The organism is Shewanella holmiensis (genome assembly GCF_025370255.1).
GTDB lineage: Bacteria > Pseudomonadota > Gammaproteobacteria > Enterobacterales > Shewanellaceae > Shewanella > Shewanella holmiensis.
The window spans coordinates 1-57,671 of record NZ_JAMTCD010000017.1 but is presented as its reverse complement, the minus strand read 5'-3'; the positions used below and the strand labels follow the sequence as shown (position 1 = coordinate 57,671).

The 57,671-nt window shown below is 41.0% G+C and carries 52 protein-coding genes and 1 pseudogene (1 of these 53 running past the window's edge); 22 read left to right on the top strand and 31 right to left on the bottom strand.

Going from position 1 to position 57,671, the window contains the following annotated elements:
* The 4 genes from NE535_RS13140 to NE535_RS13125 form a co-directional block, all read right to left on the bottom strand.
* On the bottom strand, window positions 1-21 hold the beginning of the coding sequence (locus NE535_RS13140; RefSeq protein ID WP_261299083.1) for an ABC transporter permease. It extends 1,611 nt beyond the left edge of the window; 21 of the gene's 1,632 nt are visible here — the first part of the coding sequence; its start codon is at window positions 19-21; the stop codon falls past the left edge of the window.
* 87 nt (window positions 22-108) lie between these two features.
* Window positions 109-1,116: an extracellular solute-binding protein gene (locus tag NE535_RS13135; RefSeq protein ID WP_261299082.1), complete on the bottom strand. Its 1,008-nt coding sequence runs from the start codon at window positions 1,114-1,116 to the stop codon at window positions 109-111.
* Window positions 1,117-1,368: 252 nt separating this feature from the next.
* A complete protein-coding gene (locus NE535_RS13130) occupies window positions 1,369-2,118 on the bottom strand; it encodes a ferredoxin--NADP reductase (protein ID WP_261299081.1) in 750 nt (249 codons plus the stop codon).
* A gap of 9 nt (window positions 2,119-2,127) precedes the next feature.
* The gene (locus NE535_RS13125) at window positions 2,128-2,745 is read right to left on the bottom strand and encodes a DUF5610 domain-containing protein (protein WP_261299080.1); all 618 of its coding nucleotides are present in this window, start codon (window positions 2,743-2,745) and stop codon (window positions 2,128-2,130) included.
* A gap of 218 nt (window positions 2,746-2,963) precedes the next feature.
* Between NE535_RS13125 and NE535_RS13120 the strand changes: the two genes are divergently transcribed.
* The gene (locus NE535_RS13120; RefSeq protein WP_261299079.1) at window positions 2,964-4,454 is read left to right on the top strand and encodes an FMN-binding glutamate synthase family protein; all 1,491 of its coding nucleotides are present in this window, start codon (window positions 2,964-2,966) and stop codon (window positions 4,452-4,454) included.
* Window positions 4,455-4,889: 435 nt separating this feature from the next.
* Here the strand turns inward: NE535_RS13120 and NE535_RS13110 are convergent, their stop codons facing one another.
* Window positions 4,890-5,135: a hypothetical protein gene (locus NE535_RS13110; protein ID WP_261299077.1), complete on the bottom strand. Its 246-nt coding sequence runs from the start codon at window positions 5,133-5,135 to the stop codon at window positions 4,890-4,892.
* Between the two features lie 268 nt (window positions 5,136-5,403).
* Window positions 5,404-7,191 (bottom strand): ABCB family ABC transporter ATP-binding protein/permease, encoded by a 1,788-nt coding sequence (locus NE535_RS13105; RefSeq protein ID WP_261299076.1) that lies wholly within the window; start codon window positions 7,189-7,191, stop codon window positions 5,404-5,406.
* Between the two features lie 364 nt (window positions 7,192-7,555).
* On the opposite strand from NE535_RS13105, the gene NE535_RS13100 reads away from it, so the two are divergent.
* Window positions 7,556-7,726, top strand: a complete 171-nt coding sequence (locus NE535_RS13100) for a hypothetical protein (protein WP_261299075.1) — start codon at window positions 7,556-7,558, stop codon at window positions 7,724-7,726.
* 959 nt (window positions 7,727-8,685) lie between these two features.
* On the opposite strand, the gene aroG is transcribed toward NE535_RS13100, so the two are convergent.
* Window positions 8,686-9,741 (bottom strand): 3-deoxy-7-phosphoheptulonate synthase AroG, encoded by a 1,056-nt coding sequence (gene aroG / locus NE535_RS13095; RefSeq protein ID WP_261299074.1) that lies wholly within the window; start codon window positions 9,739-9,741, stop codon window positions 8,686-8,688.
* Window positions 9,742-10,075: 334 nt separating this feature from the next.
* Between aroG and NE535_RS13090 the strand changes: the two genes are divergently transcribed.
* The gene (locus tag NE535_RS13090; protein ID WP_261299073.1) at window positions 10,076-10,882 is read left to right on the top strand and encodes a substrate-binding periplasmic protein; all 807 of its coding nucleotides are present in this window, start codon (window positions 10,076-10,078) and stop codon (window positions 10,880-10,882) included.
* A gap of 254 nt (window positions 10,883-11,136) precedes the next feature.
* On the opposite strand, the gene NE535_RS13085 is transcribed toward NE535_RS13090, so the two are convergent.
* The 5 genes from NE535_RS13085 to nrfA all read right to left on the bottom strand — a co-directional run bounded on the left by NE535_RS13085 (window position 11,137) and on the right by nrfA (window position 16,236).
* Window positions 11,137-12,255: a tetratricopeptide repeat protein gene (locus NE535_RS13085; RefSeq protein WP_425347462.1), complete on the bottom strand. Its 1,119-nt coding sequence runs from the start codon at window positions 12,253-12,255 to the stop codon at window positions 11,137-11,139.
* Window positions 12,256-12,465: 210 nt separating this feature from the next.
* Window positions 12,466-12,807, bottom strand: coding sequence for a hypothetical protein (locus NE535_RS13080; protein ID WP_261299071.1), 342 nt, complete (start codon window positions 12,805-12,807; stop codon window positions 12,466-12,468).
* A gap of 87 nt (window positions 12,808-12,894) precedes the next feature.
* On the bottom strand, window positions 12,895-14,145 hold the full coding sequence (locus tag NE535_RS13075) for an ammonium transporter (protein WP_261299070.1): 1,251 nt from the start codon (window positions 14,143-14,145) through the stop codon (window positions 12,895-12,897).
* Window positions 14,146-14,157: 12 nt separating this feature from the next.
* Complete coding sequence (gene glnK / locus NE535_RS13070; protein WP_188840778.1) at window positions 14,158-14,496, bottom strand: P-II family nitrogen regulator; 339 nt, start codon at window positions 14,494-14,496, stop codon at window positions 14,158-14,160.
* A 339-nt stretch (window positions 14,497-14,835) separates the two neighbouring features.
* Window positions 14,836-16,236: an ammonia-forming nitrite reductase cytochrome c552 subunit gene (gene nrfA / locus NE535_RS13065; protein WP_371931154.1), complete on the bottom strand. Its 1,401-nt coding sequence runs from the start codon at window positions 16,234-16,236 to the stop codon at window positions 14,836-14,838.
* 287 nt (window positions 16,237-16,523) lie between these two features.
* Here nrfA and narQ point away from each other — a divergent pair, with 287 nt between their 5' ends.
* Genes narQ through NE535_RS13050 form a run of 3 tightly spaced genes read left to right on the top strand, consistent with a single transcriptional unit; the run spans window position 16,524 to window position 18,996 of the window.
* Window positions 16,524-18,236 (top strand): nitrate/nitrite two-component system sensor histidine kinase NarQ, encoded by a 1,713-nt coding sequence (gene narQ, locus NE535_RS13060; RefSeq protein ID WP_261299068.1) that lies wholly within the window; start codon window positions 16,524-16,526, stop codon window positions 18,234-18,236.
* Complete coding sequence (locus tag NE535_RS13055) at window positions 18,229-18,858, top strand: response regulator (protein ID WP_261299067.1); 630 nt, start codon at window positions 18,229-18,231, stop codon at window positions 18,856-18,858. Before narQ ends, NE535_RS13055 begins: the two co-directional genes overlap by 8 nt.
* Before the next feature lie 9 nt (window positions 18,859-18,867).
* The gene (locus NE535_RS13050; protein WP_261299066.1) at window positions 18,868-18,996 is read left to right on the top strand and encodes a hypothetical protein; all 129 of its coding nucleotides are present in this window, start codon (window positions 18,868-18,870) and stop codon (window positions 18,994-18,996) included.
* Window positions 18,997-19,033: 37 nt separating this feature from the next.
* Here NE535_RS13050 and NE535_RS13045 read toward each other — a convergent pair whose 3' ends face one another.
* Window positions 19,034-19,402, bottom strand: a complete 369-nt coding sequence (locus NE535_RS13045; protein WP_261299065.1) for a YacL family protein — start codon at window positions 19,400-19,402, stop codon at window positions 19,034-19,036.
* A 177-nt stretch (window positions 19,403-19,579) separates the two neighbouring features.
* Here NE535_RS13045 and NE535_RS13040 point away from each other — a divergent pair, with 177 nt between their 5' ends.
* Complete coding sequence (locus NE535_RS13040; protein ID WP_261299064.1) at window positions 19,580-20,545, top strand: zinc transporter ZntB; 966 nt, start codon at window positions 19,580-19,582, stop codon at window positions 20,543-20,545.
* A 65-nt stretch (window positions 20,546-20,610) separates the two neighbouring features.
* Here the strand turns inward: NE535_RS13040 and fkpA are convergent, their stop codons facing one another.
* Complete coding sequence (gene fkpA / locus NE535_RS13035) at window positions 20,611-21,363, bottom strand: FKBP-type peptidyl-prolyl cis-trans isomerase (protein ID WP_261299063.1); 753 nt, start codon at window positions 21,361-21,363, stop codon at window positions 20,611-20,613.
* 154 nt (window positions 21,364-21,517) lie between these two features.
* Between fkpA and NE535_RS13030 the strand changes: the two genes are divergently transcribed.
* From NE535_RS13030 to NE535_RS13000, 7 genes are all read left to right on the top strand, one after another.
* Window positions 21,518-22,471, top strand: coding sequence for a WD40 repeat domain-containing protein (locus NE535_RS13030; RefSeq protein ID WP_261299062.1), 954 nt, complete (start codon window positions 21,518-21,520; stop codon window positions 22,469-22,471).
* Window positions 22,472-22,491: 20 nt separating this feature from the next.
* Window positions 22,492-22,704 carry a SlyX family protein gene (locus NE535_RS13025; protein ID WP_188840786.1) on the top strand — a complete coding sequence of 71 codons (213 nt, stop codon included), beginning with the start codon at window positions 22,492-22,494 and terminating at the stop codon, window positions 22,702-22,704.
* A gap of 16 nt (window positions 22,705-22,720) precedes the next feature.
* Window positions 22,721-23,254, top strand: a complete 534-nt coding sequence (def, locus tag NE535_RS13020; protein ID WP_371931150.1) for a peptide deformylase — start codon at window positions 22,721-22,723, stop codon at window positions 23,252-23,254.
* A gap of 49 nt (window positions 23,255-23,303) precedes the next feature.
* Window positions 23,304-24,695, top strand: a complete 1,392-nt coding sequence (locus NE535_RS13015; protein ID WP_261299060.1) for a COG3014 family protein — start codon at window positions 23,304-23,306, stop codon at window positions 24,693-24,695.
* A 27-nt stretch (window positions 24,696-24,722) separates the two neighbouring features.
* The gene (lpoB, locus tag NE535_RS13010; protein ID WP_261299059.1) at window positions 24,723-25,316 is read left to right on the top strand and encodes a penicillin-binding protein activator LpoB; all 594 of its coding nucleotides are present in this window, start codon (window positions 24,723-24,725) and stop codon (window positions 25,314-25,316) included.
* Between the two features lie 87 nt (window positions 25,317-25,403).
* Window positions 25,404-28,055: an aminopeptidase N gene (gene pepN, locus NE535_RS13005; protein ID WP_371931151.1), complete on the top strand. Its 2,652-nt coding sequence runs from the start codon at window positions 25,404-25,406 to the stop codon at window positions 28,053-28,055.
* Window positions 28,056-28,526: 471 nt separating this feature from the next.
* The gene (locus tag NE535_RS13000; protein WP_261299058.1) at window positions 28,527-29,087 is read left to right on the top strand and encodes a type II secretion system protein; all 561 of its coding nucleotides are present in this window, start codon (window positions 28,527-28,529) and stop codon (window positions 29,085-29,087) included.
* Window positions 29,088-29,279: 192 nt separating this feature from the next.
* Here the strand turns inward: NE535_RS13000 and NE535_RS12995 are convergent, their stop codons facing one another.
* On the bottom strand, window positions 29,280-30,431 hold the full coding sequence (locus NE535_RS12995) for an endonuclease/exonuclease/phosphatase family protein (RefSeq protein WP_261299057.1): 1,152 nt from the start codon (window positions 30,429-30,431) through the stop codon (window positions 29,280-29,282).
* A gap of 178 nt (window positions 30,432-30,609) precedes the next feature.
* On the opposite strand from NE535_RS12995, the gene NE535_RS12990 reads away from it, so the two are divergent.
* The 3 genes from NE535_RS12990 to NE535_RS12980 all read left to right on the top strand — a co-directional run bounded on the left by NE535_RS12990 (window position 30,610) and on the right by NE535_RS12980 (window position 33,244).
* On the top strand, window positions 30,610-31,983 hold the full coding sequence (locus NE535_RS12990) for a DUF4397 domain-containing protein (RefSeq protein WP_261299056.1): 1,374 nt from the start codon (window positions 30,610-30,612) through the stop codon (window positions 31,981-31,983).
* An 83-nt stretch (window positions 31,984-32,066) separates the two neighbouring features.
* Window positions 32,067-32,633 (top strand): CIA30 family protein, encoded by a 567-nt coding sequence (locus NE535_RS12985; RefSeq protein WP_261299055.1) that lies wholly within the window; start codon window positions 32,067-32,069, stop codon window positions 32,631-32,633.
* Window positions 32,634-32,647: 14 nt separating this feature from the next.
* Complete coding sequence (locus NE535_RS12980; RefSeq protein ID WP_261299054.1) at window positions 32,648-33,244, top strand: HAD family hydrolase; 597 nt, start codon at window positions 32,648-32,650, stop codon at window positions 33,242-33,244.
* Between the two features lie 67 nt (window positions 33,245-33,311).
* Here the strand turns inward: NE535_RS12980 and NE535_RS12975 are convergent, their stop codons facing one another.
* The gene (locus NE535_RS12975; RefSeq protein ID WP_261299053.1) at window positions 33,312-33,983 is read right to left on the bottom strand and encodes a nitroreductase family protein; all 672 of its coding nucleotides are present in this window, start codon (window positions 33,981-33,983) and stop codon (window positions 33,312-33,314) included.
* Between the two features lie 154 nt (window positions 33,984-34,137).
* On the opposite strand from NE535_RS12975, the gene NE535_RS12970 reads away from it, so the two are divergent.
* Window positions 34,138-34,803: a Rossmann-fold NAD(P)-binding domain-containing protein gene (locus NE535_RS12970; RefSeq protein WP_261299052.1), complete on the top strand. Its 666-nt coding sequence runs from the start codon at window positions 34,138-34,140 to the stop codon at window positions 34,801-34,803.
* A 357-nt stretch (window positions 34,804-35,160) separates the two neighbouring features.
* Window positions 35,161-35,337 carry a helix-turn-helix domain-containing protein gene (locus tag NE535_RS12960; protein ID WP_188840795.1) on the top strand — a complete coding sequence of 59 codons (177 nt, stop codon included), beginning with the start codon at window positions 35,161-35,163 and terminating at the stop codon, window positions 35,335-35,337.
* A gap of 102 nt (window positions 35,338-35,439) precedes the next feature.
* Here NE535_RS12960 and nqrF read toward each other — a convergent pair whose 3' ends face one another.
* The 9 genes from nqrF to NE535_RS12915 form a co-directional block, all read right to left on the bottom strand.
* Window positions 35,440-36,657: an NADH:ubiquinone reductase (Na(+)-transporting) subunit F gene (gene nqrF, locus NE535_RS12955; RefSeq protein WP_261299051.1), complete on the bottom strand. Its 1,218-nt coding sequence runs from the start codon at window positions 36,655-36,657 to the stop codon at window positions 35,440-35,442.
* A 65-nt stretch (window positions 36,658-36,722) separates the two neighbouring features.
* Window positions 36,723-37,331: an NADH:ubiquinone reductase (Na(+)-transporting) subunit E gene (gene nqrE, locus NE535_RS12950; protein ID WP_188840797.1), complete on the bottom strand. Its 609-nt coding sequence runs from the start codon at window positions 37,329-37,331 to the stop codon at window positions 36,723-36,725.
* Between the two features lie 2 nt (window positions 37,332-37,333).
* A complete protein-coding gene (locus tag NE535_RS12945) occupies window positions 37,334-37,954 on the bottom strand; it encodes an NADH:ubiquinone reductase (Na(+)-transporting) subunit D (RefSeq protein ID WP_261299050.1) in 621 nt (206 codons plus the stop codon).
* A complete protein-coding gene (locus tag NE535_RS12940; protein ID WP_261299049.1) occupies window positions 37,955-38,725 on the bottom strand; it encodes a Na(+)-translocating NADH-quinone reductase subunit C in 771 nt (256 codons plus the stop codon).
* Window positions 38,715-39,929: an NADH:ubiquinone reductase (Na(+)-transporting) subunit B gene (locus tag NE535_RS12935; protein WP_261299048.1), complete on the bottom strand. Its 1,215-nt coding sequence runs from the start codon at window positions 39,927-39,929 to the stop codon at window positions 38,715-38,717. The genes NE535_RS12940 and NE535_RS12935 overlap by 11 nt, the downstream gene beginning before the upstream one ends.
* The gene (locus NE535_RS12930) at window positions 39,929-41,305 is read right to left on the bottom strand and encodes a Na(+)-translocating NADH-quinone reductase subunit A (RefSeq protein WP_261299047.1); all 1,377 of its coding nucleotides are present in this window, start codon (window positions 41,303-41,305) and stop codon (window positions 39,929-39,931) included. Before NE535_RS12930 ends, NE535_RS12935 begins: the two co-directional genes overlap by 1 nt.
* Window positions 41,306-41,556: 251 nt before the next feature.
* Window positions 41,557-43,257 carry a heme ABC transporter ATP-binding protein/permease CydC gene (gene cydC / locus NE535_RS12925; RefSeq protein WP_261299046.1) on the bottom strand — a complete coding sequence of 567 codons (1,701 nt, stop codon included), beginning with the start codon at window positions 43,255-43,257 and terminating at the stop codon, window positions 41,557-41,559.
* Entirely contained in the window at window positions 43,254-45,020 is a 1,767-nt protein-coding gene (gene cydD / locus NE535_RS12920) for a heme ABC transporter permease/ATP-binding protein CydD (RefSeq protein ID WP_261299045.1), read from the bottom strand. The genes cydC and cydD overlap by 4 nt, the downstream gene beginning before the upstream one ends.
* Before the next feature lie 183 nt (window positions 45,021-45,203).
* Entirely contained in the window at window positions 45,204-46,268 is a 1,065-nt protein-coding gene (locus NE535_RS12915; RefSeq protein ID WP_261299044.1) for a DUF3626 domain-containing protein, read from the bottom strand.
* 281 nt (window positions 46,269-46,549) lie between these two features.
* Here NE535_RS12915 and NE535_RS12910 point away from each other — a divergent pair, with 281 nt between their 5' ends.
* A complete protein-coding gene (locus NE535_RS12910) occupies window positions 46,550-48,082 on the top strand; it encodes a DEAD/DEAH box helicase (protein ID WP_261299043.1) in 1,533 nt (510 codons plus the stop codon).
* 146 nt (window positions 48,083-48,228) lie between these two features.
* Here the strand turns inward: NE535_RS12910 and NE535_RS12905 are convergent, their stop codons facing one another.
* Window positions 48,229-48,603 carry a hypothetical protein gene (locus NE535_RS12905; protein ID WP_261299042.1) on the bottom strand — a complete coding sequence of 125 codons (375 nt, stop codon included), beginning with the start codon at window positions 48,601-48,603 and terminating at the stop codon, window positions 48,229-48,231.
* 164 nt (window positions 48,604-48,767) lie between these two features.
* Complete coding sequence (locus tag NE535_RS12900; RefSeq protein ID WP_261299041.1) at window positions 48,768-49,490, bottom strand: putative Ig domain-containing protein; 723 nt, start codon at window positions 49,488-49,490, stop codon at window positions 48,768-48,770.
* 777 nt (window positions 49,491-50,267) lie between these two features.
* Here NE535_RS12900 and NE535_RS12895 point away from each other — a divergent pair.
* Window positions 50,268-53,045 (top strand): hypothetical protein, encoded by a 2,778-nt coding sequence (locus NE535_RS12895; protein ID WP_261299040.1) that lies wholly within the window; start codon window positions 50,268-50,270, stop codon window positions 53,043-53,045.
* Between the two features lie 153 nt (window positions 53,046-53,198).
* On the opposite strand, the gene NE535_RS12890 is transcribed toward NE535_RS12895, so the two are convergent.
* Both NE535_RS12890 and NE535_RS12885 read right to left on the bottom strand, forming a co-directional pair.
* Complete coding sequence (locus NE535_RS12890; protein ID WP_261299039.1) at window positions 53,199-53,525, bottom strand: hypothetical protein; 327 nt, start codon at window positions 53,523-53,525, stop codon at window positions 53,199-53,201.
* 5 nt (window positions 53,526-53,530) lie between these two features.
* Window positions 53,531-54,742 (bottom strand): dicarboxylate/amino acid:cation symporter, encoded by a 1,212-nt coding sequence (locus NE535_RS12885; RefSeq protein WP_261299038.1) that lies wholly within the window; start codon window positions 54,740-54,742, stop codon window positions 53,531-53,533.
* 271 nt (window positions 54,743-55,013) lie between these two features.
* Here NE535_RS12885 and NE535_RS12880 point away from each other — a divergent pair, with 271 nt between their 5' ends.
* Window positions 55,014-55,946, top strand: a complete 933-nt coding sequence (locus tag NE535_RS12880; RefSeq protein ID WP_261299037.1) for a dihydroorotate oxidase — start codon at window positions 55,014-55,016, stop codon at window positions 55,944-55,946.
* A 239-nt stretch (window positions 55,947-56,185) separates the two neighbouring features.
* Here the strand turns inward: NE535_RS12880 and NE535_RS12875 are convergent, their stop codons facing one another.
* Together NE535_RS12875 and NE535_RS12870 are read right to left on the bottom strand one after the other, a co-directional pair.
* Window positions 56,186-57,136, bottom strand: coding sequence for a LysR family transcriptional regulator (locus NE535_RS12875; RefSeq protein WP_261299036.1), 951 nt, complete (start codon window positions 57,134-57,136; stop codon window positions 56,186-56,188).
* An 85-nt stretch (window positions 57,137-57,221) separates the two neighbouring features.
* Window positions 57,222-57,425 (bottom strand): annotated as a pseudogene (locus NE535_RS12870) (DUF885 family protein); the annotation flags it as partial.
* Window positions 57,426-57,671 lie beyond the last annotated feature (246 nt).

Genomic DNA, 57,671 nt, shown 5'->3' with positions numbered 1-57,671 from the left:
TCTGGTTAGACCTAAAATCATAACTACTATCCAGTTAAATCAATACGGCGTTATCCTGAACACCGTATCGAATGACAATGCAAAACTGGCTTTATATCAATATTGATATTAAAGATCGAACTTAACTTCATCTAACAGCTTCACTGCCGCTTGATGATTTTCCGCCAATTTATAAATAGGAAGTGAATCTGCTTTGAATTCCCCCCATGATGCCACAAGTTTCGATGGCTTAACATCCGCTTTTACTGGATATTCCATGTTAACATCAGCATAAGCTTGCTGAGCAACATTAGAAGTTAAAAACTCCATAAGCTTGATTGCATTATCTTTATTAGGTGAGAATTTAGCCAGCGCCATGCCTGATACGTTGATATGTGCACCGCGGTTATCTTGGTTAGGGAAGTTAATATAAACCGCTTCAGCCCAACTCTTTTGGTTCTCATCCATCATCATATTGCCATAGTAATAGCTATTACCAATGGCAAAGTCACACATTCCCTCTTTTACCGCTAACACTTGATCACGGTCATTACCTTGGGGTTTACGTGCTAAGTTAGCCTTCACGCCTTCTAACCACGTTTTTGTATCAGCTTCACCGTGGTGAGCAATCATAGATGCGACTAAAGCGACATTGTAAGGGTGCTTACCACTACGAGTACAAATTTTACCTTTGTATTCAGGCTTAGCAAGGTCCTCATAATTGATATCCACTTTACCTGTACGGTCTTTTGACGAATACACGTTACGAACACGCATTGTTAGCGCATACCATTCATTTTTAGGTGAACGGTAGACTTCAGGAATATTATTATTAATAACCTCGTTATTAACTGGAGACACTAAGTCTTTTTCAACTAGCTCCATTAAACGAGAGAAATCAGAAGTTAATACAACATCGGCGGGAGATAAACGGCCTTCGCGCGCAATACGTTCAGCAATACCATCTTTAGCAAAGACAACATTTACTTTGATCCCCGTATCTTGAGTAAATTGCTCTAAGATAGGTTCAACTAAAAATGCTTGTCGATATGAATACACAGTTAACGCATCGTCCGCCATTGCTGAGTTGGCTAAACATGCTAAACCTAAAATTGCTGCGCCTTTTACCATTTTCATTTTCACATTCTCCCTTGTCGTTAAGAACCTTTGAAAGCAATTAACATTAGCAATGATAATAATTATCAATCGCGCAAAGAGTAAATGATCGGCACTGAAGGAGCAAGTGCCTTTTGGGAAATTTGTATTGATATTGATTTAGATCACGTGATTTATTGAAGCTTAGGTGCTGCCCCCCCTAGTTGATTGAGTTTAAATCAACTAGGCGCGTTTATGCTTCTAATATATAACAAGCAATAATAGACTGATTGGTTACCAGTATTTTTCAACAGTAATTTGCCCAGGAGCTCGTCTTAAATTTTTAGCGAGTCCCAACTCTAATAGCACACTTTGCGCTTCGGTGATCATCCCTGGGTTACCACAAATCATCACTTGCGAATTTTCAGGATTTATATCTAATGCGGCTTTTTGTTGTAAAAGCCCACTTTGAATGGCTTCAGGGATCCTACAGGTTAGTGCATCTTCAAATGGTTCGCGGGTGACGATGGGGACAAACACAAACTGATGAGGATATTTGGCTTGTAGCTGTTTGATCAAGTCTAAGTAAGCCAGATCTTTAGCAATGCGAACGCCATACACTAATACTACTTTTTCAAATCTTTGCCAGGGCTCATCTGTTAATAACATGGATAAAAAGGGACCAACAGCAGTACCAGTAGACAGTAACCATAGGTGTTTACCTTGTAACACGCCTTGTGGAATTTCATCTAGGGTCATAAAACCAGTGGCTTTAGGGGTAACTTCAATATTATCTCCTGGATTGAGAGATTGTAGATCCGGTGACAATAATCCATCTTCAACGGCAACGGCTAATATTTCAACACAGTCACTGCCTGGTGGGTTTACCACAGAATAAGCTCTTGCCACCCGCTTATCGTCACGGACCTGACTCAATTTAATAAATTGACCAGCGGTATAAGGTTCTACTGCCGCTTTAATTTTTAATGAAAACAATTTTTCATTCCAATCAATTCTTTCCAGCACCTCACCTGTTACCCACATAATTCATCCTTATTCTTTTAGGTCATTGCTTGAAGGTAGCATGTCTGACTTAAACTTGGCTAATCCACTTTGAATAAGTTCATAAGTGTTCTCCACACCTGCTGCTATATCACCTTGCAACACTTTTAATCCAGAAAGGATTTCTTTCGCTTGACCAAAACCGTCATCTATCGCTTTAGTAATTTTGTCCATAAAGCTATGTAACTGCTGTTCATAATCACTTTCTGGATTTTGTTGTTGATGCAATGCAAAAAAGCCCGTCGCAAATTGTAAAATACGATCTGCGGTGGCTGCTGGTGAATAATCAATCTCAGCTCCCGCCATCGGTTTAGCAGGCGTATTCTCACCCAATACCAGATCTAACTCTGAATCAATGGCATCGATTGCACTGCGATACAATAGCGCCATTGATTGATCGCCAGACGCTAGTGTAACTTTTTCCTGTGCGGCCAATATTTGCCCATTCATTAACCGCTTGGTAATTTGGCTTACTGACATATTGGATTTTTGTTCAACTGCAGGAGTGATTTGTGTTTGACCACTGTCGGCGGCTTTTTGTTTATCTTTGTCAGCCGGACTCGACACGGATGCATATTGCGCGAGATTTCGGGTTGATTTGATTTCCATAACGTTCGCCTTATTTTTAAATTGATGTATCTTTATCGACGTTTAAATTTTAACCTAAAGAGATAATTGTAAAAAACACCAGCTACACTCAATATTAGCAGTAATACAACGGCACTAAAGGCAAATATCCAAGTAAAAATGGATAAACATCAACCGTCAGCGCTTTTACCTCATACCATTTCAGTATTGAGGAAATATATCGTTATTAAGGATAATACATGCAGCTTCAACCGTGGATTTTATGGGGAATTGATCTTTTTTCTGGACTGTTTCTTATTCTTTTTTGGGTAGTACTGATCAGCGTAGTCTATATGTACATCGCTGATAAATTACAAACAAAACAGGCCATCAGGCATAATTATCCCGTTGTTGGTCGATTTCGTTATTTATTTGAAAAGCAAGGTGAGTTTTTTAGACAATACTTTTTTGCTAACGACCGCGAAGAACTACCTTTTAATCGCGCAGAACGCAGCTGGGTGTATCGTGCAGCGAAAAATGTTGATCGCACTATCGCATTTGGCTCAACACAACCGCTCGACAAACAAGGCAGTATTTTATTTCTTAACTCTGCATTTCCGATTAGCGATCATGCTCATCAACTACCAATTGCAGTAACTGTAGGTGAATTCTGCACTTCACCTTATACCACTGACAAAATTTGCCACATTTCAGCTATGAGTTTTGGTGCATTATCAAGACCTGCTGTTACCGCCTTATCCCACGGAGCAGCTCAAGCAGGGTGTTGGTTAAATACAGGAGAAGGCGGATTAAGTCCGCATCACCTTAAAGGCAATTGCGATTTAGTCTTTCAAATTGGTACCGCCAAATACGGGGTACGCAATGAGCAAGGTCAACTGGATGATAACAAACTCGCGCAAATTGCAGCCCATCCACAAGTAAAAATGTTTGAATTAAAACTCAGTCAAGGCGCTAAACCCGGCAAAGGGGGAATTTTACCTGGTCTAAAAGTGACGGAAGAAATTGCCCATATTCGGGGTATCCCTGTTGGCGAAGACTCAATTAGCCCCAATGGTCATCCTGAAATCACTTGTGTAGCAGATATTTTAGATATGATTGCCCAGATTAGACATGCCACTGGCAAACCAACAGGTATTAAAGCTGTTATTGGCGATATCAGCTGGATTGAAGATATGTGTGATGAGATTTCGCGCCGAGGAATAGAACACGCGCCTGACTTTTTCACGCTGGACAGTTCTGATGGCGGTACAGGAGCGGCACCACAAGCACTAATGGATAATGTGGGATTACCACTAAGAGAGAGTTTGCCTAGATTGGTTGATCTATTCATTCAAAAAGGATTACGTCAACGCATCAAAATTATAGCCACTGGTAAGTTGGTGATGCCATCTTATGTTGCATGGGCGCTGGCTACAGGTGCAGACTTTATCGCCTCGGCCAGGGGGAATATGTTTGCGTTAGGGTGTATTCAATCTCTTCAATGCAACAAAGATACCTGTCCAACAGGGATCACCACCCACAATAAACGGTTGCAACAGGGATTAGATCCCAAAGACAAGTCAACACGTGTGGCCAGCTATAACCATTACTTACATTATGATTTAGCCATGATAGCGCATTCTTGTGGGGTACATGATGCGCGATTGCTAACACGAAAACATGCTCATATCGTGATATCAAGCGGTGTGTCAATTTCTTTAGATCAGCATTATAAGCACATGGTTATATAAGTGACTGTCAATACACTCCCAAAGTATTACTTTTAAGCTAACGTGTTATCGGCTAAACTACAGTATGATACTTCTGTCACATTACTCAGGTAAATTGGAAGGTACATCACTTACTTCTGCTATGCATCGGTAACACGCTTTAAAGGATAGAAACTTGGATAGGAAAAACCATCAAACCGTGCCTAATAACAAAACCGCCAGCTACAGCTGTCAAAATTGTGACCGTCTAACTGAGATTGAAGGCGAAATGGTGTGTTTTGATCAAGGAAAAATAACCCGTCTCATCCCACTAGACAAACCTGATACGCTAATCAAGCTTGTCTGCATAGGGTGGCAGAAAAAATAAGCCGTTATTCCCTCTTTTATATCGATAGATAAACTGTTTGGTACCGCGAGATTAATCTGTTAATGAACGCAACCTGTTAGGACAAACAATTATATCAGTATATCCTTATCTTTAGATTGCTTAATTATCTGCTCATTTAAATCATCCGCGGATAGCTTAGATAAAGTGACCCCTCGAGTTGTTACTCTTAAACCCGCGCAAAGCTCATTATAAACATTGTTAATGTCATCATCTGACAACTCACGTGTTTTTAGCATAGCCATAATAGCAAACCAGTCGGTACTCACTTTATGCTGAGTGCCTTCTAATGCTGCTATTAAAGGAATATTTTGCATCTGCCCTCTCCATATGCCATTGGCACTTAACAATATTTTACTTTAATTGAAAATTGTTCACTGCTTGATAAGCCAAATGAAAGGCTTGAAAATGAGACTATTAACTAGCCTCAGATATATTGATTTATCAATTACAATTAACCACAAATCAGGGGTATGAGTTGCCCCCCAAAAATCGATCACTATCTAGTGTTTGGCAATTAATTATACTCATACCCGATAAACAAACACAATTTTTAACAATTCCTCAAATGCATTTTTATACTTGCTAAGATGCTTGCTCATTCTGAATCTGCCATAAATGGGCATATAATCCTTGTGCAGTAATTAAGTCAGTATGATTGCCAACTTCAACCACCCGCCCTTTGCTGAGCACAACTATAATATCCGCATCAATAATGGTCGATAATCGATGAGCAACCACCAAGCTGGTATGTCCTTTAGCAGCATCCCTCAGCGCATTTAAAATGGCCTTTTCTGAACGACTATCTAAAGATGAGGTTGCTTCATCAAATACCAGAAATGGCGCTGATTTTAAAATAGCCCTTGCAATGGAGACCCTTTGTTTTTCACCGCCCGACAATTTCAAGCCTCTCTCACCCACTTTGGTTTGCCATTGTTGAGGTAATGACGCAATAAAATCACTCAAATGCGCCATTTGTGCCGCTTGCTCTATTTCAGCTTGTGTCGCACTGGGTCTTCCGTATCGAATGTTTTCATACAAACTATCGTTAAATAGCACGGTATCTTGAGGCACTATCGCAATGGCTTGGCGTAATGCTTGCTGAGTAAGATGGCGAATATCGGTACCATTGATAGATATGCAGCCTTTATTAACGTCATAAAAGCGAAACAATAACTTTATTAAAGTTGACTTACCAGCTCCGCTATCCCCTACTACGGCCACTTTTTTGCCTAAAGGCACTTCAAAGCTGACGTCATGCAAAATTTGTCTTTCATCGTATTGAAAGCTGACATTTTCAAATTTAATTGTCCCTAATTTAGGTGATTGATGAATGGCATCATCCATATCAACGACTTTTGGTTGTTTATCTAAAATATCAAACATACGCTCAATATTAGCCAAAGCGCCTCTGATTTCACGGTAAACAAATCCTAAAAAATTAAGTGGAATAAATAACTGCATCATAAAGGCGTTAATCAATACAAAGTCGCCAATACTCATGGTGCTTTGCGAAACTTCATACGCTGCGAGCCCCATCATGGCTGTCATGGCGATAGCAATAATAAGCGCTTGCCCTGCGTTCAAGGCAAATAGTGATAAACGGTTTTTTCTTTTGGCCACTTCCCACTGACTCAATGCAGAGTCATAACGTTCAGACTCATGGGATTCGTTGTTAAAATATTTAACCGTTTCATAATTTAACAAGCTATCAATTGCACGAGTATTCGATAATGAATCAGCCCTTGCAGCCTCGCGTACATACTCAGTTCGCCACTCAGTCGCCATGACCGAATACCCAATATAAGCCATCACGGACACCAAAGTGATCAAGGCAAAACTGATACCATACTGAAAGAAGAAAATACCAATAACTAAAGTGATCTCAAGCAAGGTCGGCACAATGTTAAATACCATAAAGCGCATTAAAAAACTGACGCCGCTGGTGCCCCGTTCAATGTCGCGTGATAATCCGCCAGTACGGCGATCTAAATGAAAATCTAAATCTAGCCTATGCAAGTGATCAAATACCGCAAGGCCTAAACGCCGAATGGCCCGCTCAGTGACTCGACCAAAAAGCGTGTCTCGTACTTCACCGATGACCACATTGAGAAATCTTATTGCGCCATAAGCAAGCACTAAACCAATCGGTGCTGCAACGATAGCCGTAGCCATTGAGGTATTTTGACTTAAGGTGTCGACCATTTCTTTTAGAATAAATGGTAAACCTACACTGGCTAATTTAGCCACAACTAAACACGCCATCGCCAAAGCAACTCGACCTTTAAACTCAATTAGGTAGGGCCATAGCATTCTTAATACTTGCCAGTTTAATTTACCTACTGGTCCTTCAAAATAGGCGGATGGCCGCATATTTAACTCCAAATAATGTGCAATCAATCAAATTGACTTTGGTGGCTGTATTTATTAAATCTGATGATAACACTTTCTAATAAATTACTTTGTTAACAAGTTAGCAAACTCGTCATGGGAGATCCCTATCAATAATAGTCTTAACAACTATCAATTGTAATACTTTAGACTTACATAAATTTTAAAATCATATTCAAATGTACTATTATTTAATGAAATGAAGCCGAATTTATGTCTTTTTAGCCGAATTAGAGTTATTTCTATATTCAGAATTTGTTACCCTTTGCTTGAGTCGGTCGCATAGTGAGATAATTTGTTGCCGTAACCGTTTATCGAGCACCACGATTTTTTAGGAAGCGTTATCTTGGAAAGTACGAATGTAAAATACCCCCCATTACAGCTCATTCAAACATGGGTGTGGATGATGATAGAGTCAGGTAATCCAGAGTTACAGGATAAAGGCCGCAATAATCTCATTTTAGCCTTTGGCACACTTGCAAAAGCCAACCAATATCTAAGCGAAAATTCGAAGTAATCTATACTTTGGGTTAGTTACTTTATATAGGAATGCTCAACCCTCTTTTTTGAAGGAGGGCAAAATATTGTTTGCGCTAATGTTTTATACGAAAGCGATATTAATTGCTTAGGGAAAATGATTGGGTAATATTCTGAAGTTGAAGTTGAAGTTGAATTGAAATTAAAATCAACATTCAATTGGCTTAGCCAACAGCGCTAAAATCCCCCCTTTTTCCTCACTCCCTTTAGTTATCTCGTTAATTTAAGTTAGTCATGTTTCTAGGGGCTGTATATGCTGAATACTGTGACTATTGAATGAACAAGATTTCGCCTTCAAGTGATTAACTTGATCTGCGCGATCATACATGAAAAATATCCACAGAAACCTACGTATGATTTGAATATTTATATAGTAGGGTAAACAATAACTGTTTATTTTTACTTATTATTTTGCAGTCAAAAAGGAGATTGATAATTCATGAATTCGGTTTCCCTTGCAGTGATTGAAGTCAGTTTAGACACAAAAATCACTTCAGCTGCTGTTGGGCTATCTATGGTGGCAACGCATTAACTCGTTACGACTAGATAACCCGGATGCAGCCATTAGAGTCAATGCCAAAGAGTTAATCGATATCGATACTACGGGCATTGCATTTCTTTACGATTAATCGTCAACGAGCCTGAAGAATTACTCGTTTTTAGATTCATTTTGATTGATAAAAACGGTATCTGAGTTTATATTTTGATTCAATTACTTAGTGGTGTTTAGATTAGTATTTAATATGCTGATTTATTGTTGTTTTTCGAGGTGCAGTACCGCGTTAAATGATATTTTAAAGCGGCTTGCTACAGCTATTTCTGAACAGTAATAACCAAGCATAAGGGCTTATTATTTATCGCCTTGTTTTCACATTAACTGTGACAGATTTAAAATTGAATATGCATAAAAAAGGCGCTTTTAGCGCCTTTTATTTTAACCTATACCCCTCGGCGTTTTATCACGCTGTCACTTAATGTAGCCAGTAATGATTCAGTGTCTGGCCAACCGATGCAAGCATCCGTTACGCTCTGGCCATAGCAGGCCACTTTACCATCGACAATATCCTGGCGACCTGCTACAAGGTGGCTTTCAACCATCACGCCAAAGATCCCCTGATTGCCTGCAGATATTTGTGATGCAACATCTTCTGCCACTAGCATTTGGCGTCGATAATCTTTAGCGCTATTTGCATGGCTAAAATCAATCATCACGTTGTCAGCAAGGTTTGAGGATTTTAGCTGTGCCTGAATGACACTGACATCTTTAGCACTGTAGTTAGGCGCCTTTCCTCCGCGAAGAATAATATGACAATCAGGATTACCTTTGGTCGACACAATCGCGGAATGACCAAACTTAGTTACAGACAAAAAGTGGTGCGGAGCATTCGCGGCACCAATGGCATCAATCGCTACCTTAATGGTGCCATCGGTACCATTTTTAAAGCCAACAGGACATGATAAACCCGATGCTAGCTCTCGATGCACCTGAGATTCAGTTGTACGGGCACCAATGGCTCCCCAACACATCATATCTGCCACATATTGCGGGGTAATCATATCTAAATACTCACCCGCAGTTGGAATGCCAAGATCGTTTAAATCCACTAATAATTTTCTGGCCGTGCGTAGACCATCATTCAGTTGAAAACTGTTATCCATATAAGGATCATTTATCAGTCCTTTCCAACCGACTGTCGTACGTGGCTTTTCAAAGTAGACTCGCATAACCACTTCTAGCTGATCGGCATATTTTTTACGCATTACCGCTAATCGTTGGCCGTATTCTAGCGCAGCTTTAGGATCATGAATTGAGCAAGGACCAATCACCACTAATAAACGGTCATCCTTTCTGGCTAAAATGTTGTGAATGTTATTTCGTGCCGTAAATACCGTTTCTGATGCATTTTCGGATGCTGGAAATCGCTCTAGAATCGCAATAGGAGGTAGTAACTCTTTGACTTCATTGATGCGAACATCATCATTTTGGTAATACATATAATACAACTCCGGCTTTACAGGCTAAATTTAAACCACTTTACATTTATTTGTCCCAAATATCGGGTTCTAATGGTAGATGATATTAAAATTTACCCATTATCCACTGATAAATCAATAAACTATTCATATTTTAATATTTAAATCTTATACTGTTGTTTTTAAATAAAATTAACATAACGTTTTCAATTTTAATCATAATTAATTATCAGCATGAAAGCTAATTGCCATATCCTCAGCAAAATACTCTTTGAGTTGTTATGCTTTAAGATCGAGAATGATAAAAAGTTAGAGTGAATCCGCAAACATTACCGCTTAAAGAGAGGGGCGTGAATTGAAACATACTCAATACAAAATAAGCTTTAACATCAAGCCGATACTTCTCGGATTTTTGGCATGCTTTAGTTTTGTATTAGCCAATGAGGTGACTTTGGCTGCAGAGGATAAAACAATCAATTTTGCCACCAGTAGTAATATTGAACCTTACTTTTTTGTCGATAAGAAGGGCGGCCTTCAGTATGAACTATTAAATGCAGCCTTAGAAATGAGTCATTTGCAGTTAGGTGAGATTACGTTTGCAACTAATCGCAGGGCGTTACGATTAGTCAAAACAAAAAACATTGACTGCCTTATTAATGCTCCTTCAAATAGCTATGGGTTATTCTTAACCCAAAGCTTAATTGATTATCAAAATAGTGTGTTTTTTCTGACTAAGAACAAGCTCAAAATAGATACAATACAAGATCTTAAACATTACTCTTTAATAGGGTTTCAAAATGCAGATCATTTCTTAGGTGAAGAGTTTTTTGATTTATCAAAGACCCATAAAAATTATAACGAAATTGCTAGCCAACAAAATCAGGTCTTAATGTTATTCAGTGAACGTATTCAAGCAATTATTCTTGAACGCCAGATTTTCGATTATTACCGCAATCAATTAAGCGATCGGATTAAATTCCCTTATGAAGTGACTCAGGTGATTTTATTCGACCAATCCCCCCGTTATATTGCCTGCCATGATCCAGACACCACAGTCTTAGTTGATGAGGCTATTTCACAACTAAAACAAACCAATCAGTATCAGCAAATTTTACTGAATGCTGAACAGGGCAACTACAAACTGACCGAACAAATTAAATAATCTAAAACTGGCTAAAAGATTTGTTAACTAATTAATATCATCAAATCAGAAACCTACCGATTCAGGCAAAGATTGTTAGTGATAACCAAGTCAATTTACGCGTCAATAGTTAGCCTATGCAAGTCAATTCAACGCAGTTTTCCCTTGAAATAACCGCTGAAGATTGATTGACCAGTGTTCTGGTTAAATAGTCTGTTAATAACGCTTATTTCAAAATAATTTATCCCAATAGCGATCATTTTGCCGAAAAATGATTACCAACGTTTCATCGCTTGAAGCTTACTTTGGTATCTACGCTTACTGTCTTCATCCCCTGTTAATGCTAACGCCTTTTGCATATTTTTTTGGGCTAATCTGTGCTCTCCCGTTGCCCAGTAGGTTCTGGATAATCCAAAATAAAACTCATGCCGATAATCAGCCTTTGCCAATGCACGTTTGTACCATACTAATGCTTCTTGATAATGTTGTTCGAAATAAGCCTGCTGGGCCATATCATAATAATAGAAAGGGTTATTTATTCGGCTTAACTCTAAAATTTTATGCACTTCAGCCCATTCTTCCAATCTGTCTTGTTCACCTAAGATAAGAGCTAGATTGAATAGGGTTGTCATATCTTCTTTATCCATTGCTAGGGCTGCACGATAGGCCTGTTCGGCCTTCTGATTATCACCTTTATGGCGATATATCACAGCAAGGGTATTAATACTTGATACAAAACTCGGATCGCTTTTGATGCTTTGTTTGATTAATGCATACGCTAAATCATATTGCTGCTCGACTAAAGCCTCTGCAGCAACATTGTTATAGTACATTGCGGTCAGCGTTTGTTTATTCACAATGGTTTTACTGTAACCACGGACGGCCCGCTCAGGTAAAAAGTCGACCAATATTTTACGATCGCTGAATGCCACCACATTGGCATCGATTGCCGGTGATAAGAATAAATTTACATGGCCATTTACCAAGTAAAATCCACCGCGTTTATCCCAAATAGGTTCAACATCGATATCTTGAAACTCAACGGGAATATTAAATGCTTCAGCCAGTGCAGCAGACAACACCACTAATGACATGCAGTTACCCTCTCTCACGGTAGAAGTAATACTGGCTGGACGGGTAAAATGATCTCGATATTCAAAGCCACCATTTTGTGCGCCAATGTATTGAGATAACCATTCATGAGGAGAGATATTTTTATGACGAATATTTTTGTCTTTATAATAATCTTGTTTAACTTGAGCAATGTATTCGCGAGGCAAGGCATAAATTTGTTCAGGTGTGATGACATCAACAGGCATGAATAACTCATCATGGAACAAAGGTTCTATGGCAATAGTTTGGTTAGATTTAGGAGTGGTTTGGCAGCCAGACATTAAACTTAAAAAAGCAACAAATAACAGGATAGTGATAAATCCCCTATCGCTTTGTTGGCCAGAATAAAGACGCATTACGTACTGCGTAAAGGAAATGTTTAACATAACCTAAGCCTCTTAAACGAGATACGAATAAGGTAAGTTTAGTCAAGCATTGCATTTTCAGCCAAAAAATCACTTCAAATGGTATTCAGCAGTAGGTGATATTCTCTATCGAGATGGTTTATATCCGTTAGGTTGATCGATTTGAATATATAACTCTTTGTTTTGATATTGATAAGGACGATAAGCCAAGCCGTTACAAGTAAAGTAACGATATGGCACAGCCATAGGCAAGCATCCTAATGGTAATGATTGCAGAATTTGAATTTGTTGCTGCATTCTCAGTGCTTCTTGCCACTCATAATCTTTGATTACCTGATCTCTTACCGCAAAAGCATCGAAAGACTCTGAAGACTTTCTAACGACAACCTGACCAGCTGTAGATAACCCACTGAACAATAAGCCGCTTAAGGCAATAGTGAGACACGCCCGCTTTGTTAATTGCTTCATAACCCCTCCTGCTGTGTGATCAGGTTTAATCTAACACATAAAAAACAGAGCCCAAAAGGACTCTGCTTAATCATAGCGCGTATATTACTAGCCTGCGGTTTTAACACTCACAAACTCTGGATAAGCATCAATACCACAATCAGAAGCGTCCATACCGTTGTACTCTTCTTCTTCTGTTACACGAATACCCATAGTGACTTTCAGTACAAACCATACTGCTAGTGAAGCTGCAAATACCCAACCAAAGATAACACCTGCACCAAATAACTGAGACCCAAAGCTCGCATCAGCATTTGATAGCGGCACTAACATCAGACCTAAAAATCCAGCTACACCGTGAACTGAAATTGCGCCTACTGGGTCATCAATTTTAATACGGTCAAAGCCAATAATAGAGAAGATAACCACGCCACCAGCAACCAAACCAATTACACCAGCCATTACCAATGAAGGTGATAGTGGGTCAGCAGTGATAGCCACTAAGCCCGCTAATGCACCGTTTAAAATCATGGTTAAATCAGCTTTACCCCAAACCATTTTACACACAATCAAGGCTGATACTGCGCCAAACGCTGCGGCAGAGTTAGTGTTAACAAAGATTTTAGCAACTGCTGAAGCATTCTCAGCATCTGACACTAATAACTGTGAACCACCGTTAAAGCCAAACCAACCCATCCATAAAATAAACATACCTAAAGTCGCCATAGGCAAGTTAGACCCAGGAATAGGATGAACTTGACCATTTGCACCATATTTTCCCTTACGGGCTCCTAGTAATAGTACCCCTGAAATTGCAGCGGCTGCACCAGCCATGTGCACAATGCCACTGCCTGCAAAGTCAACAAAACCTGCTTCAGAGATAAATCCGCCACCCCATGTCCAGTAACCTTCAACAGGATATATCACTGCGGTCATTACCACTGAGAAAGCAAGGAAAGCCCATAGCTTCATACGCTCGGCAACGGCTCCAGATACAATCGACATTGCTGTTGCAACAAACACCACTTGGAAGAAGAAATCAGATTCAAGTGCATGATCTGCGTCGGCGGCTTGTGTACCGATTAACGCCGCAAAGGATGGAATAATGCCACCTTCTGCATTATCAACGTACATGATGTTATAACCCACTAGCAGATACATTACACAAGCGATGGAATATAAACACACGTTTTTAGTTAAAATCTCTGTGGTGTTTTTTGAGCGAACCAAACCCGCTTCTAACATTGCAAAGCCAGCTGCCATCCACATGACTAATGCACCAGAGATTAAAAAGTAGAAGGTATCTAACGCAAAGCGCAACTCGCTAACTGTCAGTCCTAATTTTGCTAATTCTTCCATTATGATCGCCCCTTATAATGCTTCGTTATCAACTTCACCCGTACGAATACGAATGGCTTGTTCTAACTCAGTGACAAAAATTTTGCCGTCACCAATTTTTCCGGTATGAGCTGCCGTAGTGATAGCTTCAATTAACATGTCTAAGTTTTCTTCTTTAGTGGCAATCTCTAATTTTACTTTTGGTAAAAAATCCACTTGATATTCGGCACCACGATACAGCTCTGTATGCCCTTTTTGACGACCAAAACCTTTCACCTCAGTAACTGTCATACCTTCGATGCCCATACCTGCAATGGCTTCACGGACATCATCTAGCTTAAATGGTTTGATGATTGCGCTGACGAGTTTCATCTCGACCTCCAAAAATTAATAAAAAGACATCTTGTTATGCATTTGTTGCAATAACAGATTCAATCATCAGGCCAACTATTTAACTAACTGTATTTAAATGAAAAGATGATTTTTAGCAGTAAATTGCATGACAAATAAGCACCATGATGGTGCGCATAAAAATCCGCTTGCTTGATCTTGGTGCGAAGTTTAAAGCGCGAAAAGACACATAACAGCAACCCATCTTGAGGTTGAAATCAGATTATTTATGCGAAAAAAAAGCCCTCAGAATGAGGGCTTTTGATGTTGAAGTTTTAATTCAGAGAAATTTATTCATTAACCTGAATAACACTTAGCTTGTTACTTGTAAGTTGCTTCGCGTTTTTTAGCTTCTTCTTGCCATTTAGGCACAACATTCTTCTTGAATGCGTCTTTTTCTGCATTCATCGTTTTCATGTCCATACCTAATGCAGCTTGTGCTTTAGCTTTAGTAGATGTATCTGGGTAAGCTATTGGTTGCTTAACACCTTTAGCCGCTAATAATTGAGCAAGCTTGATACGGGCATTAGCCGCTTTATCTACAGAAGTACCTAAAATACGTAACGCTTCATCAGCTGCGTGAGCTGCAACACCATGTGATGCTGTTGCATAGTCCCAACGCCATTGTGAATGACGGATATCCATAAGGATAGGCTTCATTTCAGCTTCAGTTGCACCCGCATCCCAAGCCGCTTTTGCTTCAAAGTGAGCTTTAACAAGTTGAGTTTCAGCGCTAGTTTTTAGCTCATTCACTTTCTTCTTACGTTCATTAGTTAAATCAACCATGAACTCTTTGCTTTGGTTATGACAAGTCGCACAGGTTTCTTCGAAACGATCAAATGGGTTACCCACTTTATGATCGGTGAATTTACCTTTGCCGTTTGCTTTAGCCACTTTAGGCATATGACAATCGGTACAAGTTACGTTGTTTTTACCATGAACGCCTAGCTTCCAAGTTTCATAACCCGGGTGCTGTGCTTTTAGCATTGGTGTTTTAGATACTGCATGAGTCCAGTCAGAGAACTCCATGCTGTCATAGTAAACTTCCATCTGCTCAACCGTGGTACCCATATCCCATGGGAATTTCACAAAACCTGGACGGTCTGCAGTTTTCTCAAAGTAGTACTCTACGTGACATTGGCCACACACCATTGATTGCTTGTCTTTACGAGAAGCTTTATCAAATGGCGTACCAATTGTCTCCATTGCGCGCTCTGCGAATGGACGAGATAAACGTAATTTAGCAGAGCCTTTTTCATGACAGTCAGCACAACCGATAGTATTGACTATCTCTGGGCCGCCTTTAGCCCACTTGCCAGCAAAATAACCATTTTCGCCTTGTTCTTCAATTACACGAGGAACATCAGGACTTTTACAGCTCCAACATGCCATTGGCATTGGGCCGTCTTCAGCATTTTTTGGGGCACCCGTACGCAATGTATTAGTAACATCAGTAACTGCATACATATGGCCACGAGGCGCATTATAATCTTTCGCAAAACCGTAACCGGCCCATAGCACAACTAGGCTAGGCACTTCTTCAAGCATATCAACAATTTCTTTGCTTTCTGCTGTGTCATGCCATGATTCATATTGCGCTGCATATTTATCTTTGTATACTTCATTGCGGGGTTCAGTTTTATCGCTTGCCATTGCTCCAGCAACCATAAAGCTGGCCGCAATAACAGCACTTAGTGCAGTTGTTTTTACGTTCATCTTCATCACCTTTAACTCCGTGTTACTTTATATTTAATTAATAACCACGATATCTCCAAGGTCAAAATTAGCTAGTTTATCACCAACAAAAAATACCCCTTTAGGAGTATAGTTATAGAAGTATGCGCCAGATCAATATGTGAACGTGTTGTATCTCACATTTTTTCAAATTTGTTAATGTAATAAAGTGACCGCTAATGTAGAACTCTCTGTTTGCAATACTTGTAGCCTGTTTTAAACAACAAAATATGACACACTTATAACGCAACATATATCAACAAAATGGAACAAAAATGTTAAAGCGCGGTAGCCTTACCTCTACGATTTTTGGACTAATGTTAGTCCTTATTTTACTTTCTTCCAGTTTAGCGCTGTATGCCATTGTTAACTTATCATTTAGCTTAGGTGATTCGCGCGCCATTAATGCCTCGGGTTCACTGCGCATGCAAAGCTATCGATTACTGCTTATGAGTAATTCAGGCAGTAACATCGTTTCAGAGAAAATTAAAGAGTTTGAAAACACGCTAAAATCAGATGTTTTACAAAATTCACTGAAGTGGTACTCCCCAAACCCCTTATCAAATCAGTATCTATTAGTGATCGATAAGTGGCAGGTTATGAAAGCGTATGCTGAGGCGGGTGATACTCGGTCATACCGTGATTCATTGAAGGATTTTGTCGATACTATTGATATTTTAGTGATGGAAATAGAGCTATTTGCGGCCTATAAACTGAAACTATTAGTATTAAGCCAAGTCATAGGCTTAACCTTAATGCTTGCTGTAGCTGCAGTGGCGGTGATTTTTACCCGTAGACGCGTTGTAAAGCCCCTACAACTTTTGATGGATAGTGCACTCACTATTTCACAGGGTAATTTCAAAGTCGATATGCCTAAAACAGATTATATCGAGTTGACCGCATTGAGTAATGCCTTGAAAAAAACGGCCTCAGAATTATCCAATTTGTATGAAGATCTTGAAAATCAGGTCGCCGAAAAAACCTTAGCGCTCACCCGCACCAATAATGAGTTAAATTTTTTGTACGATAACCTTATTATGCTGCATTCCGATCGGTTAGATTACAAAGCACTTAAATCGGCGTTGAATCAGCTGCAAAATTATGAAAATTTAAATTTTCTCAGATTAGTGATTGAGCACGAAGATCAATCGCAAGACATTATTCATGCCAGTAATGGCTGGCCTGAACACATTAAAAACAGTGTGTGCTTCCCTTTACAGTTAGATAAAGTTCGTCAAGGATATCTAGAGGTTATTTCCTCACTACAACTCAATAACCCATTATTTAAAAATTTCGCCGTTATGCTAGCACGGTCGATTACCATCCATAATGCCACCGAACAAAGACAGCAATTAGCCTTGATGGAAGAGCGTGCGGTGATTGCCAGAGAACTTCATGACTCACTAGGGCAATTACTGTCATTTTTAAAAATTCAGGTCAGTTTATTACGCAAAAAGCTACCGGATAATTGTCGTAACGAAGAAGTCGAAAACCAGATTGTTGAAATTAACGATGGGGTAAGTTTTGCCTACGCTCAACTGCGTGAATTATTATCTACATTCCGCTTAACCATTAAAGAGCCCAACTTAAATCACGCTTTAGAAGTCATGCTGGACCAATTACGTTCCCAAACCGATATCCAACTAAGTTTGAATTACAAACTGTCAGCACATTTGCTTGAAGCCAAACAACATATTCATATTTTACAATTAACCCGCGAAGCAACTTTAAATGCAATAAAACACGCAAATGCCAAACATATCGTGATAGATTGTCAGCTATCCGCTTCAGGAATAATCAACATCACGATTTCAGATGACGGTGTTGGGGTATCGCACTTAAAAGAACGAGATCAACATTTTGGGATCGGGATCATGCATGAGCGAGCCAGTAAATTAAATGGGCAATTGTCCTTTAGTGCCAATACACAAGGCGGCACAACCGTTACTCTTAGTTTTCCACCACAGCAGGAGCCTTTAAATGGGTAAACCATATTCAGTACTCGTTGTCGACGATCATCCCTTACTTCGTCGTGGTATTTGCCAACTTATTACATCTGATGGAGATTTCACTTTATTTGGAGAAGCTGGTACAGGTTTAGATGCCCTTACTGCGTTAAGTGATAACGAACCCGATATTATCTTATTAGATTTAAATATGAAGGGCATGTCAGGCTTAGATACGCTTAATGCTATGCGCCAAGAAGGCGTGACTGCCAGAATTGTTATTTTAACAGTATCTGATGCAAAACAAGATGTTATCCGTTTACTGCGCGCTGGCGCTGATGGCTACTTACTCAAAGATACTGAGCCTGAGTTATTACTTGAGCAGCTTAAAAAAGCCATGTTAGGCCATCGCGTGATCAGCGAAGAAGTCGAAGCCTACATGTATGAGTTAAAAAATGCCACTGACGATAACCAATGGATTGAAAGCCTCACGCCACGTGAACTACAAATTCTGCAAGAGCTTGCCGAAGGCAAAAGTAATCGAGTGATATCGGAAGATTTGCATATTAGCGAGGGCACAGTAAAAGTTCATGTTAAAAACTTACTGCGTAAAGCCAACGCTAAGTCACGAACAGAAATGGCGGTTAGGTATTTAAATCAATAGAATAAATAAGTGACAGCAGTTATAGGTACAGATGACTTAAATGATCACGATGTTCGTAAGGACATCGTGATTTATTCTTCAGTGCTAGTGACTATTTTGATGAGCATGGTGTTAGGGAATGCTAGCTCATTTATTTAACGCGCGGGCATAATGCAAAAATGTTCGCGTCATTGTATTATTCTTGAATAAAAACCAACCAACTTTTCAACGCTTTATCAAAATCCTCAAGCCCACAATATCCTTCTGATTCGGCATCATATAAGCCCATGCCCTCTTCGAAATCATGTTCTTCATCAAAATCTATCGCATTTACGAAAATTCGCACCTGCTCTGAATCTGCATCTATAGTCAAATCAGTACCAATGTCGCGCCAAAGGTTAGTTGTTCCTGATATCAATTGCGATATGCTCTCCACAATCTGCTGAGTGCGGATAACATCTGCTCCTAACTCTTCAGCAAACCAGCGTCCAAAAACCTCATGGTCCATTGTGAAATTGGCAAACACAGTGCCATCAAGACGATTACGTCGAAATTCGTATTCCATTTTTTACTCTTATTCAATTGAGAAACGCGCTTAAACCGTTTTATCCTATTTTAAACCATAAATGATATTTTGCCGCAGATGAAAACACGATAACTACTGGGTGATTACCTTAAAATATCGTAAAGTGAGGCTATCAATAAGGATTAATTGATAAAATCCGCTATTTAAGGAATCGCCATGCACAATGGATTTATTTATTGCTTACTCATGACAGGCCCCAATGCAGGCCAATCTTTATCAAAAGAGCAATTAGCCGATTGGAAACCCGAAGATGGTTTACTGTGGGTGCATTTAAAATATAAGTCGACCGATTCTCGCCATTGGCTATCCAAACAGGGGCTGGGAAAAGCTGAATTAGATACTCTGCTTGCCGCTGATACACGCCCTAGGGTTGTTCATTCAAACAATGGCATGCTGCTAACCTTACGCGGCGTTAACCTCAACCCTAACTCAGATCCGGAAGATATGGTATCAATCCGTATTTATACTGAAGAGCATAGGATCATCTCCACCTGTGAACGCCAACTGCATTCTGTGATTGATGTTGCTGAAAAAATTAAGGCGGGAAAAGGCCCGGTCGATAGTGCAGGCTTTATCTTGTCGGTAACAGAGCAATTAACCCTCCGCCAAGTAGATTTCATTCATAAAATTGAAGACGTACTTGATGAACTAGAAGAGCTTGTGGTAACCACGGCAAATAAAACACTGAGAACCGATATCGCAGAGCTAAGAAGACAAACGGTGGTTATTCGACGTTACCTTGCACCACAACGTGAAGCATTAACAAAAATACTCCACGAAAATAGTTTACTGTTAGATGACAATGACAAAATTCGCTTTAGAGAAATTCAAGAAAATCTTATCCGCGTGATTGAAGATTTGGATGTGGTACGTGATCGTGCAAGTGTTACTCATGAGGAACTATTGTCAAAACAATCTGAACAACTTAATCAGCGATTGTATTTTTTATCACTGATTTCTGCGGTATTTTTACCATTAGGCTTTTTTACAGGGTTACTTGGGGTCAATATTGGCGGGATACCAGGAGCTGAAACCAATTGGGCATTCGCCGCTTTTTGTGCAGGATTGATCACATTAATCGGTATACAAATGTATGTATTCTATCGGTTAAAGTGGATTTAACCATACCGTTTTAGAACATAAAAAAGGGCGCTATCTGCGCCCTTTTTCATTAGTATCAAAGTTAATTATTTTGCAGGCGCTTCAACAGCAACCGCTTTTTCAATTGACAGTAATTCGACTTCAAACACTAACGTTGAGTTAGCAGGAATAGTACCAGTATCACGATCGCCGTAAGCTAATTCAGCTGGGATAACAAACTTATACTTAGCCCCAACATTCATTAACTGTACGCCTTCGGTCCAGCCTGGAATAACGCGATTCAGTGGAAACTTAGCTGGTTCGCCACGAGCATAAGAGCTATCAAACTCAGTACCATCGGTTAACGTACCACGGTAATGCACTTCTACAGTATCTTCTGCAGCAGGCTTATCACCTTCGCCAGCAGTTAATACTTCATACTGTAAGCCAGACTCAGTGGTAACAACGCCTTCTTTTGCTTTATTGTCACTTAAGAATTTTTGACCTTCTTCAACCGCTTTAGCCGCTAATGTTTCAGCTTGCTCTAAACGTTTGTCGTTTAATTTTTTGTCTAAACCTTGTAATACGGTTTGCATTTCTTCTTCAGTTAGGTCAGTTGTATCGGCTAAACCATCACTGAATCCTTGAATAATCAATGAACGGTCAACAGCAAATCCTAATTCTTCTTGTTCTTTGATATGACCAGACATGTACTTACCGATAGACGCACCAACACTGTAAGCTTCTTTTTGAGCTTCAGTTGTTAGCTCAACTTTTTTCGCTACAGCTTCTTCTTGGTTACATGCAGAAAGACCAACAACGGCCAATGCAACTAACGATAATTTGTAAATTGATTTCATTAAAGCTTCCTCAGCATCCTTAAGTGGTTACAATAAGCACATGACTGTCTGTTCTAAGACAATTAGGCTAATGTTAGTAGGCCACTTTATACTAACTATTTGTGATATACCATTGGGTTGAGTCCTTATGGACAACTTTTTAAGGAGCAAGTTCATGTATCGCGTTTTACTGATGTTTTTTTGCTCGTTTTTTTTGTTTGCCTGCCACCCTAATGCCGACCACTCTGTGGTATTAACCTCTGACGCGACGTATAGCGCCACATTATCTCAAGATGGTCAATATGCGCTTATTAGCACAGCTAACAATGGCGTGCAGCTATGGTCATTGACAGAAAACAGCATCAAATACCATTGGATACATGGCGCAACAAATAGCAGTAATGTATTTGATACCGCGATTGCTAATAATAGTGCTTATGCCGCGACGCTTTCGAGTGACTCACTGGCACTGTGGGATTTAGCAACAGGCCAGTCTGTCGGTTGGTGGACCCTGCCGTCATATGCTCAAAGTGTTGCCGTGGCTAGTAATGGCCATGCATTAGTAGGCTTAGCTGATGGTTCGGTCATGTCGCTAAAACCCAATAACCAAGGCTTGATTCAATTCTTAGGCCATCAAGAAAAAGTTAATAGTGTGGCAATTTCTGATGATGGCTTGGTCGCATTAAGTGGCGGCAATGATGGTCAAATTAGATTATGGCAAACCCAAACAGGACAACCATTACAACAATGGCAGCTCAGTTCACGCATAACCAAAGTAGCTCTTAGCGGCGATGGTAAATTGAGTTTTGCCGGAGACATTACTGGGAATGCAGCTATTTGGCTGTCATCGACAAGTGAATCAGTTAGTAAACTAGCCATATATCGTCGCCAAATGAACTTCTCTACTGCCCGGTTTGTGAATAAAAACACGCAAATACTCACGGGAACACCGTCTAAGGAAGTGTTTTTGTGGCAAGTTAGCTCAGGCGAGCGAATAAAAAGATGGCAAGTTCAAGTGACTAAAAACAGCCAAAATAGAGGTGCTGTAGTATACTCTGTTACCCAGCCCACACCCCAAACGGTCAGCAGTGTGAGCAGCCAAGGTTTATTAGAAACTTGGCAATTATAAATGTTATTTACGAGGTTTTGATGGAACAGCTGTTAGCCAAAATTGATGACTTAGAAACAAAAATGTCATTTCAAGAAATTACCTTAGAAGAATTAAACCAAGAAGTGATCAAACTTAACGATCTGGTCGCACGTCAGCAGCATCAAATCATGCTAATGGTGAGTAGATTGCAAGCTATTGAACCTAGCAATATGGCCAGCCAAGCCGATGAAACGCCACCGCCACATTATTAAAACCTGCCATTTTTAGGTGTTTCAAAAGGGAATGATCATGTCAAACTCAGCGGTTTTGCCTATTGCCACTGTTGGCGAAAAAATATTAGCCCAACATGCACAAGCTGTTACTGTGTTTGATGTTTCCATTCAATCACTTGCTGATGATATGCTTACCACTATGTTGGCAGCTAATGGAGTGGGTATTGCCGCACCACAGGTGTTTAGTTCTGCCGCCATGTTTATCATGGCATCAAGACCGAACCCACGCTACCCCGACGCCCCAAATATGCGCCCAGTTGTAGTGATCAATCCACGTATTCTAGAAACCTCAACACAAATGGAACTTGCTGAAGAAGGCTGTTTATCGATTCCTGATCAAAGGGTAAAAATATGGCGGCATGCGCAGATAAAGGTGCAATACCATGATCTAAATGGTAATTTAATCTCTGACATACTCGTTGGGTTTGTTGCGCGTATTTTTCAGCATGAATTTGACCATATTCAAGGTATAACCTTACTTGAGCGCAGCAACATGCCTGAACAACAACGACCTGATACGGTTAACTAATTTCGGTATTTATAGCACTCCATCGGCAAGGGTCCAAAGGTGATAATGAATGAAACTGCGAATTAACTTGCTCCCTCGCTCAACCATTATCAGTTTATTGATGTGTTTGACCTTATCAGGCTGCGCATTTAACAGTATCTTTATCAGTTACCCTTCACAAATCGCCCCCTATAAACAGCAATTAAATAGCCCAACGGCTAACGTTAACCTTGATGCAATAGCTAAAGAAATCACCTCAAATGACGGCCTGCTGTATGCTCAGGAATCGGGGCGAATGGCGCAAATTAATGGCCAGTTTGATAAAAGTAAAACCTACTACGAACAAGCCATTGCAGCGTATAAAGCCTTCGATGATCAGGCGAAGGTTAGCGTTTCAGATATGGGAGCAAAAGCCAGCAGCTTACTGCTTAATGATAATGCTATTCCCTATCGCGGCCCGGGCTATGAGCGGATCATGCTGCATCAATATCAAGCGCTTAATTATTTATTTGCCGCAGATGCGCAAGGCGCAATGGTTGAAGTCAGGCGCAGTAATGAGTTACAAGCTAGTGAGCAAGCTCGCTATCAAAAATCGCAAAAGTCTGTACAAGCAATGGCAAATGGCACCATTGATGCCGAAGTGAATAAACTGGGGAAAACTGCCGGTACTGTCACCAGTTCATTTTTAAATGCTTACAGTTATTACACCACGGGGTTGCTTTATGAATTACTCGGCCAACCCAATGATGCCTTCATTGATTATCGAAAAGCGGCCCAAATATCCCCGAATAATCATTACTTGCAGCAAGATTTAGTGCGACTTGCAAAACAATTATCCATGCCACAATATGATGAATTCAAACGTCGCTGGGGGGACGCCCAATTAGCCAAAGCGGGTCAAGGACAAGTAGTCATGTTAATAGAGCGTGGTTTTGTACCTGAAAAACAAAGCCTAACCGTACCTTTTACCATTGATGGCAACTGGCAAACTATTTCGCTAGCAACATATCAATCATCTGGGCGGCAAGCTGCTCCTGCAACAGTACAAGGGCTAGGTACTGTGTTAAAAGCACAACCCATTGCCAATATTGATGCACTTGCAATCAATGCCTTAAAAGAAGATTTACCAGCGGCCTTGGTAAGACAAGCGCTGCGGGTATATGCTAAAGCAGAAATGGCCCAAAGTGTAAGAAGTGACAGTAAGCGTCGAAATGATCAAATTGATGCCGGCGCTATCGCGATGCAAATTTTTAACGTGATAACTGAACAAGCGGATCGCAGAAGCTGGTTAACCTTGCCTCAACAGGCTCAAATTGCCAGACAATACGTTGACCAGGGCCAATATGACATCAGCTTAGGCAACGCACAAAATACCAAAATTGAAGTAAAAGCTGACAAAACCACATTAATTTGGATTATAGACACTGGTAATCGTACCCGTTTTTATTCAATAATCCTGTAATTGCACTATCAACTAATGGAATTGATTATGAAACCAATGAAACTAATATTTGTTCTTGCTGCCGTGCTAGGTCTTGCTGCATGTCAATCGAAAGTAGAATACGGCGATGCCACTGAAGTCGAAACCGTTAATGAGAACTTTGGTTCTTCCGATTTACAAGCCATTACCGCCAAAATGGTTGATAGCATGTTGACCTTCCCACCCGTGGTTGCCATGACGCAAAATGATCGCCCAATCATTTTTGTCGATAAAATTAAGAATAAAACCTCTGAACATATCGATACTGAATCTGTAACCGATTCAATCAGCAACAAACTATTACGCTCAGGTAAATTCCGCTTTATTGATATGACTAAAGTGGATTCTGTGCGTAAACAATTAGATTACCAAAACAATGCCGGCATGGTTGACCCCACCACCGCCATTAAATTTGGCCGCCAAATTGGTGCGCAATACATGCTTTACGGCAATTTATCTAGCATCGTCAAGCAAGATGGCAGTACCACAGATGTATACTACAAAATGACCATGCGCTTAATGGATTTAGAAACAGGCTTAATTGAGTGGTCTGATGAAAAAGAAATCCGTAAATCTAAGTCTAAATCGTTTTTAGGTATGTAAAATACCCACTATCATTTTTTAAGCCGACATTCGTGTCGGCTTTTTATGTTTTAACGACTTTCAATACCGCAGTAAGGGAACACTTACGTGAAATCGCTACACTCTTCGATATTAACACTGGCCGGTATCGGCTTATTGGCCTCCACCCTATCAGGCTGTAACAGTACCTCTTCCACCACGGCTAGCCAAAGAGATAATTCACCTTATATCAGCCAATTTCAAGCAAGTGAACGGGCTAGAGTGATCAGTAATGTCGATTATCAACTGACGTTTTTTCTCAGTGAACAAAGTCAATTTAGAGCCAAATCAACCGTCAACTTTGACCTAACAGGCACGGCTAAAAACCTCACTTTAGATTTAAACAAAGCCAATATTTTATCCATGCTAGTAAATGGGACTAAAATTTACCCTAACTACAACGGCAGTTATATTACCTTAAGCCCATCTTTGTTGCAGTCGGGCACAAACAGTATTGAGATTGAGTTTACCCGGGAACACAGCACTAATGGAGAAGGTTTGCACAGATTTGTCGATCCTGTTGATGGCAAAGTCTACCTTTACTCACATTTTGAACCCGCTGCTGCCCAGCAAATGTTTGCGGTATTTGATCAACCTGATTTAAAAGCCACTTTTGAATTAACAGTTCAAGCGCCTAAAGACTGGCAAGTCATTAGCGCAATGCGTGAATCTAGCATTAGCCCTAACGGCAATAATAATATTTGGACTTTTCCTGCATCACCAAAACTAAGCCCATATAATTTCTCACTGCATGCAGGCCCTTACCATGTCTGGCAAGATGATAGCGGCCCCTATCCAATGCGCCTTTTTGCTCGCCAATCCGTGACCGAGCAAGTGACGCCAGAAGACTGGTTTAACTATACCAAACAAGGCCTTTATTTCTTCGACCGCTATTTTGGTATTCCTTATCCATTCAAAAAGTACGATCAAGTCTTAGTACCTGACTTTTTATATGGCGCAATGGAAAATGCCGCAGCCATTACCTTCGCTGAAGATAAATTTCTGTTCAATGCCAAAATGACAGCCTCGCAAAAAGAGCGCTTAGCTGGCGTGATCATGCATGAAATGGCACATCAGTGGTTTGGGGACTTAGTCACCATGAAATGGTGGAATGGCTTGTGGCTGAATGAAAGCTTTGCAGCCTTCATGGGCACACTTGCTACTGCTGAAGCGACTGAATTCAGCCACGCCTGGCGCACTTTTTATGCCTCAGGTAAACAACGCGCTTACGAACTAGACTCACTGGTGACCACTCACCCGATAGAAGTGCCCGTTGCGACCACGCAAAATGCGTTTGATAACATAGATGCCATCACCTACCAAAAAGGGGCATCGACCTTAAAGCAGTTACGCCACTTGCTCGGTGAAGAAACATTCCGACAAGGTGTAAGGCAGTATTTGACCCAATTTAGTTATCAAAATGCTGAGTTAGACGACTTTATTGGCAGCTTAGCTAAAGCCAGTAATGTAGACCTCAGACAATGGACCCAAGAATGGTTATACAAAGCTGGGGTTAATAGTATTCAAGCCGAGTATATGTGTACTAATGGGGTAATAAGTGAATTTCAACTCGTGCAACGTCCTGTTAGTGATGAGTTTCCAACATTGCGTCAGCAAAAAGTAAAAATTGGCTTACTTTATCAACGCCGTCATGGCTTAGATAACCACCAAACAGCCATTGTTACCTACAAAGGCGAGTATACTGAAGTACCAGAATTGGTAGGTGAAGCTTGCCCAGATTTAGTGTATCCAAACTTGGATGATTGGGGCTTTGTGAAAGTAAACCTTGATAAGCGCTCAATGAATACCGCTAAGCAATCACTGAACAAAGTGCATGATCCATTACTGCGTTCAATGCTATGGCAAAGTATGTGGGACAGCGTAGTTGAAGGACAGGCACCGCTGAACGACTTTATCAATGTGGCGTTGATTAACGCACCGCTTGAGCAAGATTACACCATTTTAGGTCAGGTGATTTCAAACCTATATCGAGCAAAAACAATGCTGGATTTAATGCAGCCAGCCCACAAGCAATACAATGATAAAGTCAGCCGAGCATTAAGCCAAATGAGCTTACGCATGGCAATGGAACATCATCAAAACAGCGATTTTCAACGTCGATGGTTTGCCGCATACATACACTTTTCATCACAATCAGCATCCTTGTCTCACCTTGAACAATTATTGACAGGAAAATCGACAATACGAGGCTTAAGCTTAGATCAAGACCTGCGTTGGGATATTATCAAACAACTTAACCGTTTTGATTACGGCAACGCCCATATCCTATTGATGCAAGAAAAAGCCAAGGACAAATCAGATTCAGGTGAAAAAGCGGCATTGGCTGCTGAGGTTATTCGGCCACAAACACAATTAAAGCGCCAATGGTTGAATACAATCGCCCACAACGAAGCTGTACCATTTTCTAAGTTAAGGGTAGCCATGTTTAATTTATACCCTTCAGAGCAAAACTTACTTAGCGCAGCAACTGCCGAACAACGTTTAGCAGAGCTAATAGAGCTTGATAAAAAAGGGCCGGTATTTATGCGCAGCTATACTCAGGCTTTGATCCCACAGGCTTGTTCAACTGATAATATTTCCATGATAGATCAGGTGCTCAATACCCAAACAGGATTGTCTAAATTAACTCGCCGCGCGTTACTAGAAACCCGACAAAACGAGTATCGCTGCATTAACATTAAACAGCAAATAAGCCGCTAGGCTTATCAATCTTAATGCAAGATAGCCAGCACAATGGCTGGCTATCTTGCATTAACACTAATAAAAAACCTTCGCTCATCACAACTAAATGATGTTCGTGAGCCTTATTTAATTTTCATTCTGGCTTAATAGACTCTGTGAATGCCACTGGAATTATCCCCTCGAAATAACGCCTTTAGTAGATTAACGATGTCGTTAAAGGGTAAATTCGTAAGTGAATAACAGCACAAAGTTGACAATATCACTCGAACGAACCACCTCTTGCTACCTAGTTATTTTTTAGACGGTGTCTAGGTCTGCGCGGAACCTATAAACGACAACGTCTGCACAAAAATGTAACACAACCAATGACACTGCCCATAACATATTCATTTGATATAACTCTCATTTCAGAGATTTAAAACTTGAGCTTACTAGAAATTGGTGCGTATACAGTATACAATTTGACGTCACATTTTTTAGGTTAAAATTATGAATGCAAAAGGTTTTACATTAATCGAATTGGTTACCATTATTATCATTCTCGGTATTATGTCGGTATTAGCATTACCTCGCTTTATTAATTTATCTCAAGATGCGCATGATAGTGTTGCTCAATCTACTTTCGCTTCTTTTTCCAGTGCCGTGGGTTTGTATCACAATTGTTGGTCAGCCAATGGTGCACAGGGTTATGTAAAAAACTTAGCTTGTTTTGGCGCGGGAAATATTGATTCAACCGTGACAGGTTTCCCTTTGGGTGAAGATACTGAAGCGTCTAGCAATGAAGGGACACAACTCAATGGTGATGATTGTGCTAATATTTGGAATGGTTTACTGGATAATGACTTTACACTAGCTATGCATAACGACGCTTCATTTACTGCAGGTAATGACATCATCTATTGGTACATGGGTGGAGAAGTTGCCAACCCTGGTACTTATTGTTATTACAATTATATCGCTGATGATACAGCAAAAGGTCAAGAAAACTGGCAATTACGTTATTACCCTGGTACGGGAAAAACTGAAATACGTAAAGCGACATTAGGTTAGTCTTCTTCATTTAATAGCCTCATTTACTTTCATTAACAAGTCGCAAAAAGCTATTTTTATCGCTTCAGAAATAACATTCTGACGCCAGTGAAAACACCTTTATGACCAAGTAACAAAAATATCTGCTTTAGGCCATACAAAAAACAATCATGATAATCATGCGAGGTTAAATAAAGATATCGGCCAAAACGACTAACGTAAACTAAATGTCATCATAATAGGGGCATGATCTGTACTGTCACTGTCACGCTCAAAATCAGGTCGAACTAGATGTCGGTCAAAGGTTTGATAATGTTCGATGTGAGCTAAGTTTTTCAATTGTTTAGGGTCAAACTCACTTGAAACCAAAATATAATCTAACACCGACCCTTCACTTCCATAATAATGGGTTGCTTGTCTTGAGCTAACGATGGGGTTATCAGTAAAGCTTGTCGACTCATCTTCATCGGAAGCCAAACTGACATTACATTTGGTTGTCGCTTTATGTAACTCATAACTATCATAAAGACGACATTGATTTAATTCGGCAAATAATTGCTGCTCACTTAAACCCGCCAACTGTTTGTCTTCAATATCACTTCGATAAACCCGTAAATTTTGATGAAATGCTGCCAGTAAATCACTGTGTAATTTATCATTAAAATCGCCCATTAAAATGAATGGATGACCTTTCAAATGACGTCTAACTAGCATTTGATGGCACAACAATGTTGCTTCGTTTCCTCGTTGTAAACTGGATGCCCAACGCCCTAGTACTTGCCTTGCGATAAAATCAGCCGCACCTGAAGAGCCTGAATGGGCTAAATCCTCTTTATCAAAACCACTGCGTTTTGATTTTAAATGAATCACATAGCAATCACAGGGACCAAATAGGGGTAGGTCAATAGTCGCGCGCAAAGGTTGGCGGCTAAATTGAAACTGAGCTAGCCCTAACGCTTCACAAGCTGCGTCATCCACAGCCACATTGGCCATTTCAATGATAGGATAACGTGACGCTAATGCCACCACAGGATGACGATAAACATAATCACTTTCTACCTGTGGTTCATCCAATACTGCAAAATGCACGTAGCCTAATGGTCGCAATAACGCCTGCAACTCCTCGGGACTAAACACTTCTTGAAATCCAATGATGTCAGGTTGATTTTCCATCAAAAAATCACTGAGCCAGGCGCACTTTTTTTGCCATTGTTGCGCACTATAAATGTTTTCAAAATCGTAATAGGCATTCGGTGGCGCAATAAAATTAAATAAATTTATTGAGGCAACACGATATTGAATTGCGACAGCAGGAGAAGATGACAAATTAATTAAGTTCTGTTGTTCGATTATGACAAACATCATAGGCGCAAACCTTAAATGTCTCAATAACCTTAAAAACCAAAAACAATTAAATAAATTAAAATCAGTAGCTTATAATAAAAAGCAAATAAAATTCATTTATTTGTTAGTTTTTTGTGAACCACTAAAAATATCTTCCCGTATAAAAATTCGTCACATTACTCTACGAGGAATTACTCAAATGAAACGGATTTATCCCTTTGCGTTATGCGTATCAATGATTGGTTTAACCGCGTGTTCTGACGATGATGATGTTGTTCAACAAGTCACGCCGACACCTGCGCCAGTTGAACTTTCGCATGTGCGTGTCATTCACGCTGGTAGCGATGCTCCAATGGTTAATGTTATGGCCAATGGTGCAGAGCTACTTGCTGATGTTGACTACGCAATGTCCAGTGGGCTTCTTGAAGTCAATTCTGCTACCTTTGATATCGATGTCGATGCAATTCTAGCTGATGGTTCAACCGCTACCGTTTTGGAAGCACAGTTAATTGCTGAAGATAAAATGGAATATACCGCTGTCGCATTAGGCAATGTTGCTGATGAAAGCTTAATGCTAAAACTTGTAGAGAATCCAATGGCAGACATCGCCAGTGGCTATGCAAGGGTGCAGGTACTTCATGCCTCGCCAGCTGTTGGTTTAGTTGATGTTTATGTAACCGCTCCAGGTACTGATATTACCAGCATGTCAGCTACACTGTCAGCCGATTACATGGATGCTAGCCCACAACTTGAAGTGGCTGCAGGAGATTATCAAATCCGCATTACAGCAGCGGGCTTGAAAGATGTTGTATATGACTCAGGAACTGTTTCGTTAGCTGATATGCAAGACTACTTTATTAGTGCTATTCCAAATACTTGGTCTGGTATGTCACCTGTAGCACTTCATGTCGCATTACCTGAAGGTCAGGTGATCTTAAATGACGTTAGTAGCGGCGCTGATTTACGTGTTGTTCATGCGGTTGCAGATGCTCCTGCAGTAGATGTGTTCCTTGATGGCAGCACAACACCAGCAGTAAACATGTTGGCATTTGGCGAAATTGCTGGATATGTCAATGTGCCTGAAGGTGCGCACACAGTCACAGTGGCGGCAGATGCCGATAACACTGTGGTTGTTATTGATGAGGCCGCAGTCGATTTAACCCTAGGCATGAGCTACAGTGCATTAGCGGTAGGTTCATTATCAGACAACATGATTGAGCCGTTGGTATTAATGGATAACACTAGACGTGTTGCGACTGAAGCAAAACTGACAGTGACTCATGCAGCTTACTCTGCACCTGAAGTGGATATTTACCTCACCGCAACAGCAGACATCAGCGAAGCAAGCCCAGCTCTTGAAGACGTACCATTTAAAGCATCATCAGGCAGCATTAGTGTAGCACCAGGCACGTATACAATTAGTGTCACTGTTGCAAACACAAAAGATGTCGCTATTGGTCCATTAGAAGTCACTTTAGATGCTGCAGGCATATATGGTGTAGCTGCTGTAGACAATGTCGGTGGCGGTGCACCATTTAGTGTGATCCTTTTAGATGACTTCACCGTAATGTAGTTTGTTCATCCACTATTTTTCTCTGTGAAACCCTTTAGGCTTATCTTTAACCCAGATAAGCCTTTTTTTTAATGGGAATAACCATGATAAAATTTATCAGTGCGAGCTTTTTCTGTATCTTCAGCCACACAGCATTAGCGGCTAACTTATCGAATGAGGAAACCATGAAATTGAATTTTGCCAGTGACTTCGATTTACGTCATACCCAAATTAATAACGATACAGTGATGGGCGGCCTATCTTCAAGTCGAGTCAGTATCAATAATGATGCAGTTAACTTTACCGGCTTAGTGTCACTCGATAATAACGGTGGTTTCGCTTCAACTCAGTTTAATGTAATCAATAAAATCCATACCGCCACTCGCTGCAAATTGCTTGTTAAAGGGGATGGAAAGCGCTATCAGCTCCGATTAAAAACAGCAGCATTACAATTTGGCGAAGCATTTATTGCAGAATTTACTACACTGGAAGGTGAGATCAGCGAACACATTTTTACTGTTGACGATTTTCGTATTGGCTTTCGTGGACGCACCATTCAAAATGGTCCTGCGTTAGACTTTGCCAAAGTGGAAAAAGTGGGCATTTTAATCGCAGACAAACAACAAGGCAGTTTTAGTATTGATTTACATACTATCGCATTTGAAAAATAAGGTTAATTGACTCTATGATCCACGGTATTATTTTTGATCTAGACGGAACATTAGTAGAGTCCAGTTTAGACTTTGCCCTTATAAAGCAACAAATAGGCTGCCCTACCGATCAAGATTTATTAACCTTTATAGACCAACTCAATTGCCCCATTACTCAGCAACGAGCCAATGACATTGTGCTTGAGCATGAAAATAGAGATGCCAACACAGCAAAGGCTCTGACTGGTATGGTGGAGTTATTAAACTACATCAATCGTCAAAACTTACCCTGCGCAATTGTCACGCGTAACAGTAAAACCGCCAGTGAAATGAAGTTAAAACAAAACAATATCAACATTGATATTGTACTCACCCGCGAGTGCTACCCCGCAAAACCTGCGCCTGATGCGTTAAACGCGATAGCAGATCAGTGGCAAATACATCCCAAAAACCTGATCTATGTCGGTGATTATTTATATGATATTCAAGCGGCAAATAATGCAGGGATGATTGCCTGCTTTATTAATCATGGTATTGATACCCACTATCAACACTTAGCGGATGTCATTGTAAAAAGCCTTGCTGAATTATTAACAATACTGAAAAAACACGGCATAAAAAAGGCGCTGTAACAGCGCCTTCATCAATCATTGTTAACATTAATAATCAAGACTAACGTTAAAATAATCTCAGCCCTGGTTAAATAAACTCACAAATATCATGCAGTGCTTTTTTATCTAATGCATGCACAGGTACTGTCGCATCATCAGCGGGGTAGCCAGCAATAATCAACATATATGGACGCTCATTGTCATTATCTCGACCACAGATTTTTGATAAAAAACTCATCGGCTTCGGAGTATGAGTTAAGGTGGCAAGGCCTGCATGATGCAGCGCTTGTATTAAAAAACCAGTAGCAATCCCCACAGACTCATGCACATAATAATTTGTTTTTTGCTCACCCTCGTCTTCTTTACGTTTTTGGCTAAAAATAGCAATTAACCAAGGTGCATGTTCTAAGTAGGGCTTATTGGCATTGGTTCCTAAAGGTTTTAATGCGTTAAGCCATTCGTCACCCGCTCGCCCAGCATAAAAAGCCTGCTCTAAGGCTTCTGCTTGTTGACGAATTTGCGCTTTCACCTCAGGACTTTTAATCGCAACAAAATGCCATGGCTGATGGTTAGCACCATTCGGCGCGGTACCTGCTGCCAAAATGCACTGTTCAATAATAGCTTGCGGAACGGGCCTTTCTGAAAACTTTCGAATCGAATGTCGACGCTTTACTTGTTGATAATTTTCCTGCGCCCTAGCTAACATTTCATCTTGGGAATATTCAATAAAATCGTTTAGCGGAATATGTTCATTTGACATTGTCGGTCCTTGAAAAATGCGAAAGTTTAGCCAAAGAAATACTATGCCACAGATAAGTCATAAAAAGAAAACCGACTTGTATCAATCCATTGATTGCAACTAATTCATTAGCTAGATACAGTAAAGTAAGCGTGTTTTATAAGGATTTAACAAAATGATAGCTGCGATCATAGGCGCAACAGGGTTAGTGGGAAAGTCTTTATTAGAGTTGTTACTGGATAGCGAGCTTTATCAAAAAGTTTACGTGCTAGGGCGTTCTAAACCCCAGCTAGCAGCGCATCATTGGGGGGAAGAAAAACTGCATTATATTGCGTGCCAGTTAGATGAGCTGCATGAAATTGAACTACCCGAAACCATAGACCACGCTTTTTGCTGCTTAGGTACCACGATTAAACAAGCAGGAAGCCAACAAGCTTTTATTGAAGTTGATAAATTAGGCGTACTGGCCTTTGCAAAGCTGGTGCATAAACAGCAACACTCCAAATTGGTTTTTCAAGTGATCAGTGCCTTAGACGCCAACCCTAGATCCAGTGTATTTTATAATCGAGTTAAAGGTGAAATGGAGCAACAACTTGCACAATTACAATTACCCTATTTACAGATTTTTCAACCAAGTTTATTGATAGGTCAACGAGAAGATAGCCGCCCTGCAGAGCAAATTGGCCAATGGCTATTTGCATTTACCTCATTGTTTTTTATTGGACCTTTACTAAAATACAAACCTATTCATGGCTCTGACGTAGCTAAGGCCATGTTTGATTGTGCACAAAAAGAATTGCCTTCCCTAACCATTATTGATAATAAAAGCTTACATCAATAATGCATTTTTCAACCTTCTATCGCAGATTGTCTATACTACATAAACCACCAATCCCTAGGGGCTGTAGATCTTTGCTGGTGGAATGTTGTTCGAGATAAAAACGAATTAATCGCGGCGAGCGGAGTGCAGCCTAGCAATCTAAGCACTCTTTGTTGGTAAAAAGTTCACTCAACAAACCGCAATTCGTTTTAGCCGAATCCTTCGGACAGCGTTTGTTGGCTATTTTTACGGCGTTATTGGCTTATTATGTCGAATACACAGCAAAGCCTCTGCCTTGTATGAATGGCCAGCAATTCGCTGCAAAAACGACCTTGAAAGATCAATAGACCCGAGTAACATTTACTGCTGGAGAAAACAATGAGCGATAAATTATTAACCCTTGAAGAAGTGTGTAAAATTTTAGATAAAAGCCCAGCTACAATTAAGCGTTATGCCAGAGAAAACTTATTGTCCAGCCACCAAGATGGTGATGAATTGACCTTCCCCGAAGGTGAAGTCATGCGTTACTTAGATTTTTCTAAACGCTTGGGGTAATACTAGTGGGAAATCCCCCCCCTGAACACGTATGTAGCCACTTGATTCAAAGATAAAAAAGGGAAAGCTCTGCTTTCCCTTTTTTATACCACTTAACAGGCCCTAGTCACCAAAGTCATCTAGTAGAATATTTTCTGACTCGACACCTAGGCTTTCCAATAACCCAATAACCGATGAGTTCATGATTGGAGGGCCACACATATAAAACTCACAGTCCTCTGGTGACTTATGGTTTTTAAGGTAGTTTTCAAATAACACATTATGAATAAAACCCGTGTAACCAGTCCAATTATCTTCTGGTAAGGGATCTGACAGCGCAACGTGCCATTCAAAATTATCATTTTCAGCCGCTAGCATATCAAAATCTTCTTGATAGAAAATTTCACGCTTTGAACGAGCACCGTACCAGAAAGTCATTTTACGATTGGTTTTAACCCGTTTTAGCTGATTAAAAATGTGTGAACGCATGGGGGCCATCCCCGCACCGCCACCAACAAATACCATTTCAGCATCGGTTTCTTTGACAAAAAACTCACCAAATGGACCTGAAATAATCACCTTATCGCCGGCTTTTAAATTAAAGATATATGATGACATTTTGCCTGGTGGTAAATCATCAGATGGCGGCGTAGCAATACGCACATTCAACATAATCCGGCCTTTTTCATCCGGATAATTCGCCATTGAATAAGCACGTAATACGTCTTCATCTACCTTTGAAACAAGCTTAAATAAATCGTATTTTTCCCAGTCATCACGGTACTCAGCTGGAATATCAAAATCAGCATAGCGAACTTCATGCGCTGGCGCTTCAATTTGAATATAGCCACCCGCTTTAAAGAGCACCTCTTCACCCTCAGGTACTTTTAGCAATAATTCTTTAATGAAAGTCGCTTGGTTATTATTCGAGATAACCTCACACTCCCACTTTTTCACCCCAAAGACTTCTTCGTCGATTTCCAGCTCCATGTCGCTACGCACAGCAACCTGACAAGCAAGGCGACAACCTTCTTTCGCTTCTTTTTTGGTAATATGTTCAAGCTCTGTGGCAAGAATATCACCGCCACCCGATTTCACTGTGACACGGCACTGTCCACAAGTACCACCGCCGCCACAGGCAGAAGGAATAAAGATATTATTACCGGCTAATGCGCCCAGCAATTTATCACCCGCGGGGGTGCGTACAGCCTTTGACGCATCATCATTAATACCGATGGTCACCGCACCCGTGTTCACTAATTTACTTTTGGCGATTAAAATCACCATCACTAGCAGGCTTACTACTATGGTAAACATGCCAATACCAATTGCCATTTCCATTAAATGCACCTTCTCATAAATCTGTCATTTTGCTGTAAGGAATTCATATGCTGTTTCCCAATGCTTTACAGCGTAATGCCAGCGAAAGACATAAAACCTAATGCCATCAAACCTGTGGTAATAAAGGTAATACCAATACCTTGCAGGCCTTCTGGAATTGCGTTGAACTTCATACGTTCACGTAGTCCCGCCAATAATACAATTGCCACAGCCCAACCCACAGCACTGCCCGCCGCAAATACGGTTGATTCTGCTAAGTTGTAATCACGGTTAGCCATAAAGATAACCCCAGCAAAAATCGCACAGTTAACCGTCAATAGAGGTAAGAAAATACCTAGGCTCTGGTACAAAGTCGGGATGTATCTTTCTAAGAACATCTCTAAAATTTGCACCAATGCGGCAATTACGCCAATGAAGGTAATTAACTGCAAGTAGCTGATATCAAGATCTGCCATGCCAGCCCATGCCAGTGCGCCTGGTGCCAGCACATTGACATAAATTAGCTGGTTGATAGGCACAGCTAACATCATTACCACGATCACTGCGATACCGAGACCAAAAGAGGTAGACACCTTTTTTGATACTGCTAAAAACGTACACATACCCAAGAAAAATGACAGCGCCATGTTGTCTATAAAAGCGGCTTGGATAAAGAGATTAATATAGTGTTCCATGCTTATCCTCGCTTACGTTGAACAACGTTAATGGCCCAAATCATCACACCAATCAAGAAGAAAGCGCTCGGTGGTAAAGTGAACATTTCGTTAGGTAAATACCAACCATCATTTGCGACTGTGGTAAATATTTCGTGACCAAATAACGAGCCTCGGCCTAACAGTTCACGTACAAAGGCAACGCCTAGTAAAATCACGCCATAGCCCATCGCATTCCCTACGGCATCAACTAATGCAAGATGCGGTGGGTATTTCATTGCAAACGCTTCAGCACGCCCCATGATGATACAGTTAGTGATGATCAGACTAACAAAAACAGATAACTGTTTAGATAGCTCATACGCCACATCTTGTAGCACCATATCCACGATAATAACCAAGGAGGCGATCACCGTCATTTGCGCGATAATACGCACGCTGTTTGGAATGAAATTGCGAATGGTTGAAATAATCAGATTAGAAAATACCAACACAAATGTTACCGCAAGGGTCATCACTAATGCGGTTTGCATTGAGTTACTGACCGCAAGAGCTGAACACACACCCAACACCTGCATAGCAACAGGGTTATTCGCAAAAATTGGCGAAGTTAGTATGTCTTTTGTAGAAGTTGACCGACTCATTTACTTCACCTCCGTTTTGGCAAATGTGTGTAAAAAGTTTTGATAACCTTCAACACCAAACCAGAACTCAACCGCTTTTTGAATACCGACACCTGTTCTAGTGGCACCTGAAACGCCATCTACACCGTGTACATCACCCGCTTTAGCGCCGCCTTTAACCACTTTGATGGCTATCTTGCCTTTTTCATCAAAAAGTTTCTTTCCTTGCCACAATGCATTCCATTCTGGGTCAGTCACAAAATCAGCGATACCTGGGGTTTCACCATGTTCATAAAACACAATATTCTTAATGGTGTTTAAATCAGGCTCGACCGCTAAGTAGCCATAAATCATTGACCACAAACCTTTACCGTAGATAGGCATAACAATACTGGTTAGCTCACCCTGGTCATCAAACACTTCAAAAATACGTATCTGATCAGCACGGCTTTTAATTTTGGCAGTGTCTTTTTTCGGTTTGCGTGAAGTTTCAGGATTAATTGCCGCCATGCGGCCATCAAAGTCTAAAATGTTTTCATGCTCGATAAACTGCCCGCTTTCTAAATCCACAAGTTTAGGTTGTACTCGGCTAGTAAATAATTCACGAAAATCACTTGAATTACTTTCAACACCCGCCGCTTTTAACACAAACTGTTGTACTTCATCGCGCTTTTTAACCAGTTTTCTTTCTTTCAAAATTTCGGCCGTGCCAGTAATCATGAAAGAACACACTAAACTCAGGCTGATAATGAAAACCATGGTTCCCATTACCGAATCTTTTTTAAAGGCCATGGCGTTTTAGTCTCCGCTTGATATTGGCTCTCGCTACCAGATAATCGAATAACGGTGCCCATAAGTTGGCAAATAAAATGGCTAACATAATACCTTCAGGCAGCTTCACGTTAAGCACTCGAATCAATACCGTCATAAAACCAATTAATGCACCATAGGCGTATTTAGCGTTACGAGTGTAGGAAGCGGTTACAGGATCGGTTGCCATGAACATCATACCCATCGCAAAACCACCTGTGACCAAATGCCAGGTCCAAGGCATGGTTGCCATCGCATTTTTAGCCGGGCCAAATAAATTAAACAAAATCGCCGTGGCTATCATGCCTAACAACACACCCGCTACCACACGCCAATCCGCCACGCGGGTCATCAGTAAAATACCGCCACCGATTAAAATAGCTAACGTGCTGGTTTCACCAATTGAACCGACGGTAAAACCAAAAAAGTTATCCCACCATAATGGGTCACTCAATGCGCCTATCCAGCTAACATCGGCAAAACTGATTTTATTCGCCGCAGCCAAGCCTAAGGTGGTTGCTCCAGAATAACCGTCTACCGCAACAAACTGACTTATCGCTGCCACTTCTGTTGGGTATGCAAAATAGATAAATGCATATCCGGCTAAAGCAGGATTTAAGAAGTTATATCCCATACCGCCGAACATTTCTTTGGCGACAATAACGCCAAAAGTAATGCCTAACGCCATGATCCATAAAGGAGTCGACACAGGTAAAATCAGCGAAAATAATAACGCGGTAATAAAGAAGCCTTCATGTAACTCCTGACCACGCATTCTGGAAAATATCACTTCCCAAAATAAGTTAACCAGTAAGGCGGTAAGGTAAAATGGTACGTAAAAACTAGCACCGTATGCGAATAAGCTTAATACCCCCGATTCAGACGTTAAGCCTGAAAACAGCATATTAAAAATCGCTAAATGCCATGATGCCGGAGCGGTTGCGCCTTCGATAATCGCAAGTTGAGCCTGCAAACCAATGTTGTACATACCAAAGAAAACAGCAGGTAATAAACACATACCCACAATATGCATAGTACGTTTTACATCAATCGCATCTCTTACATGAACCTGTCCTTTGGTGCTACGACCATGGGCAATCCATAACGAACGCAAATATTTACGCATCGAATCGCCGTGTTCATAATACTTGTCTTGGGCTGACGGTTTTTTAATTGGCTTACTCATTAACCTTCCCTCTCGATAATATCTAGGCAAGCACGTAATTCTTTACCAAAATCATACTTTCCAGGGCAAACAAAAGTACATAACGCGAGATCTTCCTCATCTAATTCCAGTGCACCTAACAGCTGAGCTTCATCGGTATCACGAACCACAAGGTCACGAATAAGTAAGGTTGGTAAAATATCTAACGGCATCACCCGTGCTAACTGACCAAACGCCATCATAGCCCGGGCAGAACCACCAGCATGGGTGGTGAAATCAAATAATTTTTTAGTGCGGCTAAAGCCCGACATCATAATGCCAGTTAGGCTGAACTTATTTTTATCTTTGCGCACCCAAGGTAACAACTCGTGTTTGTCATCTTCAGACAGCACACAAATTTGATTATGGAAACGTCCTAAATAATCATAAACACCAGATGCGGTGTGGCCGTTTAGCACACTACCAGACACGACTCTAGAGTGGATATCTTTGATTTTAGCTGTCACGATAGGCGTTAGTTGCGCGCCTAATTGAGTACGAATTAAACGCGGTTCAAGCACGTTAGGGCCAGAAAAAGCCACCACGCGATCTGTATATAACTCACCGGTTAAAAATAATTTGCCGTAGGCAATGACATCTTGGTAACCCAAATGCCAAACAGGACGTTCAACGCTAGCTGGTAATAAGAAATGGATATGCGTACCGACTAATCCCGCTGGGTGGACGCCATTAAACTGATGAACAGATACCTGCTTTAACTTGGCTGCAGCTTCAGTACTGAGCAAGGAGGTCTGGTCGTCCTGGCACAGAAAAACCTGACCTTCAGTTAAATAACTCAGCACTTGCAACCCTGCTTCAAACGCCTGAGTTTGCTCAGCAATAATAACGCGAGGATTTGCCGCGAGTGGATTTGTGTCGATTGCGGTGACAAATATGCCCGCTGGCTGGCTGTCTAACTGAGGCACTCGTGAAAATGGACGAGTACGTAATGCTGTCCATAAGCCACTGTCGACTAAATTATCAACCACTTGCTGACGAGACAGTTGGCTTAAGTCATCATAGCGAGTAAAGCTTTTAGCTTGCTGCACTGGGTCGCATTCAATCACTACAGCTTGCAACACACGCTTTTCACCGCGTTGTATCGCGCTAACTTTGCCGCTAGCTGGCGCTGTAAATTTGATCCCAGGGGTTTTCTTATCTTCAAAAAGCGCTTGCCCTTTGATGACATGATCACCTTCCTCAACCAACATGGTAGGTTTGAGGCCTACATATTCTTCACCTAATAAAGCTACGGTCGTGGCTTTTTCACCGTCAAACACTTGCTGAATAGGTTCGCCAGCAATAGGCACATCCAAGCCGCGTTTAATGGTTATTATTTGGTTTGAAACACCTGCCATTAGTATCACCATCAAGAAAAATTCGATGAGTAATTTTAAATCTTTGTTAATGCTAATGTACGAACCCAGATCACACTAACGAGGTATTGTGTAATTTTAAAACATGATAATTGGAGACTATTGTGAAGCAGATCACTTGTGGGGCTAAAGAATACAAAAAAATGTCATTTTTACTACAAAAACAATATTCACCTCGACAGGTAAAATACTATCGCCTAAACCCCAAGATTAAAGGCTTAGGCGATTCATTCTTAACACGGTAAATGAAAGCGCTGTAACTTCCCATCAATAAGCTGATAACAGGCATCCATTTGATTGAGTGCTGTGGTTCGGTGGCTTATCATCAATACGGTTTTATGTTCGGCAAACGCAAATAAAGTGGATAGAATTTCCCGTTCAGTGCGCTTATCTAAACCTTCGGTAGGCTCATCAAGCAGTAATAATGGCGCATCACGAAGCAGTGCTCTTGCCACGCCAATACGGCGTTGTTCACCGCCGGATAACTGCCTGCCCCCCTCACCCATCCACATGTTTAATGGCTTATCTCCAATTAACAAATGACCTAAGCCAACTTGTGACAGCACCTGTTTCAATTGGTCATCGTGTGCAGAACGTTTTTCATTAGCGATATAAGGTAATGCCAAAACTAAATTGTCCCGCAAAGTACCACTAAAGAGGTGCACTCTTTGGCTGACTACCGACATTGCCGCACGAAGATTCGCTTCACTGTAATCGGCAATTGGCTGACCATCTAAAAGTATGGCGCCTGAATTTGATTGCCATTCACGGGTGATCATATTCAACAAACTGGATTTACCGCAGCCTGTTTTACCTAAAATAGCCACTTTCTCTCCAGCGGCTAAAGTAAGATTGACCCCTTGTAATATTGGCTGATTTTGTTGGTAACCAAAATGCAAATTGCTGATATCTAATGACCCTGTTTGGGCAATAAGATGCTGCCCTGTCACAAACGGCACCGCAGGAGCCTGCTCAGTCAACGCACTAACGCGCTGGGCTGCTAATACGGTACTTGATAAATGTTGGAACGCTCCGGCGACTGGCATCATCATTTCTAAACAAGCCATAGTGGCAAACACCACCATAGCAAACAGGGGCCCTGGAGGTACGGCATTACCAACACCTTTAGCGGCAACATATAACATCAACAAAACCGCAAAACCATTGGTGAGAATTAAGATAGCCTGGCTTAATCCGGTAATTTTCGCCATGGTCAATTGACTGCTAAAAAAGCGATGTTGCTGTTGATAAATTCGGCCTAAGTAGCGTTGATTTGCTGCAAATAAACTTAACTCAGCCTGCCCTTGGATCACATCAAGCAGCTGCACTCTAAGCTTTTGCTTTGTTTCGATTAACGCCTGACCTGGCGCTTTACCTAATCGATAAAAAATCGTCGGTAATACCAGTAAAACCAGCAGTAAAAAACCACACAGGGTTAACGCTAAACTGGGGTCAAACCAGGCAATAAATAGGTATAACGCCGCTATCATTAATAATGATGCACTCATTGGGATCAGCAAGCGTAGATACAGATGGTCTAAGGTGTCGATATCGGCGACTAATCGATTCAGTAAATCACCTTTTCTGAGACCCTGTAAGTTGGCGGCACTAAGAGGTAATAACTTTTGCCACGCCCATACGCGTAATTCAGTTAATAACTTAAATGTTGCCTCATGGGTGGCTAAACGCTCACCATATCGACTTGCTGTGCGCGCTATTGATAGAAAACGCACGCCACCTGCTGGGGTGAAAAAATTAAACGATTGTGCCGTCAGTACCGTTAAACCAGCAACCGCTGTCGCAGATAAAAACCACCCAGATAAGGATAACAATCCGACCCCAGCCAATAGGGTAATAAAGCTCAGCAACAAGCCCGTTATCATCATTAACCACTGGCGACGGAACAGTTTTAGAAAAGGAAGCAAGACCTTCATACGTTGGCCTCCTGTTGCTGCAACTGATAGAACTTGCCCTGTGCGGCCATTAATGAGGTGTAATTCCCCTGCTCAATCAACAACCCTTTATCAAGCACAATAATGTTATCAAACCCCGTCAATTCTTCGAGCTTATGGGTCACCATAATGGCAGTGTTATCGGTAATGGCTTGCGATAGCGAGACCATCACGGCCTCGGCACTTTGTTCATCTAAACTGGCTGTCGGTTCATCTAATAAAAAAACACTAGCTTGTTGACTTAACGCTCTGGCCAGCGCGATACGTTGAGCTTGACCGACCGACACACCAGATGATTGATCGCTAATCATCGAATACAAGCCTTGAGGATGTTGCTTTACAAAATCGGCAACTTGCGCTTTTTCAAGTAAGTTAATGATCGAGGACTCACTCATATCAGGCCGTCCTAAAGCGACATTTTCGGCAATCGTGCCATGAAATAGCTGTGGGTCCTGACCAAGCCAAGCAAGATGCTTACGCCAATGCGCCATGCTGATAGCGTTAAATGGTTGACCATTAATCAGCAATTCGCCCTTGTAGGGTAAAAAACCCAACAGTGCCTGTAACAGACTGGTTTTACCTGCACCGCTAGCACCAACAACTGCAACATGCTGCCCAGCCTTAATACTAAATGACAAGGGTCCTAGCAAACACTGACCATCTAAACTCATTACCTGTAAATTATTGGCCACTATGTCGACTTTATTAAGATCAATCATCTCATTGCCGGATTGAGCCGCGGTATGGGTTAGCGGGTAATCAAGTAATTCCACTAATGACTCTGCCGCACCAATGGCTTGTGCTTTAGCATGGTAATGGGTGCCTAAATCTCTCAGCGGCTGGTAAAATTCGGGAGCTAAAATCAACACGAACATACCGGTAAATAAACTAATTCCTAAGCCATAATGGCCAAAATCTAAATGGTCTAGATAACTGAAACCAAAATAAACTGCTAGTACGGCAATGGATAACGCGGCAAAAAACTCTAATACGGCTGAGCTTAAAAAAGCTAAACGTAAAACCGACATAGTGCGACTTCTAAAATCTTCTGATGCTTGATGAATTTGGGTTACTTCCGCTTCGCCACGATGAAATAACTTGATGGTACTTATCCCTTGTAAGCGATCCATAAAGTGACCACTTAAACGGCTTAATGCGGTAAAGTTTTTACGGTTGGCATCCGCAGCGCCCATTCCCACTAAAATCATAAACATTGGGATTAACGGCGCCGTGCCTAATAACACTAAACCCGCAGCCCAATTTAACGGAAATACCACCACTAAAATACACAGAGGGATGAATGCAGCTAACATCATTTGCGGCACATACTTACTGTAAAAATCATGTAAATCTTCAACTTGTTCAAGCACAATGCTAGCCCAGGCACCTGCAGGTTTACCTTTAATAAAAGCGGGGCCTAATGCAACTAACTTATTTAGCACGGCTTGTCTTATATCTTGTCGTAATCGCTTACCCGCCTCAAAGCTAAATCGTTCTCGCCCATAAGCTAAACCGGCTCGAATAATTAGCAAGGTAGCTAAGCCGATAAAATAAGGCATTAATTGATTAACGGGTAGCTCGGCCATAATCACGCCCTGTAAAATTTGGGCTATGCAATAGGCTTGAGCAATGATGGCTGCACCGTTAAGTAAACCACATAGGATGGCGAGCTTAAGATAAATACCACATGCAAATTGCTGAGACTTAAGCCATTTAGCTAATGACTTTTCTAACGACTTATCCATGAAACTCCAACAACATTTCTTGATGCCTAACCATAAAAGGGGCAATAGATGACATCAATGAAAACAGATTATTAACAAGAGAAAGTAGCGTGTTAGCAAGCAGTATCGCAGTAGTAGCCTATCTAATACAGTTGAGCAATTAATAATGTTAACTGCCGCACAGTTTATGATAAGTACCCTTAATCAATCTAAGGGGATTGCACCGTATTTTACCAATACATGCCATAGCAATTTTAAATCTTGGATTTTTTTAGCATGACTGGAGCGCTCGCTCCAACTGGTAGGCTGTTTGCATAAGGCATAAGCCGCCTCACCAATTATCGCAGCATTGATAAGCTGTTCTTGCGCCACAGCATGTGCCACATTCGGCATGTTTGCGCCACGAAAATCACTCGGCACGGCATCAAGCGATAATTGATACCCCCCATGCCAAGCTAATTGGATATCATACTCATCGCATAAAGCTTGTAACGATTCACCAACTTGAGTTTGTTTAAAACTGGGATCTGCCACTAGCATATCAATATCATCATCTAACGATACTTCACCATGAATTTGAGCTTCAATATAATGGTCAAGGTTACAGCTAGGCTGTCGCTTGAAGCGACCTTCTAAAGAGTCAGCTAATTCAGTCACTAAATGATCGATCAATAAGCTTGGTTTCAACCCTGTGATCCCCAAAGCATAATGGCGCTCAAAGCTTTCACTTAATAACGCCGCCAACACGGCGTCAAAACAATTAATGGTGCCTTTCTCTTTAGGTAGACGATAAGAATCCATATAGCTAAAAGTACAACGAGACAATATTTGTGGACGGGTGACAAAATAGCAACTGCCAAAGCGAGGCGCTGGGCCCAATGCACATAACCCTAAATCTAAAGCGCCATATTTAGGGCGATGTTTAATTCCTGAATAACATTGGCCAAAAAGCTGGTTTTCCCAATGGTCTCGTGGGCCGCCTAACTCTGGTGAAAGTTGGCCGTTGGAAATATGTGTCTCAAACTGACTTTTGTAGTGGCCATCTTTAATCAAGCCATCAACCACTTTTAAGCCGCGACTGTCTAATCTATCAGGGTGAAAATGCAATGCCACGCGCCCATACTGCGTTAATTGGCGCATGGCCACTTGTAAGGTTTGGGTAGAAATATTAGACATTAACAGCACATTTTTAATTAGCGCATGGGCAGGATCGCGAAGTCCTAAGGCGATTTTTTCAATATGTGTGAGTGCCGCTAATTTTGAAGTCATTGATGCCTTAATAGAAAATAAGATTAAATAAACGTGAAATAAACCACAGTGAATGCACAATAATCAAAAATCACATCACAGCAAATAGGTTTTAAAATGCACCAAGTAATTCATTGTATGCAATATTGCGCCATTTCGCACTGATGATTAACACTTTTTCACCCTCTACTTCAATGTGTTTTGATAGCACTAGTAGGGCTTTTCAGGTAAGATGCACGCCCGCCGATATTGGCCACCTTTAATATATTTAACAACTTAGGTTGTTAATTGAGATGTAATCTATGAGTTTTGAAAACCTAGGACTAAGTGCTGCAATTTTAAAAGCAGTTGCCAAACAAGGTTACGACACCCCATCCCCTATTCAAGCCCAAGCCATTCCTGCAGTGTTAAAGCGTCAAGACGTTATGGCTGCAGCTCAAACTGGCACAGGTAAAACCGCGGGATTTACACTACCAATCCTCGAATTATTATCTCAAGGTACTCCAGCTAAACGCGGGTATGTGCGTACTTTGGTGTTAACGCCCACCCGTGAACTTGCGGCGCAAGTACAAGAAAGTGTAGCAACTTACGGTAAACATTTACCGCTTAAATCGGCCGTAGTATTCGGCGGCGTTTCTATTCAGCCTCAGCTTGCTGCATTAAAAAACGGTGTGGATATTCTGGTTGCCACGCCTGGCCGCTTATTGGATTTATACCAACAGCGTGCAATTAACTTTGATCACCTTGAGATCTTAGTACTTGATGAAGCCGATCGCATGCTAGATATGGGCTTTATTCGTGACATTCGTAAAATTTTGTCTTTTTTACCGGCGAAGAGACAAAACTTGATGTTTTCAGCGACATTTTCGGATGACATCCGCGAATTAGCCAAAGGTCTGGTAAACAACCCAGTTGAAATATCGGTCACGCCAAGAAACAGCACAGCCAACAGCGTTGAGCAAAGCATTTATGCTATAGATAAAACCCGTAAATCAGCTGCATTAATTGAACTTATTAAGATCAATGACTGGCATCAGGTGTTAGTGTTTTCTCGCACCAAACATGGCGCTAATCGGTTAGCCAAAAGTTTAGAAACCGCAGGCATTTCAGCCGTTGCGATCCACGGTAATAAAAGTCAAACTGCACGAACTAAAGCGTTAGCTGATTTTAAACGTGGCGCGGCACAAGTGATGGTTGCCACCGATATCGCAGCGCGCGGTATTGATATTGACCAACTACCCTTTGTCGTTAACTTCGACCTACCTCAAGTGCCTGAAGACTATGTTCACCGTATTGGCCGTACTGGTCGTGCTGGAGCATCAGGTCAGGCGGTTTCGTTAGTCAGCGAAGAAGAAGGCAAATTATTACGTGAAATTGAAAAACTGATTAAACGTCAAATTTCCCGTAATGTTTTACCAGGATTTGAAGCCAACTTTAATCTTGCTGACACCCAACTAACTAGTGGCGCAGCTAAAAAGTCGACTGGTCGTTCAACGAATTCACGCACAAAAAGCTCTGCCTCTGGACAGGATAATAAAATCCACCAAAGAAGAAGCAATAAGGGTGAGCAAAAAAGCCAGGGTGGTCATTCAACCTCTGAAAGTGCTGCAACAAACAACCGTCCTCCAAGACGCCAAAAACCATTGGTTGATTTAGGACCTAAGTTTGCTAACAGAGCGCAAACACCCAAATCAACTGAGCCCGCAACTGATAATAAAGCCAGCAAAACAAGAAACCCGAAGCCACAAAAAGCGCAAACTGCTGAGGGTGTGGCTTCAACGCAAAAAGTTGATCCTTATGCTAATGCAAGATTAAAGCTAAAGTCGAAAGAATAAGCTAAGTTAATTGATGCATTGAATCGCAAAAAATGAACTAAAAATGGAGGCGATAGGCCTCCATTTTGTGATCAAGCATGATTAATTTTACTCGCTTAACCGCCTAAAATGTCCTTTATGCGTGAACTGACGGATAAACCTCAAACCTATTTATCGCTATGAGCTGAAATGGTCACTCGTTCTTGATTAGATAAACGTATTTCAACGCCATCAACTGTGGTTATTTTTCTCAGTTGAATATCTTTTTTACGCACTTGATATTGGGTCGACATGGCCTCAATCGGCGAGCTAATTTGCACCGTCACAATACGATTGTCGTCGTACCAATTCCATCCCCACAATGCTGCCGTAGCCAACATAGAGAACGCAATTACCCCATATATAACCACTTTGTTAAATAGAGGATGTCGTGCCTCACTGGCAATAACTTGCTGTGTTTTACTGGGAGGTTTCCTGCCGCGACGTAAATAAAATAACGCCACAATAATCACCAATAGTGTTACTAAAATTTTGGTTAGCACAAACAACTCCTTCTTATAAGAAGTCCTATTGTACATAAAAATCATCACAATACTGTGACCGCTACAGACATAAAAAAAGGCCGACAATCCTGTCAGCCTAAAACAACCAAGCCTCGCTAAACACTTAATCGTTGATGGAACTTATAATTATATTAGGTAATTGCTTATTTAAAACGTACTGCACCACGCTGACGTACCGCTGCAGCAAGCATGATGAGTAACCATCCTATCCCCATAGCTCCGCCACCACTGCTATTATCTGGGGCAACAACGGGAGGTAGCACTACTGGCGCAGCTGCGACCGTTAATGTAAATGTACTTGATACCGAGTATTCAGCATCGCTAGCTGTAACAACCACTTCAAACGTACCCGCTTGGGTTAAGGTGCCTGCTAACGTCATGCCATCAATGCTTAATGTATCTAAGCCAGACACGCTATAAGTCAAAGCGTCATTTTCGGCATCAGCAAATACACCCGTTAAATCAGCACTGAAAGCAACGCTGCCTGCTTCAGTTAGCTGAGTTTCAACATCGATAAGTGGATTAGCGACTGTTGGAGCGGTATTAACAGGTACTTCAACTGGTGCTAAGCCTTCAACTTTAATCAATGTGCCACCGACATTTCGCACAAGATTTGTGGTTGTCCCAAGCTCAAATAGCCCGTAATACACCTCACCTTCTTCTAAAGGCAACAATGTTTGGCTTGCATCAAAATAGCCATTAACCTTCAGAGTCACATCAAAAGCTTCGTCTTGTGCAACACTGGTTGGCGCTTCAATATCAAAGCTATTTAGTTTCGCTGACACGCTATCAACAATTTGTCTCGCTTTGAAGCCAATGGTGGCCTGTAAGTGGCTATCACTCATGCTGCTGTCAGCATTTTTCAAGTTAATATAACCATGCCCCCATTCGTCAACTAGGTTAACGTTTGCAGTCGCTTTAATGGTTAACTCGATAGATTCGCCAGCATTTAATGAAAATTGAGATGGGGTAACTTGAAAACTGAAGCCCTCATTTAAATACTCATAATCCGCAGTCCAACTACTTCATGCCACCCGCACCGGCATCTCTGACAATAATCCCCTTACGAACACGCGCGTTAAGGCCACGCTAACACTTAAAAAGTCATTGGCTATGTTAAAAGCGGTGAATCTTGTTAATTTAACCAAGCTCATCGACATGACGGTTATTTGATTAGGGCTGTTCATTTTGTAATCCACAACCGCCCTAATGATTCAATAGATGTAAATTTATACAGACATTTTTGTGGTTTTTACAACCACAAAAAATGATAATGACTTGTTAAAAAATTTGAACAAATTGTCACAATTGGTTATCTTGTGCCCTGCGAAGGAAGTGCGTAATCAGTATTTTTACGCTGGCTAATAAAAAGAATCAGAAAAAGTGGTCATGGAAGATGTTAAGCAGAGTAACAATTTGTAAATAATACCCTTCTGAATTTTTGAGTTTTTCCTCTTACGTCATAAAGCTTCAAAGACATCAGGACATAATTTCTGAATATTTACTTCTGCAGAATACAGCATTAGTAATTACTAATTTAACTGACAAGGCCTTAGCGTTAGTAACACTGACATAGGTGTTAATAGCGATAAAAAACAATAAATAAAATTTATCGGCCACAGATTTTTCAAGGGTGAATAACAATGAACGAAGCTAGTCAACCTAGCCAACAAAATACGATTATCGAAGAAATTAAACATCGCGTATTAGAAGTTGACGCCCTTCGAAATGGCACTAAGCACCCTGAAGAAATTGAATTACCGCTTGATTATATTGCGGCATTAGATGAAATCACGACTATTGAACGTGAAGAAATTGAAGATATCGCTCGCGATGTGATTGCCAAACATAAAAATATTACCCGTATTATTCCGCAAAAAAAGCAGAAAAATAAACAGCGCGACATGAACCAGTGGCTAATTAATATCTCGCTGTTATTGATTGTCAGTGTGGCAGTTAAAGTATTATTTCTCGATGACGGCAGCCCTAAAGACCCTAATGAAAAATCCTTCGCCACGAAAATAGCCTCGACCGATTTCAATGCATTACAACAGGATGCAAGCGATGTATTTAGTGATGTCGCCCACTCTGTCGAGACGTTAATCCCTAACCTAGATGCAATTCCAGACTTACCTTTCACTTTAGATGATATGCAAGACTCAGCAGCATCGACCTTTTCCTCAATTGTGCAATCGACCCAAGATTTATTCCTAGATGATGAAAGAGCATCAAGCGAGCCAGCAGAGGTTAGCGCAAACCCACTAATTGCTGTAGAAGTATCCTCTTTAGAAGGGCCTGCTATACAAGAGTCTGTTTCTACAATAACCACTTTAACAGACGTTATCACGGCGACCGACGCCTTAGCACTTAACAATAGCGCCGCAGATTCAGATGAGATTAGGCCAACTGCAGATGCTCAACCGGTTGTTGCACTTGAGAATACTCAACCAACTGAAATTGACATAGCCACATTAGAAGCTGCAAACAAAGCAATTGAAACTGCAATGACCAAAGGCACAACCATTGCCGAAGAGTTGAAAAAAGTCGACTTAATCGATACTCAAGAGTATGCCAAGGTTATAGCCAATCTCGAATCAACAAACAGTATCGAATTAACAGAAAATGTTGAATTAACAGAAAGCTTGATGGTTACAACCAAACCTGCTGATACCTTCGTTCCAAGCAAATTGGAGGTAAAATCAGAAGAAATACAACCCCTTGTATCTGACAATGTTTCGAATCAAATAGCTCAAACAACTCAAGTTCATTCTGACGATTCGAAAACGATTCAACCTGAAACTTTAGAGTCGGTTTCTATTCAGACTAATGGAACTGAGCCAATTAAAATCACTTCCGCTGAACCTGTTATTGAGTCAACCACCCTGGTCGCTTCACAAGCTTTACCTGCTAAAAGTCTGGACAATGCCCCCAGAACCCCCATCGAGAAACAAGCATCTGAAATCGCTTCGACAGCATCAGATTCAGATATATCTGAAGTCTCTGAAGAATATTTAACATCGAGAATGATACCTGAAACCGGCTTATTAACAGCGCTAAAACACGCTTTTGGGCAATTAGCGAATATAAAAGATTTGCCATCATCACATACTGTATTGGCTAACGACTCTGTCATCGAAAAGACTTCAGCAGACAAAACTGAGGTAGCTGAGATTATCGAGACCTCTATCGCCGCTAGTAACATGTCTTCAGAAGACGTCATGAATCACAACGCGATAAATAGTGACGTGATAACTAGTGACGTGATAAATAGTGACGTGATAAACATTGACCCAGAAGCAGTGACGCCTGTGGACATTGTTACAGCTAAAGTGGTTGACGTTCAGGTTCAAGTGGATGAAGAGATTGTTAAAAAGACTGAAATAGCTAATGTGGCTGAGAATATAGAAGTTGCTAACATTAGCTTGCTAGAGGTTACCGATACAGCCACGCTTTCAGAGTCGCCATCGGCGGCACAAACCGTGGCATTGGTAGAGCCTCAAGTAGTAGAAGAAGCAAGCATTGCTACAGTGGGTAACTCTCGGCCAATTTCAACTGCGCCGATGGAACAATGGATAACAGAAACACCAGCCTTATCAGAGGTAAATACTCAAGAATTACCATCGAATGGCAAAGTAACCACAAAGGCTGACATATATTCTCCAGAAACAACGATTGCAGCTAGGCCCATTTCGACTGAACCCGAAGTATTCGCAGATTCATCAGCCACAAGTGCTGCCGAAAAAACACCTATGGTTGCCGCAGAAAAAACAACTATAACAATAACTGAAACCGCGAGAAGCAAACAACCTCAAAGTGGCACACAAGTATTGCGTGTGACACTCGGTTCAGATGATGCTATAGATGAAGTGACCGAAAAGATTATCGCCGCCCAACAAGCGCCACAAAGCAGTAGCACAGCAGATGACAACATTAATTCAGCGTTCGTTGTAGCAGCATCAAAACCCGCCGCATCAACCCAAACGACTCAAACTGCGACTAAAATTAATGCTCCTACGCCATCAAAAGGCGCTAGCTATAATGGTTTAAATCTTAAGTTACAGCTCAATTCTATTGTCGATTTATCACAATTGGCAAAAATGTCGGTTGCAGATTTTTATTCTTACCAAGCAAGGTTACCTAAACCAGCTGACAAAATTGATTTACCGATTAATGATCTTAAAGCGCATCCCTTAATTAGTGATATTTTCTTGTCAGAACAAAGTGATGTGGTTGTAAAACTGGCAAAATATTATGGTGAAGGCTCGCAACTGACTTTTACTCCTAGCATAGCCAGTGATGGTAAATTTATTAACTGGAAGTGTAATGCCAATATCGACCCCGCATTACTCACGGGTCCTGGAGAGTCACCTTGCCAATTGAGCAAAAGTGCAGCTTTACCTGCAGTAAATACCAAGCTGTAAATACCAAGCTAAAAATAGCAAGCTAAAAATAGCAAAGGCATAAGCTTGCGCTTATGCCTTTATTTTTGAATAAATTTAGCTGAGTATTTAAGACTAAATAACACGCACCTAAATTGACGATTCCCCCTCCCGCAGACCTTAGCGCGTGATCAACTAATGATTTTCCATGCTTTCACATTGATAACCTTGACGCATTGAGTCAAAACGGCAGCGCAAGCCACATTGCCATGGTGCCTGATCAAATTTATCCGATAAGCTAGTCGCAAATAATTTGCAGGATGAATAATCCTCAAATCCATCTTCCATCTCATACTTTGCCGATTCATAGCCATTCTTATAAATGAATGCGGTCCAGGTTTCTGGCGACGTTTGTTGATGGCTTTGGTTTATGTTGTACACAGCAATTGATGCACTCAAAAGTAAAACAACGACAAAAATAATAGCCGGCAAGTTGTTGGTTTTATGGATATCTGTATTCATAAAGCTCATTCTGCTTGGTTTAAATAATGTTTACCGTTAAGTCGCTCAATAATTTGTGTCGCCGTTAAATCATGTACCACATTAATGACGGTAGAAGCGGCATCGGTAATAGCCCCGAGCACAACTAAAATAGGGATGACTTCCAAAGGCAAACCGAGTGTTGTCACAATAAAAATCTCGCCCAAAAATGCCCCACCGGGTACACCGCCAATAATGAACGCCGATAACACCGAAATAAGCACAGTAATCATAAATATATCGGCACTGAAATCTAAACCGAGTAAAGAATAAATGAAGACAATTTTTAATGCGGTGATCATCGCCGCACCGCCTTTATTCAAATTAACCAACAAGGGCAAGCTAATTTCACTGATTTGTTCATTAAGACCCATTTTATTGGCGCTGCGAATGGTGATAGGTAACGTGGCTAATGATGAACTGGTACCCAAAGCAGTCACTGCGGGTTCTAACATATTTTGCCAAAAGCGTTTTACACCATCAACACCACCACCCAGCCAGGCATAAAAGGTTGATCCAATCGTTAAATATAATGCCGTTGCCAACAAGAATAAACCCACTGCGCGTGCAAATGTGCCCATTAACTCTGCATCCTGGCTCGCCATTGTCGAGGCAAAATAAGCACCTAAACCAATGGGGGCGGCATACATTAGAATAGCGATAATCTTCATAATGACCGTGTTCAAGCTATCGAGTAAATCAGCAACTTTACGCCCATCATCACCAGATTGTCCTATAGCAATCCCGCTGATCACCGACATAATAATTAACGCCAGAATGTTTGATTTTGATAGCAAACCCACAAAGTCATTAGTGGTCAGTAAACTGACAAAATCCATCGTACCACCAGCGTTATCAAGGGTTTCAGCCAATTCCAACGTGACACCTTGAGCGGGATCAAATGCCGATGCCAGCAAGATAATGCCGACGGCGGGAATAATCGCCATTATGATTGATACCGCCATAATCGAAATCAAAATAGCACCTAACTTTTTTAAATCTGTCATTCTGGCAATAGAAGACATCACACTAACAGCCACTAATGGCACAATGATCATAAAGAGTAAATTAAGGAAAATCTGCCCTATGGGTTTTAATCCGAGAGCAAATTCAGGCTGCCATAACCCTAATGCGCCACCGAACATCAAAGCCGACAGTAATATAATTGATGATTGATAAGCGCGAAGCGTGTTCCACATGACGTGTCCAGAATAAAAGTGAATATCAAGACTAACTTAAGTGAAATTTACCCATAGTACAATTGTATTAGTGAACAAGATGAAATTGAGATAATTGGATGATTAAACTCAACCAATAGTGGAGCGAAAGATGCCCTTTAGCAAAAAAGAGCACCAGTTAACAGTTTCAGATATCGTCCTAAAAAATTGATCAATTCATTGCTCTGAATCAATACCTAGGACGCAATGCAAAAATACTATTCACCCCACCCTACAAATCAATAAAAACCATATGCCTATCGACCTATCTACCCAAATTGCAGGGGTCAAACTGCAAAGCTACCTAATGAACGCCTCAGGACCACAATGCACGACATTTGATGAACTTAAACGTATTGCTCATTCAAGCTCAACGGCCATTGTGACTAAATCATGTACCCTGATGCCACGTGAGGGTAACCCTGAACCTAGGTATCAAAACTTGCCATTAGGCGCCATTCAATCAATGGGATTACCTAACTTAGGATATCAAGCATACCTTGATATGGTTCCAGCACTAAAAGCATTGAATAAGCCGGTGGTAGTCAGCATTGCTGGATTTAGCATTAGTGACAATATTGAAATGATTATCGCCTTTCAAAATAGTGCAGTTGATTTAATAGAAGTCAATTTTTCTTGCCCAAACATTCCAGGCAAAGCCCAGATTGCTTATGATTTTGAACAAACAGATCAAGCGTTAGCCGCCATTACGGCGCTGGGAAACAAGCCCATCGGCATCAAACTTGCGCCCTATTTTGATATGGCGCATTTTATTGCTGTCGCTAATATCATTAAAAAGTACCCAGTGAAGTTTATTACCTGCATTAACTCTATCGGTAACACCTTAGTGATTGACCCTTATACCGAGCAACCTATCATCAAACCCAAAGGGGGCTTTGGCGGCTTATGTGGTGATTATGTCAAACCGATTGGACTGGCCAATGTCAGGGCCTTTAGGGAATTACTGGGAAATGACGTTAGTATTATTGGTGTCGGCGGAATTAAAAGTGGCACAGATGCATTTGAATACTTACTGGCTGGGGCCGATGCCGTGCAGATTGCCACCAGCTTAGAGAAAGAAGGGCTTGGATGCTTCGCTAGAATTGAACATGAGCTTAAAGCGTTTATGGCCACAAAAGGCTACACGCAATTAAGCGATGCGAAAGGTAAGCTAAAACCACTATAGTTAAGATTTACTGGCCTGTCAGGTATGAGCCAAAAAATGCCGATGTACTTAACGCATATCGGTATTTCAAGTTATTGTGTGTTTTGTCTCCAAGACTGATCAAAATAGATCTTAATGTTAAGCCAAAGTCGTGCCCTGTTTGTTATTTTTGTTTTTATCATTCGTGCTGTTTGGGTTAGCTATTCAACCGCAATACAGTAATAGATAACGCTGCTTTTCATTACTAAAAAGGCCTGAGGTTATTTATAGCTATTTTTATAATCAGGAACATAATCAACCCAAAATGGAGGTGTGCCTATGTAGTTTTGCACCGCATTAATAAACTCACTCACAAGTTTAGTCGGCTTTCGATGTGGGTAAATGGCATAAATACCAGTATCGACGGTAGATAAGCCATAGCCGGTGAGTAAAAGCGCTAACTTAGCCTCACTAAGTGGTTTATCTAAATTGAACAAATCGATCATGGCATAGCCTAATCCATCTGTAACTGCCTTGATTAATGTGCGCATATCGCTGACGCAAAAATTGCTCTGCATTTTATAGGTCTTATACCCATCAAAGTCAGGTGGCGAGCTGATCGACATTTGATCTAAACGAACATTGCCATTGCTATACACCACCGCAGGTAATCTTACTAACTCTTCAGGGGTGGTCGGTTTACCATGTTGGGCAATAAAGTCTTCTGAGGCAATAATCGCAAAATGGGTTTTGGCTATTTTTCTGGCGATCAAATTAGACTCAGTTAACTTTCCCAATCTGAATGCCACATCAAAGTGCTCAGAAATGATATCGACCCGCTTATCGTCTAATAGCAAGGCTATATTAACATTCGGATATTGCTTCATAAACTGGCTGATGACGGGCTGTAAGTATTGCTGGCCAAAGTTAATCGATGAGGTAATACGGATATTGCCTCTAGGTTCAGATTGATGGGCGTCGGCAATATTTTGAATTTGAGTTAAGGTTTCCATCAACACTTTGGTTTGCTCAACAATATCTTTACCGGCTGAGGTTAAGGCAAAGGTACGAGTTGAACGATTAAGCAATTGCACACCTAAATCGGCTTCTAACTTCTTTATTTGCTTTGACAGTAACGAGTTATCCATATCATGCAAGGCTGCAGCTTTGCTAAAAGATCCTTGTTGTACCACATCTAAAAATAACCCAAGCCCTTTGGTTAATGTCGACATACATCCCAGCCATAAAAAGAAAACCAGTTGTCATTCAACTGGTTTTATCGGTTTATTTCAAGTTAAGTCTGTGAGTTATTTGAAGCTAAGTTGACGCCTTTTGTTTAGCGGCAATATAACTGTCGATAACACGTTCCAGTAAATCTAACGGCATAGCGCCATTTTTCAATACCGCATCATGGAACTCACGCAAGTCAAACTTATCACCTAAACTGTCTTTGGCTTTTTGGCGTAAGGACAAAATTTTCATCATGCCCACTTTGTAAGATGTCGCTTGCCCAGGCATAACTTTGAACTCTTATTGGTTAAATCTAGGCGAATAGCGATTTGAAAACTCAGGCCGGTAACAAGCCCCCCTGTTTGTCATTCGGTTTATCTGTGATGTTTCTGGCCGCAGTTTTATGCCGCCAGTTGTGTCGATGTACATTAAAGTCTGAAACTGGACAATAAAGATTGAAACTAAGACAACAAAGTTCGAAATTTTATGAGGAGTTTAAGCTGGTAAAACTCACAACTGCAAAACTTCTCTAGCATA

Bases quoted from the DNA above. Each gene is read 5' to 3' on its own strand.
- NE535_RS13135 (WP_261299082.1), bottom strand. From the start codon at position 1,116: ATGAAAATGGTAAAAGGCGCAGCAATTTTAGGTTTAGCATGTTTAGCC.
- NE535_RS13130 (WP_261299081.1), bottom strand. From the start codon at position 2,118: ATGTGGGTAACAGGTGAGGTGCTGGAAAGAATTGATTGGAATGAAAAA.
- NE535_RS13125 (WP_261299080.1), bottom strand. From the start codon at position 2,745: ATGGAAATCAAATCAACCCGAAATCTCGCGCAATATGCATCCGTGTCG.
- NE535_RS13120 (WP_261299079.1), top strand. From the start codon at position 2,964: ATGCAGCTTCAACCGTGGATTTTATGGGGAATTGATCTTTTTTCTGGA.
- NE535_RS13110 (WP_261299077.1), bottom strand. From the start codon at position 5,135: ATGCAAAATATTCCTTTAATAGCAGCATTAGAAGGCACTCAGCATAAA.
- NE535_RS13105 (WP_261299076.1), bottom strand. From the start codon at position 7,191: ATGCGGCCATCCGCCTATTTTGAAGGACCAGTAGGTAAATTAAACTGG.
- aroG (WP_261299074.1), bottom strand. From the start codon at position 9,741: ATGTATTACCAAAATGATGATGTTCGCATCAATGAAGTCAAAGAGTTA.
- NE535_RS13085 (WP_425347462.1), bottom strand. From the start codon at position 12,255: ATGTCTGGCTGCCAAACCACTCCTAAATCTAACCAAACTATTGCCATA.
- NE535_RS13080 (WP_261299071.1), bottom strand. From the start codon at position 12,807: ATGAAGCAATTAACAAAGCGGGCGTGTCTCACTATTGCCTTAAGCGGC.
- NE535_RS13075 (WP_261299070.1), bottom strand. From the start codon at position 14,145: ATGGAAGAATTAGCAAAATTAGGACTGACAGTTAGCGAGTTGCGCTTT.
- glnK (WP_188840778.1), bottom strand. From the start codon at position 14,496: ATGAAACTCGTCAGCGCAATCATCAAACCATTTAAGCTAGATGATGTC.
- nrfA (WP_371931154.1), bottom strand. From the start codon at position 16,236: ATGAAGATGAACGTAAAAACAACTGCACTAAGTGCTGTTATTGCGGCC.
- narQ (WP_261299068.1), top strand. From the start codon at position 16,524: ATGTTAAAGCGCGGTAGCCTTACCTCTACGATTTTTGGACTAATGTTA.
- NE535_RS13055 (WP_261299067.1), top strand. From the start codon at position 18,229: ATGGGTAAACCATATTCAGTACTCGTTGTCGACGATCATCCCTTACTT.
- NE535_RS13045 (WP_261299065.1), bottom strand. From the start codon at position 19,402: ATGGAATACGAATTTCGACGTAATCGTCTTGATGGCACTGTGTTTGCC.
- NE535_RS13040 (WP_261299064.1), top strand. From the start codon at position 19,580: ATGCACAATGGATTTATTTATTGCTTACTCATGACAGGCCCCAATGCA.
- fkpA (WP_261299063.1), bottom strand. From the start codon at position 21,363: ATGAAATCAATTTACAAATTATCGTTAGTTGCATTGGCCGTTGTTGGT.
- NE535_RS13030 (WP_261299062.1), top strand. From the start codon at position 21,518: ATGTATCGCGTTTTACTGATGTTTTTTTGCTCGTTTTTTTTGTTTGCC.
- NE535_RS13025 (WP_188840786.1), top strand. From the start codon at position 22,492: ATGGAACAGCTGTTAGCCAAAATTGATGACTTAGAAACAAAAATGTCA.
- NE535_RS13015 (WP_261299060.1), top strand. From the start codon at position 23,304: ATGAAACTGCGAATTAACTTGCTCCCTCGCTCAACCATTATCAGTTTA.
- lpoB (WP_261299059.1), top strand. From the start codon at position 24,723: ATGAAACCAATGAAACTAATATTTGTTCTTGCTGCCGTGCTAGGTCTT.
- NE535_RS13000 (WP_261299058.1), top strand. From the start codon at position 28,527: ATGAATGCAAAAGGTTTTACATTAATCGAATTGGTTACCATTATTATC.
- NE535_RS12995 (WP_261299057.1), bottom strand. From the start codon at position 30,431: ATGATGTTTGTCATAATCGAACAACAGAACTTAATTAATTTGTCATCT.
- NE535_RS12990 (WP_261299056.1), top strand. From the start codon at position 30,610: ATGAAACGGATTTATCCCTTTGCGTTATGCGTATCAATGATTGGTTTA.
- NE535_RS12985 (WP_261299055.1), top strand. From the start codon at position 32,067: ATGATAAAATTTATCAGTGCGAGCTTTTTCTGTATCTTCAGCCACACA.
- NE535_RS12980 (WP_261299054.1), top strand. From the start codon at position 32,648: ATGATCCACGGTATTATTTTTGATCTAGACGGAACATTAGTAGAGTCC.
- NE535_RS12975 (WP_261299053.1), bottom strand. From the start codon at position 33,983: ATGTCAAATGAACATATTCCGCTAAACGATTTTATTGAATATTCCCAA.
- NE535_RS12970 (WP_261299052.1), top strand. From the start codon at position 34,138: ATGATAGCTGCGATCATAGGCGCAACAGGGTTAGTGGGAAAGTCTTTA.
- NE535_RS12960 (WP_188840795.1), top strand. From the start codon at position 35,161: ATGAGCGATAAATTATTAACCCTTGAAGAAGTGTGTAAAATTTTAGAT.
- nqrF (WP_261299051.1), bottom strand. From the start codon at position 36,657: ATGGAAATGGCAATTGGTATTGGCATGTTTACCATAGTAGTAAGCCTG.
- nqrE (WP_188840797.1), bottom strand. From the start codon at position 37,331: ATGGAACACTATATTAATCTCTTTATCCAAGCCGCTTTTATAGACAAC.
- NE535_RS12945 (WP_261299050.1), bottom strand. From the start codon at position 37,954: ATGAGTCGGTCAACTTCTACAAAAGACATACTAACTTCGCCAATTTTT.
- NE535_RS12940 (WP_261299049.1), bottom strand. From the start codon at position 38,725: ATGGCCTTTAAAAAAGATTCGGTAATGGGAACCATGGTTTTCATTATC.
- NE535_RS12935 (WP_261299048.1), bottom strand. From the start codon at position 39,929: ATGAGTAAGCCAATTAAAAAACCGTCAGCCCAAGACAAGTATTATGAA.
- NE535_RS12930 (WP_261299047.1), bottom strand. From the start codon at position 41,305: ATGGCAGGTGTTTCAAACCAAATAATAACCATTAAACGCGGCTTGGAT.
- cydC (WP_261299046.1), bottom strand. From the start codon at position 43,257: ATGAAGGTCTTGCTTCCTTTTCTAAAACTGTTCCGTCGCCAGTGGTTA.
- cydD (WP_261299045.1), bottom strand. From the start codon at position 45,020: ATGGATAAGTCGTTAGAAAAGTCATTAGCTAAATGGCTTAAGTCTCAG.
- NE535_RS12915 (WP_261299044.1), bottom strand. From the start codon at position 46,268: ATGACTTCAAAATTAGCGGCACTCACACATATTGAAAAAATCGCCTTA.
- NE535_RS12910 (WP_261299043.1), top strand. From the start codon at position 46,550: ATGAGTTTTGAAAACCTAGGACTAAGTGCTGCAATTTTAAAAGCAGTT.
- NE535_RS12895 (WP_261299040.1), top strand. From the start codon at position 50,268: ATGAACGAAGCTAGTCAACCTAGCCAACAAAATACGATTATCGAAGAA.
- NE535_RS12890 (WP_261299039.1), bottom strand. From the start codon at position 53,525: ATGAATACAGATATCCATAAAACCAACAACTTGCCGGCTATTATTTTT.
- NE535_RS12885 (WP_261299038.1), bottom strand. From the start codon at position 54,742: ATGTGGAACACGCTTCGCGCTTATCAATCATCAATTATATTACTGTCG.
- NE535_RS12880 (WP_261299037.1), top strand. From the start codon at position 55,014: ATGCCTATCGACCTATCTACCCAAATTGCAGGGGTCAAACTGCAAAGC.
- NE535_RS12875 (WP_261299036.1), bottom strand. From the start codon at position 57,136: ATGTCGACATTAACCAAAGGGCTTGGGTTATTTTTAGATGTGGTACAA.